Source organism: Candidatus Cloacimonadota bacterium (genome assembly GCA_020532085.1).
In the GTDB taxonomy this organism is placed as follows: Bacteria; Cloacimonadota; Cloacimonadia; order Cloacimonadales; family Cloacimonadaceae; genus Syntrophosphaera.
Window position 1 is genome coordinate 1 of record JAJBAV010000003.1, and the last position, 57,671, is coordinate 57,671.

48 protein-coding genes and 1 riboswitch (1 of these 49 running past the window's edge) are annotated in these 57,671 nt (G+C 57.3%); of the genes, 25 read left to right on the top strand and 23 right to left on the bottom strand.

Going from position 1 to position 57,671, the window contains the following annotated elements:
• Positions 1 to 241: 241 nt before the first annotated feature.
• From LHW45_01485 to LHW45_01505, 5 genes are all read left to right on the top strand, one after another.
• Positions 242 to 1,663 (top strand): T9SS type A sorting domain-containing protein, encoded by a 1,422-nt coding sequence (locus LHW45_01485; GenBank protein MCB5284249.1) that lies wholly within the window; start codon positions 242 to 244, stop codon positions 1,661 to 1,663.
• A 79-nt stretch (positions 1,664 to 1,742) separates the two neighbouring features.
• A riboswitch (cobalamin riboswitch) is annotated at positions 1,743 to 1,927 on the top strand.
• A gap of 69 nt (positions 1,928 to 1,996) precedes the next feature.
• Positions 1,997 to 3,235, top strand: coding sequence for a T9SS type A sorting domain-containing protein (locus LHW45_01490; GenBank protein MCB5284250.1), 1,239 nt, complete (start codon positions 1,997 to 1,999; stop codon positions 3,233 to 3,235).
• Positions 3,236 to 3,316: 81 nt separating this feature from the next.
• A complete protein-coding gene (locus tag LHW45_01495; protein MCB5284251.1) occupies positions 3,317 to 4,462 on the top strand; it encodes an acyl-CoA dehydrogenase family protein in 1,146 nt (381 codons plus the stop codon).
• The gene (locus LHW45_01500; protein ID MCB5284252.1) at positions 4,462 to 4,797 is read left to right on the top strand and encodes a PAS domain-containing protein; all 336 of its coding nucleotides are present in this window, start codon (positions 4,462 to 4,464) and stop codon (positions 4,795 to 4,797) included. The genes LHW45_01495 and LHW45_01500 overlap by 1 nt, the downstream gene beginning before the upstream one ends.
• Positions 4,784 to 5,329, top strand: coding sequence for an epoxyqueuosine reductase QueH (locus LHW45_01505; GenBank protein MCB5284253.1), 546 nt, complete (start codon positions 4,784 to 4,786; stop codon positions 5,327 to 5,329). Before LHW45_01500 ends, LHW45_01505 begins: the two co-directional genes overlap by 14 nt.
• 10 nt (positions 5,330 to 5,339) lie before the next feature.
• On the opposite strand, the gene LHW45_01510 is transcribed toward LHW45_01505, so the two are convergent.
• Genes LHW45_01510 through ribE form a run of 11 tightly spaced genes read right to left on the bottom strand, consistent with a single transcriptional unit; the run spans position 5,340 to position 13,387 of the window.
• Entirely contained in the window at positions 5,340 to 6,137 is a 798-nt protein-coding gene (locus tag LHW45_01510; protein ID MCB5284254.1) for a ZIP family metal transporter, read from the bottom strand.
• Positions 6,134 to 6,331 (bottom strand): hypothetical protein, encoded by a 198-nt coding sequence (locus LHW45_01515; protein MCB5284255.1) that lies wholly within the window; start codon positions 6,329 to 6,331, stop codon positions 6,134 to 6,136. The genes LHW45_01510 and LHW45_01515 overlap by 4 nt, the downstream gene beginning before the upstream one ends.
• 26 nt (positions 6,332 to 6,357) lie before the next feature.
• Positions 6,358 to 6,807 carry a pyridoxamine 5'-phosphate oxidase family protein gene (locus LHW45_01520; GenBank protein MCB5284256.1) on the bottom strand — a complete coding sequence of 150 codons (450 nt, stop codon included), beginning with the start codon at positions 6,805 to 6,807 and terminating at the stop codon, positions 6,358 to 6,360.
• Positions 6,808 to 6,816: 9 nt separating this feature from the next.
• Positions 6,817 to 7,638, bottom strand: a complete 822-nt coding sequence (locus tag LHW45_01525) for a peptidylprolyl isomerase (GenBank protein ID MCB5284257.1) — start codon at positions 7,636 to 7,638, stop codon at positions 6,817 to 6,819.
• Positions 7,592 to 8,419, bottom strand: a complete 828-nt coding sequence (locus LHW45_01530) for a UDP-2,3-diacylglucosamine diphosphatase (GenBank protein MCB5284258.1) — start codon at positions 8,417 to 8,419, stop codon at positions 7,592 to 7,594. The genes LHW45_01525 and LHW45_01530 overlap by 47 nt, the downstream gene beginning before the upstream one ends.
• A 1-nt stretch (position 8,420) precedes the next feature.
• Positions 8,421 to 9,092: a DUF4159 domain-containing protein gene (locus LHW45_01535; GenBank protein ID MCB5284259.1), complete on the bottom strand. Its 672-nt coding sequence runs from the start codon at positions 9,090 to 9,092 to the stop codon at positions 8,421 to 8,423.
• A gap of 1 nt (position 9,093) precedes the next feature.
• A complete protein-coding gene (locus LHW45_01540) occupies positions 9,094 to 10,446 on the bottom strand; it encodes a PQQ-like beta-propeller repeat protein (GenBank protein ID MCB5284260.1) in 1,353 nt (450 codons plus the stop codon).
• A gap of 1 nt (position 10,447) precedes the next feature.
• A complete protein-coding gene (locus LHW45_01545) occupies positions 10,448 to 11,530 on the bottom strand; it encodes a radical SAM protein (protein ID MCB5284261.1) in 1,083 nt (360 codons plus the stop codon).
• A 16-nt stretch (positions 11,531 to 11,546) separates the two neighbouring features.
• Positions 11,547 to 12,446: a glycosyltransferase gene (locus LHW45_01550; GenBank protein MCB5284262.1), complete on the bottom strand. Its 900-nt coding sequence runs from the start codon at positions 12,444 to 12,446 to the stop codon at positions 11,547 to 11,549.
• Positions 12,447 to 12,453: 7 nt separating this feature from the next.
• Positions 12,454 to 12,924, bottom strand: a complete 471-nt coding sequence (gene nusB, locus LHW45_01555; protein MCB5284263.1) for a transcription antitermination factor NusB — start codon at positions 12,922 to 12,924, stop codon at positions 12,454 to 12,456.
• Complete coding sequence (gene ribE / locus LHW45_01560; protein ID MCB5284264.1) at positions 12,908 to 13,387, bottom strand: 6,7-dimethyl-8-ribityllumazine synthase; 480 nt, start codon at positions 13,385 to 13,387, stop codon at positions 12,908 to 12,910. The genes nusB and ribE overlap by 17 nt, the downstream gene beginning before the upstream one ends.
• Before the next feature lie 302 nt (positions 13,388 to 13,689).
• Here ribE and LHW45_01565 point away from each other — a divergent pair, with 302 nt between their 5' ends.
• From LHW45_01565 to LHW45_01645, 17 genes are all read left to right on the top strand, one after another.
• Entirely contained in the window at positions 13,690 to 14,163 is a 474-nt protein-coding gene (locus LHW45_01565; GenBank protein MCB5284265.1) for a PTS sugar transporter subunit IIA, read from the top strand.
• On the top strand, positions 14,141 to 15,076 hold the full coding sequence (locus tag LHW45_01570) for a PorV/PorQ family protein (protein MCB5284266.1): 936 nt from the start codon (positions 14,141 to 14,143) through the stop codon (positions 15,074 to 15,076). The genes LHW45_01565 and LHW45_01570 overlap by 23 nt, the downstream gene beginning before the upstream one ends.
• 23 nt (positions 15,077 to 15,099) lie before the next feature.
• Complete coding sequence (gene glyS / locus LHW45_01575) at positions 15,100 to 17,199, top strand: glycine--tRNA ligase subunit beta (protein ID MCB5284267.1); 2,100 nt, start codon at positions 15,100 to 15,102, stop codon at positions 17,197 to 17,199.
• 3 nt (positions 17,200 to 17,202) lie between these two features.
• Positions 17,203 to 18,213, top strand: coding sequence for a phosphate acetyltransferase (gene pta / locus LHW45_01580; protein ID MCB5284268.1), 1,011 nt, complete (start codon positions 17,203 to 17,205; stop codon positions 18,211 to 18,213).
• Between the two features lies 1 nt (position 18,214).
• Complete coding sequence (locus tag LHW45_01585) at positions 18,215 to 19,426, top strand: pyridoxal phosphate-dependent aminotransferase (protein MCB5284269.1); 1,212 nt, start codon at positions 18,215 to 18,217, stop codon at positions 19,424 to 19,426.
• A gap of 11 nt (positions 19,427 to 19,437) precedes the next feature.
• Entirely contained in the window at positions 19,438 to 19,668 is a 231-nt protein-coding gene (locus LHW45_01590; protein ID MCB5284270.1) for a hypothetical protein, read from the top strand.
• Positions 19,665 to 20,555: a PfkB family carbohydrate kinase gene (locus LHW45_01595; protein ID MCB5284271.1), complete on the top strand. Its 891-nt coding sequence runs from the start codon at positions 19,665 to 19,667 to the stop codon at positions 20,553 to 20,555. The genes LHW45_01590 and LHW45_01595 overlap by 4 nt, the downstream gene beginning before the upstream one ends.
• A gap of 16 nt (positions 20,556 to 20,571) precedes the next feature.
• On the top strand, positions 20,572 to 21,606 hold the full coding sequence (gene purM, locus LHW45_01600; GenBank protein MCB5284272.1) for a phosphoribosylformylglycinamidine cyclo-ligase: 1,035 nt from the start codon (positions 20,572 to 20,574) through the stop codon (positions 21,604 to 21,606).
• A gap of 471 nt (positions 21,607 to 22,077) precedes the next feature.
• Entirely contained in the window at positions 22,078 to 25,119 is a 3,042-nt protein-coding gene (locus LHW45_01605) for a carboxypeptidase regulatory-like domain-containing protein (protein MCB5284273.1), read from the top strand.
• Between the two features lie 23 nt (positions 25,120 to 25,142).
• Positions 25,143 to 25,958 (top strand): MotA/TolQ/ExbB proton channel family protein, encoded by an 816-nt coding sequence (locus LHW45_01610; protein MCB5284274.1) that lies wholly within the window; start codon positions 25,143 to 25,145, stop codon positions 25,956 to 25,958.
• A gap of 13 nt (positions 25,959 to 25,971) precedes the next feature.
• Entirely contained in the window at positions 25,972 to 26,445 is a 474-nt protein-coding gene (locus tag LHW45_01615; GenBank protein ID MCB5284275.1) for a biopolymer transporter ExbD, read from the top strand.
• Positions 26,446 to 26,455: 10 nt separating this feature from the next.
• Entirely contained in the window at positions 26,456 to 26,881 is a 426-nt protein-coding gene (locus tag LHW45_01620; protein MCB5284276.1) for a biopolymer transporter ExbD, read from the top strand.
• Positions 26,882 to 26,891: 10 nt separating this feature from the next.
• Positions 26,892 to 27,542: a TonB family protein gene (locus tag LHW45_01625; GenBank protein MCB5284277.1), complete on the top strand. Its 651-nt coding sequence runs from the start codon at positions 26,892 to 26,894 to the stop codon at positions 27,540 to 27,542.
• A gap of 19 nt (positions 27,543 to 27,561) precedes the next feature.
• Positions 27,562 to 30,648 (top strand): hypothetical protein, encoded by a 3,087-nt coding sequence (locus LHW45_01630; protein ID MCB5284278.1) that lies wholly within the window; start codon positions 27,562 to 27,564, stop codon positions 30,646 to 30,648.
• Positions 30,649 to 30,658: 10 nt separating this feature from the next.
• Complete coding sequence (locus LHW45_01635; protein ID MCB5284279.1) at positions 30,659 to 31,690, top strand: PorV/PorQ family protein; 1,032 nt, start codon at positions 30,659 to 30,661, stop codon at positions 31,688 to 31,690.
• Between the two features lie 31 nt (positions 31,691 to 31,721).
• A complete protein-coding gene (locus tag LHW45_01640; GenBank protein ID MCB5284280.1) occupies positions 31,722 to 33,935 on the top strand; it encodes a T9SS type A sorting domain-containing protein in 2,214 nt (737 codons plus the stop codon).
• Positions 33,936 to 34,195: 260 nt separating this feature from the next.
• Positions 34,196 to 36,373, top strand: a complete 2,178-nt coding sequence (locus LHW45_01645) for a T9SS type A sorting domain-containing protein (protein ID MCB5284281.1) — start codon at positions 34,196 to 34,198, stop codon at positions 36,371 to 36,373.
• 454 nt (positions 36,374 to 36,827) lie between these two features.
• On the opposite strand, the gene LHW45_01650 is transcribed toward LHW45_01645, so the two are convergent.
• The 4 genes from LHW45_01650 to LHW45_01665 are packed head-to-tail and all read right to left on the bottom strand — an operon-like array spanning position 36,828 to position 40,327.
• Complete coding sequence (locus LHW45_01650; GenBank protein MCB5284282.1) at positions 36,828 to 37,832, bottom strand: TonB family protein; 1,005 nt, start codon at positions 37,830 to 37,832, stop codon at positions 36,828 to 36,830.
• Positions 37,833 to 37,883: 51 nt separating this feature from the next.
• Positions 37,884 to 38,804 (bottom strand): iron ABC transporter permease, encoded by a 921-nt coding sequence (locus LHW45_01655; protein MCB5284283.1) that lies wholly within the window; start codon positions 38,802 to 38,804, stop codon positions 37,884 to 37,886.
• Positions 38,805 to 39,656: a helical backbone metal receptor gene (locus LHW45_01660; GenBank protein ID MCB5284284.1), complete on the bottom strand. Its 852-nt coding sequence runs from the start codon at positions 39,654 to 39,656 to the stop codon at positions 38,805 to 38,807.
• Positions 39,656 to 40,327 carry a L,D-transpeptidase gene (locus LHW45_01665; GenBank protein ID MCB5284285.1) on the bottom strand — a complete coding sequence of 224 codons (672 nt, stop codon included), beginning with the start codon at positions 40,325 to 40,327 and terminating at the stop codon, positions 39,656 to 39,658. Before LHW45_01665 ends, LHW45_01660 begins: the two co-directional genes overlap by 1 nt.
• 263 nt (positions 40,328 to 40,590) lie before the next feature.
• Between LHW45_01665 and LHW45_01670 the strand changes: the two genes are divergently transcribed.
• A complete protein-coding gene (locus tag LHW45_01670) occupies positions 40,591 to 42,363 on the top strand; it encodes a peptidylprolyl isomerase (GenBank protein MCB5284286.1) in 1,773 nt (590 codons plus the stop codon).
• Positions 42,364 to 42,513: 150 nt separating this feature from the next.
• On the opposite strand, the gene LHW45_01675 is transcribed toward LHW45_01670, so the two are convergent.
• From LHW45_01675 to LHW45_01700, 6 genes are all read right to left on the bottom strand, one after another.
• Positions 42,514 to 43,413, bottom strand: a complete 900-nt coding sequence (locus tag LHW45_01675) for a cation diffusion facilitator family transporter (protein ID MCB5284287.1) — start codon at positions 43,411 to 43,413, stop codon at positions 42,514 to 42,516.
• Complete coding sequence (locus LHW45_01680; GenBank protein ID MCB5284288.1) at positions 43,410 to 44,441, bottom strand: CobW-like GTP-binding protein; 1,032 nt, start codon at positions 44,439 to 44,441, stop codon at positions 43,410 to 43,412. Before LHW45_01680 ends, LHW45_01675 begins: the two co-directional genes overlap by 4 nt.
• Positions 44,442 to 44,454: 13 nt before the next feature.
• Entirely contained in the window at positions 44,455 to 45,702 is a 1,248-nt protein-coding gene (ablA, locus tag LHW45_01685) for a lysine 2,3-aminomutase (GenBank protein ID MCB5284289.1), read from the bottom strand.
• 10 nt (positions 45,703 to 45,712) lie between these two features.
• A complete protein-coding gene (locus LHW45_01690) occupies positions 45,713 to 46,774 on the bottom strand; it encodes a zinc-binding dehydrogenase (GenBank protein MCB5284290.1) in 1,062 nt (353 codons plus the stop codon).
• 141 nt (positions 46,775 to 46,915) lie between these two features.
• Entirely contained in the window at positions 46,916 to 47,398 is a 483-nt protein-coding gene (locus LHW45_01695) for a hypothetical protein (GenBank protein MCB5284291.1), read from the bottom strand.
• A 366-nt stretch (positions 47,399 to 47,764) separates the two neighbouring features.
• Positions 47,765 to 51,310, bottom strand: coding sequence for a C10 family peptidase (locus LHW45_01700; protein ID MCB5284292.1), 3,546 nt, complete (start codon positions 51,308 to 51,310; stop codon positions 47,765 to 47,767).
• A gap of 354 nt (positions 51,311 to 51,664) precedes the next feature.
• On the opposite strand from LHW45_01700, the gene LHW45_01705 reads away from it, so the two are divergent.
• Entirely contained in the window at positions 51,665 to 52,855 is a 1,191-nt protein-coding gene (locus tag LHW45_01705) for an FAD-binding protein (protein MCB5284293.1), read from the top strand.
• Positions 52,856 to 52,878: 23 nt separating this feature from the next.
• The gene (locus LHW45_01710) at positions 52,879 to 53,502 is read left to right on the top strand and encodes a radical SAM protein (GenBank protein MCB5284294.1); all 624 of its coding nucleotides are present in this window, start codon (positions 52,879 to 52,881) and stop codon (positions 53,500 to 53,502) included.
• 390 nt (positions 53,503 to 53,892) lie between these two features.
• Here the strand turns inward: LHW45_01710 and LHW45_01715 are convergent, their stop codons facing one another.
• Both LHW45_01715 and LHW45_01720 read right to left on the bottom strand, forming a co-directional pair.
• The gene (locus LHW45_01715; GenBank protein MCB5284295.1) at positions 53,893 to 57,255 is read right to left on the bottom strand and encodes a UvrD-helicase domain-containing protein; all 3,363 of its coding nucleotides are present in this window, start codon (positions 57,253 to 57,255) and stop codon (positions 53,893 to 53,895) included.
• Positions 57,252 to 57,671, bottom strand: partial view of a PD-(D/E)XK nuclease family protein gene (locus tag LHW45_01720; protein MCB5284296.1) — the 3' portion only. The gene runs 2,460 nt beyond the window's last position; the window shows 420 of its 2,880 coding nt (coding positions 2,461-2,880); its start codon lies beyond the right edge, outside the window — the gene reads right to left on this strand; its stop codon occupies positions 57,252 to 57,254. Before LHW45_01720 ends, LHW45_01715 begins: the two co-directional genes overlap by 4 nt.

Consider the following 57,671-nt stretch of genomic DNA (forward strand, 5'->3'; position numbering starts at 1 on the left):
AAGATGAAAACAATGCAATTGGTCGCTTGGCCTTACATAGATTGTGAGTAACGAGGGATATCAGATGCCCTCAAACAACCTGAGAAACAATGAGTTGGAATTTACACCAACATTTGGGACTCTACAGAGCGAACCGTGTTTCGATATTAGAAATCAGATAAAACTTGACAGATTCCATTGACGGAAAAATACTGCGGATTAAAAGTTGGCAAAGCTTTTCAACCATCCCCGGGAGTTTGGTATGCGCAGAAGTATGGGGGTATTAATGCTTTGGGTGCTGTTTCTGCCGGTCTTGGCCGCGCTGGGAGCGCCGTATCTGAAAACAGAGCCTAGCAGAGACTCATTCTGGCGTTTGGCCTCTAGCAATTGTTACTGGGAAACATATGGCCATGCCGGCGGCTCTAAAGGAACTGTCACCAACTATTTTTACGATCCGGAGCATGCCCGCCACCTGGACAGCTTGACGGTGAATACGCACTATTCGTCGGATAGCATTGGGCGCGAATACGCCACCTATTCATATCAGCTGTTTCCCGGCTATTATGAAGTTACCGAAAACTGGTTCAACCGAACTTATCCTCCCCAAGCACTAACTCGGGTGACGGTCTCCCGCTACACCTACCAGGACCTGATTTTAAGCGTACGCATATACAATTCCCAGAACATTTTGGGCGAAGAGACCACTTACAGCTACGACGCGGCCGGAAACCTGACCCAGAGGACAAGATCGACCTGGCTGGGACAAGCGTGGGAAATCAGGGAACAGGAAAGCTGGGTTTACAACAGCGACAACTTGCTGACAGGCAGGACTTTATCCGAATGGGTCCATGGCAACGGGCTGCTCGAAGAGACCGAGACCGAACAAAGGTTCTACAGCACCCGCGCCACGCCCGACAGCATTCACAGCTGGTATCTGGAAGGCGGTTACTCATTCGACTACGAATACGCGACCCGTTCGCTAAACCACTTCGACGCCCAGGGAAACGTGGAACTGAAAGAGGAGTGGATCGTCCGGACCCAGGTTCCGGGCGGCAGTACCGCCACTACCTTCAGGCAGTCATTTTCCGGCTTCACGCCCAGTCCGCGGGGATATCTGCCTCTGTGGACAAGAATATACAACAGCTACGACACCAGTACCAGCGGGGACAGCACACATATCTACTATGAATACAGCGCGGATTTCCGCCAGGCAGACCGCGACTACATATATTACCTCGGCAGCGGCAGCATTACGGAAAGTTCAACCCAGTTTTACAATGAGGCCTGGATCCTCACCCGCGAACTTGGGAATTTCGCTGACCCCATTTTTAACAATTTCCAAAGCTATGATAACAGCTGGGCTTGGGAATATGTGGAGGAAACTAACCCGCCGGGGATCCCGCCGGAACTTTTCGGGATCACGGGGATCGCGCCAAACCCGTTTGCCACCCAGGCCAAAATCAACTTTTTGATGGTGGATCACGGCAGCGCGCGGATCAGTATTTACAACCTGCGTGGGCAAAAACTGAACTGTTTCAACCGGGACAACCTCGATCCGGGCGAACACCAGGTTTTGTGGGACGGAAAGGACAGCCGGGGCAACCTGGCTCCTCCGGGAATCTATCTGGTTCGGCTGTCCACCATCCAAGGCACTGATGTGGAAAAAATGATCCGGTTGAAATAGCGGAGCGTGACTCCTCCGGAATGCATTTTACTGGGAACTGAGGATTTTGGGATTGACACAAACAGCCCGGCAAAGAGAATTGCATCCAAGAATAGATGGTGCTACTTTCAGGTAAAAGGGAATCCCGTGAAAAGCGGGAGCGGTAACCGCCACTGTAAGCGGCAGATAAGGCCAGTTCGGTCACTGCGCGAAAATGCGTGGGAAGGCCGGGCTTCCAAAAGGCCGCCGCGAGCCAGGAAACCTGCCACCGATTCCGGAACGCTTATACGGATTATGTAAGCCCGGAACAGGTAGCGCGATCCCTGTTCAACTCAAAAGAATAAGGTGAACGCTATGCCCAAGACAAAACAACTGATAATGGCGCTGGTTTTGCTGCTGACGCTGCAGTCGATTTCAGCCGCGGAGATCTTCGTGGTGAATTCCGCCTCCCGCACGCTTTCCCGCATTGATACAGACAGCGGCAGCGTGAACAATTCCTTTGCCCAGCTGGGCCTGAGCCCCAATCTGATGGACCTCGACGCCCAGCACATCTACGTGGTCTGCTCCGGCGATAACGCCATCCAGGTGCTGGACCGGTCCAGCGGAGCGCATCTGCGCTACCTTCCGGTGGCGGCTTCCTCCAATCCTTACGACGTGCTCAAAGTGGGGGATTTCCTCTACGTGACCGGCCTGTTCACCGACAAGGTTTACAAGCTGAGCCTGCAGAGCAGCTCGGTGGTGGGGTCCGTGGAGGTGGGCGTAGCACCGGAGGGACTGTGTTCGGACGGCAGCCGTCTCTACGTCTGCAATACAGGCGGCTACCAAAACAACTACGCGAACAGCTCCGTGAGCGTGATCGACCTGGCCTCTTTCAGCGTGGCCGCGACCGTGCCCACCTGGACCAATCCTCAATACGCGGAGCTTCGGAACGGTTCTCTGCACGTTTCCTGCACCGGAAACTGGACCGACGTGGCGGGCAAGCTGGACATCATCGACCTGGATACCTTGGAACTGGCCTCCCGCCTCGATGTGGGGGGAAACCCCGGCTCTCTGTGGATCAGTCCTGACGGCGTGGGCTACATCGGCGAAGGCTATGGAACCGCGCTCTACAGCTACAATGCGGATACCCACAGCCTCGAGCATGGCGCGGCCGATCCGCTGAATTTCGAGGCTTCGCTGGTATCCGGAAATGCCAGCCTGATCGCCCTGCTGAAGCAGAATTGGGCCTCAAACTCCTTAGTGCGGACCTACAGCCATGACCTCATTCTGCAGGAGTTTTTCGAGGTGGGGCTGTCCAGCTCGGACATCGTGGTCGCTCCGGAAGTTACCGCCGCGGAGGAAGAATTGCTTCCCGGAGCCATGCGTGGGGTTTATCCCAACCCCGTCAGGCGGGGAGGGACTCTGTGTCTGAGCGATAGAGCCGAAGCGGGGGAATTCCGCCTCTACAACCTGAAGGGACAAGTGATCAGAAAGTTTCCACTGGCCAAGGGAGAAAGCTCCCTCCGCCTGGACGGACTCCCCGCCGGAGTGTATCTCTGGACGCTTGGAGGCGCGAACACCGCCAACCGGGGAAAACTGCTGATCGGCGATTAACTCAGATTTTGCTTGACGCTTCAGCCGGAAATCAAAAAGGTGTCCGATACCTAATTATGATACTTTCCAAGGAGTTATGATATGAACTACTTTCTGAGCGACGACCAGCTGGAGATGAGGGAGATCGCGAAACGCATCGCCGAAGAAAAGATGCGCCCACTCTCCGAGAAATATGACGAGGAAGGCATTTTCCCCTGGGACATCGTGGAAGTGATGCGCCAGAGCGACCTTTTCGCCATCCTGGTGCCCGAGGAATATGACGGGATCAGCGGCAAAGTGACCGACCTGGTGGTGGTAACGGAAGAGCTTTGCGCCGTGGACGCCGGCATCGCGCTGGCTTTTGGCGCCACCGGGCTGGGCATGTATCCCATCACCATCGCCGGTTCGGAAGAGCAGAAGAAGAAGTATCTGCCCCAGATCGCGGCCGGAGAGCAACTGGCGGCCTTCGCGCTCACCGAAGCCAACGCCGGATCGGACGCCGGGGCCATCGAAACCACCGCCCGCAGAGAAGGCGACCACTACATCCTGAACGGCACCAAACAGTGGATCACCAACGGCGGCGAGGCCGGCATCTACACTGTTTTCGCGATGACGGACAAGACCAAGGGCGCGCGCGGCTGTTCCTGCTTCATCGTGGAAAAGGGCACCCCCGGCTTCAGCTTTGGCAAAAAGGAAAACAAGATGGGCATCCGGGCCTCCGCCACGCGTGAACTGATCTTCGAGGACTGCGCGGTGCCCGAGGCCAATCTGATCGGACGCGAAGGCACCGGCTTCATCACCGCGATGAAAGTTTTTGACAAATCCCGCCCCATGGTGGGGTCGCAGGCTGTGGGCATCGCCCGCGGTGCCTTTGAAGCGGCTGTCAGATATTCCCGCGAAAGGCAGCAGTTCGGCAAGCCGATCTCGAGTTTCCAAGCCGTGCAGTTCATGCTGGCGGACATGGCCACCCAGATCGAAGCAGCCCGGGCCCTGGTGTGGCAGACCGCGAAAATGATCGATGCCGGCGAGCGTAATTACAGCAAGGAATCCGCCATGTGCAAATATTTCGCCTCGGATGTGGCGATGCAGGTGACCACCGACGCGGTGCAGATCCTTGGTGGCTACGGCTACATGAAGGAATATCCGGTGGAAAAGATGATGCGCGACGCCAAGATCCTGCAGATCTATGAAGGCACAAACCAGATCCAGCGCGGGATCGTGGCCGCGAACCTGCTCAAGGAATATTGATGCACGAGTGGATCAAGGAATTTCCGGCCGCCATCACCGTCTGCGACAAAGACGGCCTGATCCTGGAGATGAACGCCAAAGCCTGCTCCACCTTCGCCAGCCACGGCGGCGCGGCGTTGATCGGCACCAGCCTCTTCGACTGCCATAAACCCAGCTCCGTGGCCCTCATCAAAGAGATGCTGGCCACTGGGGGAAACAACGTTTACACCATCGAAAAACAGGGCGTGAAAAAACTCATCTACCAGCAGCCTTGGTACCGGAACGGAGAACTGGGCGGTTTGGTGGAAATCTCTTTGGAACTGCCGGAGGATATGGCGCATCATGTCCGCGCCTGAAAAACTGCTGCTGCACAGCTGCTGCGCGCCCTGCCTGATCGCCCCGTATCAGCAGCTCAAGGCTGAAGGGATAAGCGTTTCGGTGCTGTGGTACAACCCCAATATCCATCCCGTCACGGAATACCGCCAGCGGCTGCAAACGCTGAAGGACTTCGCGCAGCGCGAGGGCTTTGAGCTGTTCGTGAACGACGCTTACGGCCTGCGGGATTTCGTGAAAGCTGTGGCGGACAGGCCCGACGCGCGCTGTGAACACTGCTACCGCGTCAGGCTGGAGATGGCGGCCAAAACTGCTGCTGACCATGGCTTTGAAGCCTTTTCCAGCACGCTGTTCTACAGTAAATACCAAAACCACGGGCTGATGAAGGATATCGCGTCCGAGATGGCGGAAAAATATCAGGTGAGCTTCTTTTACCGGGACTGGAGAGAGCTTTGGGACGAGGGGACACGGCTATCCAAGGAAGCTGGGATGTACCGCCAGAAATACTGCGGCTGCGTGTTCAGCGAGGAAGAGCGCTACCTGAAACGGAAGTAAACCTGGGCGTTCAGCCCAGCGCCACATCCAGAAACATCATCACGGCGAAGCCGAGCATCACCCCCAGGGTGGCCAGATGCGAGTGCTCGCCTTTTTGGGATTCGGGGATCACCTCTTCCGCCACCACAAAGATCATGGCTCCGGCGGCAAAGGCCAGGGCATAGGGCAAAATTGGCTTGGCGATAATCACCAGCGCCGCTCCCAGCAATCCTCCCAGCGGTTCCACCATCCCGGAAAACTGGCCCCAGAAAAAGCTTTTACCTTTGGACATCCCCTCCCGCCGCAGCGGAATGGAGAGGGCCGCACCTTCCGGCAGATTCTGGATGCCAATGCCCAAGGTGAGGGCCAAAGCCCCGGCCAGAGTGGCGTCTGCGAGTCCGGAAGCGTAGGCTCCGAAAGCCACGCCCACGGCCAGGCCTTCCGGAAAATTGTGCAGGGTGACGGCCAGGAACATCAGGGTGGATTTGCCCCAGGGGGTTTTCAGGCCTTCACGTTCGCCCATCTCGTCGCCAGGATGCAGATGCGGCAGCACCCAGTCGACCCCCCGCAAAAACGCCCCGCCCAGCAGAAAACCGATCAGCGCTGGCAGGGGATTACCTCCGCTGAGGCCGATGGCTGGGTTGAGCAGGGACCAAAAGCTGGCCGCGATCATCACCCCCGCGGCGAAACCGAGCATGGTGTCCAGCAGCCAGGGTTTGATGGTACGGAAAAAGAAGACGAAGGCGGAACCTACGGCCGTCATCAGCCAGGTGAAGCCTGTTCCCAGCAGGGCCAGCAGAATGGGATCCGAGATCGTCAGCGCGTTCATGAGTAGAATTTCTCGATGGCTTCGAGCATCTGCCGGATGGCGGCCTGGGTGTCGTCCACGGCCAGGGTGCGCTTGTCACCGTTGTCGAAGGTGAGCACCACGTTGCCCAGCACCCGGCTGATCTCTCTGATCTTGGGTATCACGATGTAACTTTTGCCCAGTTGTTCGTCGTCGTAGGTGAAGATAGCTTTCATCGTCACTCCTGAATTGCATGCCGGGCTTAGCCGGAATAGCGTTTGAGGTTGCAGGTCTGGCTGGTGCGTTCGCCGGGGCGGAGATATTCGGCGAGGTCGGCCTCGAACTCGATGAGGGTGTAGTCCGGATCATCGTAGCCGCGGAAGTATTCGTCAAAAAAGAAGCAGCGCTCAGAGGCATCGGCCTTGAGCGCCGCGTTCGTGACAATTTTGGCAATGCCGGTGAGGCGGATGTAGCCTGTGTTTCCGGATTCATGCAGAGGCACGCAAACCTCCACCCACTTGTTGGCAGCGATCTGGCCGACCTTGGCGTCTCCGCTGAAGGTGGCGAAGAAATAGCGGTCGTCGTGCATGAACAGCACCACGGGACGCACCCGAGGCTGTTTTTTATCGACCGTGGCCAGATAAACGTATTGGTTCTGGCTGATCCAGGCCATGATCTCCTGCTGCAGGGAAGATTCTGAGGTGCGCGCCATGGGGCAGCCTTATTTGCTGAGGTTGATGGCCTGGATGATGGCCTGGTTTTCCTGCTTGGGGTTGTCCCGTTCGTCCCGGGGCAGTTTTTCGATCTTGTGCACCACGTCCATGCCGCCGGTCACTTTGCCGAAAACGGTGTGTTTGCCGTCCAGCCAGGGTGTTCCGGGTTGCTTGGTGACGATGAAGAACTGGGAACCGTTGGTGTTGGGACCTGAATTGGCCATGCAGAGGTAGGAATAGAGCACGGGGGCCTTCAGGGTTTGCTTGCGCAGGGGTTCAGCGATGCCGGTGCGGTTTTGGTACCAATCAATTGTCTTGCCGTAGAGCGGGTCGGGTTTCTGTTGCTCCTGCACGGCTTTCACGATGTCGAAGATCTCCTGCTGGGGATTCTGGGCCGACTGCATGTAGGGGATGATGAGCTTGGTCCAGACGAGCATGGCGGTTTCTTCGTCGTTGACTTCGCCGGTGAGCTCTTCGCCCAAGGCGTAGCATTCGTCCTCAAACTGGTATCCGGGCCCGCCCATGCCGTCGTTGGCGCGGTCGGCGTCCTTGGTGTTGGGGTCCCCGCCCTGGATCATGAAATCCGGGATCACGCGGTGAAAGTAGGTTTGGTTGTAAAAGCCTTCAGCGGCCAGTTTCAGAAAGTTTTCCACCGTCTTGGGGGCCAGGTTGGGCCAGAGTTCCAGCTCGATGTTTCCCTGGTTGGTTTCGATCACGGCGTTCTTCACTTGGGCATCTTTTTCCAATTTTTCCTCCAATTGGGCGGCTCCGGCCGATTTGAGTTCACTGGTCTGGCAGTTCAGCAGGCTGAGGCTGAGGGCCAGGACCATCGCCACAAGGGCTATCTTCTGAGGGGTTTTGAGCATGTTGTGTCTCCTTGCTTTTGTAATATTTGAGGTTCACCCGGCCGGCATCGATCTCCAGGTAGCTGTGGTGGCGGGTCCAATCGCCGCTGTTGGCGTAGGTCCCACCTTTCAGCTGGCTTATCCCGGGGCGGTGGCAGTGGCCCATGCAAACCAGATCATAATCCTTTTTTTTCACCATATACTCCGCGTAGTGGCTCAATCCCGCACTTTTTTTGGACTGGAGCAGGGCGGAAACCTGGCGGAACCGGCTGGAGCGGGAGAGCTTGGCTCCCAGTCGCAGAGCGAGGTCCGGATGGAGCAGGGAAAAGAGCTTCTTGCTGAGCCTGAAGCGGATCAGGCGGCGGAAAAACTTGTAGCGGAAGTCGTTCACGGTGTGTAGATCACCGTGGGTGAAGAGCATTTTGATGCCATCCGCCTTCAGGCTGTAGGCATCGTTGTAAACCTTCACGTCCAGATAATCGCGGAAGAAATCGTTGAACCAGAAATCGTGGTTGCCGCTGATCAGAACCAGCCGGCAGCCGTGTTCGCGGATCTCAGCCAAACGGTGCAGAAAAGGGAAATACTGTTTGATGATGGTGAAGGTCCAGTCGAACCAGAGGTCGAAGATATCGCCGTTGAGCACCATCAGGTCATACTTGCCCACGGCCTGTTTCAGAAAATCGAGGGCCAGGCTGGCGTTGGCGCGGTCGTAAGAGTCTCTGGGAGCGTATTTGTAGTGCACGTCGGAAAGCACGCAGATGCGCATCTCAACCCCGGGAGAGCAGGTAATAGATGATATTGCAGCCGAAGCGGAGAGCGTTTTCGCGCAGTTCCGGTGGGTCTTTGTGCGTGGCCGGGTCCGCCCAGCCGTCGCTGATGTTGGTCTCGTAGGTGTACAAACACATCAGGCGGCCGTCATCGTCAAAAATGCCAAAGGCCTGGGGCGGCTTTTCGTCGTGCAGATGGATCTTGGGGACACCGCGACTGAAATCGAAAAAGCTGGTGAAGAGGGGAAAAGAGCCGTCCAGTTCCACGAGATCGTACTCGGGAAAGACGCGCTTGATCTCGCGGCGGAAGGAGGGGTCCATGCCATAGTCGTCATCGGCGTAGAGAAAACCTCCGCGCAGCATCCACTGGCGCAGGTTGGCCACCTCGCGTTCGTCCCAGCGGATGTTGCCGTGACCGGTGAGATAGACGAAGGGATATTCGAAAAGCCTTGCCTCGCCGGCCTTGACCACGCTTTGGTCCAGGGGAAAGGCGGTGTACAGGCTGGCATTCACGAAACGCGCCAGATTGGGCAGCACCTCCGGATCGTTGTACCAATCTCCCCCGCCATCATACTGAAGCCGGGCAAAGCCGGTGGTGGTGGCGCTTCCGGTTACCGCGCCCAAGGCGGCGGAAAAGAACAGGAGCAAAGCCGGAAGCAGGTTTCGGGGCATCTCAATTCACAATGTTCAGGTTCACGCAGACCAGGGAATCTGCCGTCACCACGTAGAAACAGCTGTTGTAATCGTCGTATTGGGAAAGGTATCGGAGCTCCTCCGGCAAGGCCAGTTCACTCATCAACTTTCCCTGCTGGCTGTCCAGAATTGCCATCCCCCGCTTGAGCGGGACCACGGTGATGCATTTGTCGATGCGCTTTTCCTGGGCGGGCGTGATCTCCAGCATGGCCAGATTGGCCTTTTCGTTCGCCAGGGCCTGCAGTGACTGGTTCCAGACCTCATTTCCCCTGGGATCAAGCCCCAGGGTGTTGCCATTGGTGAGGGTTACGTTCAAACCAGCAGCCGTGGGCAGGATCGCGCCCACCGGCGCGGGATAGTTCTGTTTCCAGAGCTGTTCGCGGGTGGACAGTTTATAGGCGTAAATATCAGCCCCGCTGGCCAGAAAGACGTTCTGCTGGTTGAAAGCGGGTGAGGAGGTCACCCGGAAAGGCAGTTCCAAGCTCCATTTCTGAACCAGTTGAACATTTCGGGCCGGCATGTTCAAAGCGGTTTTGGCCTGTTCGATCTTTTCGGTAACCACTTTTTGGGCGCGATAGAAACCCACGCCGATGATGCGATTGCCCAAAGCCATGTAAACTATGGCCAAAGCCGTGCCCAGCAGCAGGAACAGACTGCTGATCTCCAGCTTGGTGAGGCGGCGTTTTTGGGGTTTGGCCAGCGGGGTTTGATGCTTCAGGATCAGCCACAGCGCGGGGGAGGCAGCGCCAAAGGATTCCACCAGCGGCTGCAGGCTGTTCACGTCCGGTGAGTTTCCAAACACCTTGGCCGCCACTTTCCCGGGCAGCACGAGCAGGCTTTCGTTTTCTTCCAGATGGAACTTCTGCGGCTTCACCCGGATGTCTTCTTCCGAAAGACCCAAAAGGTTCAGATCGCGCAGGGTTTGCACGTGATAGTTTTTCCAGTGCCGGCCCACCGTTTCCAACTTGTTGCCTTGGGTGACGGCACAGAAAAGGCGGCCAAACTGCACGAAATAGAGATCGTGGTCGTAACAAACCGCGAAGAAGAGGGAAACGCCCTTTTCCCGCAGTTCGGTGCGGCGCAGGCTGGCATGCAGCTTCCAGTGGAAGTCCGCGAAGAAGCTCTTGAGCCAGTTTTCTATCTCCATCTTGCTGATCTGCAGCACATTGGCATTCAGAAGTTCAAGTTTCACCTCGGCCTGGATCTCTTCCAGGCAGACGTCGTTCTCCTCGTGGGTCACACAGAGGAACCAGGCGTAGCGGCCGTCCTGGGAGGACTGGTGTTCACAGCTGCTTTGCGGGGGCAGGGCGTATTTGCTTTGGAGCTTGATCATCTTATTTCCACCATTTGATCGTGCTGCGCCAAAAAACCCGCAGCAGCGTGGGCAGGTCCATCAGCATGTTGGTGTAGGCCGCGTTGGCCAGGGGGCACCAACACTGTTTTTTATGGATGGAGCGGCGCTCGAGTTCCGATTCGTGGTTGAACCAGATCTCACGGAAATTGTATTTGCCGGAGCGCAGGTTGCCCAGAGACCTGGCCTTGATGCAGCAGCTCCAGACATCCCCGTCCGGCGAGATCTGGGCTGAGGCTACTCCGGAATAGCAGGGCAGCACCTGGCGTTCGTCGCGCAGAATGCGTTTCACCAGGTTGTAATACTCGATCCTGAAGGCCATGGTGATCTTGTTCATCCCCTTGTACTTTTCGTTTTTAATGCGGTGAATGAGAAAATCGATGGCGGATTTATAGGCCACGAGGCTGGGTGTGATATTGGCACCGATGGTATCCAGCTCCACCCTCTCCTCGGCGATCTCGGTGATGTAGGAATCCGGCTTGAGGCGTAGCAGTTCGTTGGCGATGGCCGGGAAGGTTTCCACATTGAGCTGGGAGATCACGGTATGGATGCCCACCGCCAGGTTGGGCACCTGCAGGGCCTTGAGTTTTTGGAAGGTGCCCACGGCTTTTTTGTAGTTGCCGGGTACTTTGCGGATCTCGTCGTGTTGCTCTTCAATGCCGTCCAGGGAAACGTTGATGATCACCTGGGCCTTGGGGCAGGCTTTGGCGATGGCGGCGGTTTTTTCCACGATGGTACCGGTGAGGATGCCGTTGGTGGGAATGTTGATGATGTGGGGCCGCGAGCTCTGGTAGATGGTGGAGACCACTTCCACGATGTCCTTGCGAAGAAACGGCTCTCCACCGCTGAAAGTGATCCAGTAGGGCGATCGGCCGATCTTCTTGAAGGCTTTCGCGTATTCATCCACCGTGAAGTTCTGGGCCTTCTTTTTCCAAATGTTGCAGGTGCTACAGCGTGAATTGCAGGTGTAGAGCAGGCTGACGGTGTAGTTCATGGGCAGGAGGCGGGGAAAGCCGAGGTGTTTCATCAGCCAGTATCCGAGCATCCTGAATAGCAGAGTGAGCATGTTTTCTAAATTTTCCTTAACGGCCCAGGTCCTTGGTGGACCGGGCGATATCCCAGGCGAAGGGGTTTTTGCCTTTGGCGTAATAATCCCAGGCGCCCAGCAGACGGCAGTAGATCTCCAAAGCCATCACGGCAACAACTTTGGGTGCTGAGGCAGGGCGCTCGCGCAACTCGTCGAAGATGATCCGGAGCAGGGTGCCGCCGTCTTGGGAAACAACCCTGTAGTCCTGTTTTTGCTTCAGCCAGAGATGGCCGTTCTGGATGCGGCGGCGCTGTTTGATGAAATCCTTCAAATTCGTGGGGCCCTTGTTGCTGATGACGGCTTCCGGTATGTAACGCAGTTTTAGCCCGTGCGAACGGACGATGGCCTCGATGCTGGCTTCGTCAACGGCCGAATCGGCCGGGATGGAATCCATGAGTTTGCGGAAGGCTATCATCTCACCCAGTTTGGGCGAGATCATGGCCATGCGGTGATGCAGGCGCCAGAGCAGATGCACGGCGAAGCCCATGAAAGTGTTGGCAGGATTCACGGGAACGGGTCTGCCGCCGCTGGCCCCCACCTTTGGGTCGGAGAAAGCCGCAGCCAGTTTTTCGATGGTGGCGGGCGCTGGGATCACGTCGCCGGAGATCACCATCAGGATGGGTGAAACGGCTTCCGCCAGAAAGAGGTTGATGGCGCTGGATTTACCTTCCCGCCTGGCCTGGCGGATCAAGCGCACCCGCGGTTCGCCAAGGGCAAAATCCTCCACCAGGGCGTCGGTTCCGTCCGTGCTGGCGCTGGAAACCACAATGATCTCCGCGATCCTGGCCCGCTGCAGTTTCTGGGCGCAAAGGGCTTCCAGCAGGGGGATAATGTTGTCCGCCTCATTGTAGGCAAACACACCCAAAGAGCAAATCAGAGCGTTATCCCGTTCCAAAATTGCCTCAGCCGGGCAGGCCCTCGATGCTCTCGCGTGCGCGCAATTCCTTGTTCAGGGAATCCAGGATCCCGTTGAGGAACTTCACCGCGCCTTCACCGCAGAATTTCTTGGCGATCTCGAGCGCTTCGTTGATCACCACGGCCGGGGGAGTATCGGTGAAAAGCAGTTCATAGACCGCGATGTGCAAAACGCCACGGTCCATGCGGGAAATGTTGGCAACGCTCCAGTGCTCGCTGTGTTTCTCGATTTCCTGGATGATCTCGGTCCGGTTTATGATCGCGTTTTTCACCAGATCATCGGCAAAATCGACCACCGGTGCTGAGTTCTGCAGCTTTTCCAGCTCGGCCAGCTCGTTCAACAGCTCCGGATAGCTGTTCAACATCCCGTATTCCAGAAACTCTGGATCCAGTTCCCGGAAATCAAGCGCGTACAAGGTTTGAGCCGCCAGCTCGCGGGACTTACGCCTCAGTCCCAAGCTTGAGTTCCGCCATTAGGTTCAGCATTTCCAAAGCCGCGCTGGCAGCGGAAAAACCTTTGTTCCCTGCTTTGGTGCCGGCGCGTTCCAGGGCCTGTTCGATCGTGTCGGTGGTAAGCACACCGAAGATCACGGGTTTGGACTGGCTCAGGGCCACCTGGGCCACACCCTTGCTAACTTCGGAAGCCACATATTCAAAGTGGGGAGTGCCTCCCCGGATCACCGCGCCGAGGCAGATAACGGCGTCGAACCTGTCGCTCTGGGCCGCGGCCTTGGCCATTTGCGGGATCTCAAAGGCGCCGGGCACCCAGATCACCGTGATGTCATCCTCTGAAACTTCGTGACGGACCAGGCAGTCGATCGCCCCTTCCATCAATTTTCGGCTCACCAGTTCGTTAAAGCGGCTGACCACCAGGGCGAAGCTGTAGCCCTTTGAAACCAGATTACCTTCTATGGTTTTCATTGCATCTGCTCCTTTTCGCAAGGATTTTTTCCATGAAAGACCATAATATTCAGGGCGCTGATTAAATCAAGGAAAATCTTTTTCGGGAGGCTGGATAAGAATGCTGAAGGTGCCGCGGCCGCTCTTTCACCAGGATCAGCTTTCAACGTGAAACATCAACCCCGATTGACACGGTTCGAATGGCATAACCGAGATGTTTGGACCAGCGCGACATCCGGTGCCGCTTTGGGCTTGGCCGAAAATTTGGTTGACGGAAACAGAGTATCCAAAAATGATGGATGAACTAAAACTATGGTGCGAAAATGAACAGACTATTCCAACCCGAATTAGTGAAGATAGTGGATGGTTTCGAAACGAAATCCGAATGTCTGACCTATATGACAGCCCTGCTGGCGGAAAGCGGCTGCCTCAATTTTCCCGACCGGTTTTTGGCCGCGGTGCAAGGCCGCGAAGACATCATGAGCACCGGCATCGGCAAAGGCGTGGCCATCCCGCACGCGCGGGACCTGACCGTGACCTGCATCAAGGTGGCGGTTTGCCTGGTCCACCAGCCTTTAGAGTATGAAAGCGTGGACGACCTGCCTGTCCAGTTGGTGTTCATGATCGCCGTTCCCCAAAGCGCCAGCAAAGAATATATGAAGATCCTGCGCTCGCTCTCCGAATACCTGCGGCAGAGCGAGAACCGCAATGCCCTGATCAACGCAACCAGCGAAACGGAATTGTACCATGATGTGCTCAAAATTGAAAAGATCATTGCTGACAGCATTAATGCTTAGCGTCTGTCTGCTGCCTTTGCTGGCGGTGAACGACGAGGCCGGCACCACCGGTTTCGCCAGCCTGAAAAACGTTTATTCCGCCCGGGCCATCGCCATGGGCCAGTCTCTCACGGGTGAAACCAGCAATCCGGACGGGCTGCATTTCAACCCCGCCTCCATCATCAAGATCGACGGCAATGAGGTTGGAACCACCTACACCAACGCTTTCGTGGGCTCCCAGGGCGGCCAGTTGCAGTATCTCTGGCCCAAGGACCGTTTCACGGCCTGGGGTTTTGCCCTCAAATACATGAATCTGGGCCTGATGGAACGCACCGAGGTAGACCAGAACGGCGACCTGGTCTCCACCGGCGAAACCTTTGGCGCGAGCAATATAGTCGCCAGCGCTTCCCTGGCCAAATACATCTCGGACGCCGTGGACCTGGGTGGTTCCCTCAAAGTGATCTACGACCAGATCGACAGCAGTTCCTCCACAGCCGCAATGCTGGATCTGGGCCTCATCCACCATCCGGCCAACGAAAAACTCAAGATCGGGCTCAGCCTGCGCAACATCGGCCTGCAGCTAACCCGCTACTCGGATTCCGATTACAAGGAAAAACTACCCTTCACCTTCGCGGCCGGCATGACCTACGATTTCAAGCCCGGACTGATGGCCAGCCTAGAGATCGGCAAGGCCACCGGAGAAAACATTGTGGGCAAGGCCGGGGTGGAATACGAACTCACGCCCGCCTTCGACCTGCGCGGAGGTTTCAGGACCAGTGCCGGGGACGGCTATAACGGCGGGACTTTGGCCTTCCTTTCCGGGCTTTCCCTGGGTGCCGGCTGGAACTGGAACAATTACCGCGTGGATTATGGTGTTTCCTCCTACGGCGACTTGGGCTGGATCAACCAGCTTAGTCTCAGCTACGAATTCTGAACCCAGCGCCGGTGAAAGCAGCGATGCGTGATTTTTTGCTGGAAATAGGAACCGAGGAGGTTCCCGCCCCCCATTTGCAACCGGCGGTGGATCACATTCTCTCCTCTTTTCAGAAATTGATGCGGGACATGGGCTTGGAATATTCCGAACTAAAAGCCGGGTCAACCCCCAGGCGCATGTTTCTCATCGCCCTAGGGGTTCAGGCCACCCAGCCGGACGTTCAGGTCAACAAAACCGGCCCGGCCAAAAAGATCGCCTGGGACGAAGCCGGCAACCTGCTGCCCGCGGCCCTGGGCTTTCTCAAGAAGAACAACGCTGAAGCCAAAGATCTGTACCTTGAAACATCAGATAAAGGCGAATTCATCGCCCTGAACTACATCCAGCCGGGGCGGCCGACAGCGGAGATCCTGCAGGAATGGATCCCCGACCTGGTCAACCGGCTCCCCTTCCCCAAAACCATGATCTGGAACGACTCCCGCCTCGCGCTGTCCCGTCCGCTGCGCTGGCTCTGCGTGCTGTGGGGTTCCGAAGTTCTGGATCTGGAGGTCGGCGGCGTCACCAGCGGCAACCGGAGTTTCGGAAACCGTTATCTGGGTATGGACAGACCCTTGTCAATAAGCTCGGCGGATGAGTATCTGCAAGTCTTGACACAAAATGCCGTGCTGGCGGACCGCTCCGCCCGCCGGACCAGGCTGGTGGCGGAGCTGGACTCGGCCAAACTCGATCCGGGCCTGAAAGTGGTGGGCGACGAACGCCTCACTGACACGGTTACCGATCTGGTGGAATTTCCCACCGCCGTGGTGGCGGAGTTCAACCCGGAATTCCTTTCCCTGCCGGAAAAGATCATCACTTCCACCATCAGCCAGAATCAGAAATACTATTCCGTGCAGGATGGCGAAGGCCATCTGAGCAACAAATTCGTGTTCATCTCCAACGGCGATCCCGCTTGTTCAGACCTCATCCGCCAGGGCAACGAAAAGGTTGTGGCGGCCAGGCTGGCCGATGCCCTCTGGTATTTCCGGGAAGACACGAAAAAACCTTTGGAAGCTTACGTGCAGCGTTTGAACGAGGTGGTGTTCCAATCCAAACTCGGCACCCTGGCCGACAAGACGGAGCGTATCGTTCGGATCACCGCGCAGCTCTGCCGCCAGCTTAAGCTGGATGAGACCAACACAGCCCTGGCCGCCCGGGCCGCACTGCTCTGCAAGGCGGACCTGGTCACCACCATGCTGGGGGAGAAAGAATTCACCAAACTGCAGGGTTACATTGGCAAACACTACGCCCTGGCCAGCGGCGAGGACAGCCGGGTGGCGGAAGCCATTCATGAGCATTACCAGCCCCGCGGCACCAACGACGGCCTGCCCCAAACCCTCACCGGGGCGGTGATCGCCGTGGCCGACAAACTGGACAGCGTGTGCGGGATCATCGGCATTGGCCAGGTCCCGACCGGCTCCGCGGACCCCTTTGCCTTGCGCAGAGCGGCCAACGGTGTGGTGCAGATCATCGTGGAACGCGGCTGGAGCCTGGATTTATCCGAACTCATAGATTTTGCTTTGACCCTGGTAAAACAGCGGTCAGAACTCACACCCACTGCCTACAGCGACGTTCAGGCCTTCTTCCGCCAACGGGTGGAAGGGCTGCTGCGGCAGCTGGAACTGGACCATGATGTCATCGACAGCCTGATGCACCTTTCCCTGGGCGATCTGCCCGACCTCAGGCGGCGCGGTCTGGCCCTGCAAGGTTTCCGCAGCCGCGAAGACTTCCTCCGTCTGGTGATCGGTTTCAAGCGGGTTGCCAACATCATTGAAAAGGTGGAGGGCATCCCCGCCCTGGATCCGTCCCTGCTTGAGGCGGAGGCGGAAAAAGAGCTGCATGCCTCGCTGCACAAGCTGCGTGGAGACATCAACGCCAGCCTGGCCGAGGGCGATTATCCGCAGGCAATAAACCACTTGGTGAGTTACGGAAGCAGCATCGACAGCTTCTTCGACGCCGTGCTGGTGAATTGCGAAGACCCGGCCCTGCGTGGAAACCGCCATGCCCTGCTGGGCGAGGTCAAAAAAGAGTTCCTGCGCGTGGCTGACATTTCCCGCATCGTGATAGACAATGAAAACAATGGAGCATAGATCATGGACATCCTCACAGAGTTAAAGGCCAAAGCCAAACACATCGAAGGCCGGATCGTTCTGCCTGAAAGCGCCGACACCCGCACCCTGCAGGCCGCGGACATAGTTTTGGCAGAAGGTTTGGCCGACATCATCCTGGTGGGCAAGCCGGAAGAGATCAAAGCCCGGGAGAAGATCCTGGACCTGAACCTCAGCCGCGCCACCGTCATCGACCCGGCCAGTTTTGCCGAGATCGGCAAATTCGCCGATTTCTACTACGAAAAGCGCAAGGAAAAGGGCATCACTCGCGAGCAGGCAGCCCAGACAGTGCTGAATGAACTTTACTTCGGAGCCCTGCTGGTGAAATTCGGCCACGCCGACGGCATGGTGGCCGGCGCGGTTAACACCACGGCCGACGTCCTGCGCGCCGCCCTGCAGGTAGTGGGCGTTACCAGCGGCGTGAAAACCGTTTCCAGCTGTTTCATCATGGTGGTGAACGACTACATGCTGGAGGAACGGGTCTATCTGTTCGCGGATTGCGCCGTGGTGCCGGATCCGGACGCGGAACAGCTGGCAGATATCGCCATCAGCACGGCATCCACGCGCAGAGCCATTTTGGGCGACGAGCCCAAAGTCGCGCTGCTGTCTTTCTCCACCCGGGGCAGCGCGCAGCACGAAAAAGTGGAAAAAGTGCAGCAAACCGTGAAAATCCTCGGCGAACGCAGGGTTGATTTCGCTTTTGACGGCGAGATGCAGCTGGACGCGGCGATCGTTCCCCACATCGCCAGGATGAAAGCCCCGGACAGCAAGGTGGCCGGACAGGCCAACACCCTTGTTTTCCCGGACCTGCAGTCCGGCAACATCGGCTACAAACTGGTGCAGCGCTTCGCCAAAGCCGAAGCCATCGGCCCCATCATCCAGGGCCTGGACGCCCCCGTTTGCGACCTTTCCCGGGGCAGTTCACGCGACGACATCGTTCACACCTGCGTGCTAGTGCTGCTGATGGCCAACCAGAACAAGAGCAAAGGAAACTGAAATGGCGATCAAGATATCCAACCGGGTCAAACTGGTAAAACCCTCCCCCACTCTCACCCTGTCCGCCAGAGCCAAAGAGATGAAGGCCGCCGGCATCGACGTGGTCAATTTCGGCGTCGGAGAACCCGATTTCAACACGCCCGAATACATCAAAAGATCGGCCCAGGCCGCCATAGAGAACAATTTCACCCGCTATACCGCCAACGCCGGCATCATCGAGCTTCGCCAGGCCATCTGCGCCAAGCTTCAGCGCGACAACGGCCTCAGCTACGAGCCCAAACAAGTCCTGGTCTCGCCCGGCGCCAAGGCGTCCATCCTGAACATCCTGATCGCGGTCTGTGATTCCCAGGACCAGGTGCTGATGCCAGCCCCCTATTGGGTCAGCTACCCCTACCAGGCCATGCTGGCCAACGCCGAACCGGTGATAGTCCCCACCTTTGAGCAAGATTCTTACAAACTCACCGCTGCTTCCCTGGAACAAGCCGTCGCGGCCAATCCCTGCGCCAAAGCGCTGCTGCTGAACAGCCCCAATAACCCCACCGGAGCCGTTTACACCCGGCAGGAGCTGGAAGCCATCGCCGCCATCTGCGTGGATAAGGACATCCTGGTGGTTTCGGACGAGATCTACGAACGCCTGGTTTACGACGGCATCAAGCACGTTTCCATCGCCTCCCTGAACGAGGAGATCAAAGCCCGCACCGTGGTGATCAACGGTGTTTCGAAAGCCTATGCCATGACTGGCTGGAGGCTTGGCTACGCCGCGGGCCCGGCCCACATCATCGCCGCCGCCGCCAGGGTTCAGGAACACGCCACTTCCTGCGTGAACTCCATCACCCAGAAGGCCTGCGTGACCGCCCTGGCCGAAGAGGACGACTCCATCGAAAAGATGCGCGCGGAATTTGAAAAACGCCGCGATTTTCTCTACGCCGAGCTTGGCAATCTGCCCCACGTGTCCTGTTTCAAACCACAGGGCGCGTTCTACATCATGCCAAACATCGATTGGTACCTGAACAACAACAGCCAGGGCATCACAGATGGAGACCAGTTTTGCCAGGTCCTGCTCGAGAAGCACCACGTGGCCCTTGTGTCCGGCGCTTCCTTCGGCATTCCATCCAACGTCAGGTTTTCCTATGCCAACAGCATGGAAAACCTCCAAAAAGGCGTTACCCGCTTCGCTCAATTCCTCAGCGAACTCACACCCTTAACAACATAGGAAAAATAATCATGACCGATATGGAAGATAAATACCGGGAACGCTGGCAGGACAAGCGTAAAAAGACCTACGACTGGAAGCGCCTGATCATCATGTTGCTGGCCACGTTCGCCGTATTCGTGGTGATGGACAAGCTAAACCAAGTAAGCGTCAAGGAAGATCCCGCGGTCGAATATACGGCCCCCGACACAACCCGGACCCCACAAACACAGAACCCGTCTGCTGAAGACGCCCGGCCATGAGTTTGGTGATCGTGGGCTCGATCGCCCTGGATACGATCGAAACTCCGCTTGGCAAGGTGGAAGAGGCTTTGGGCGGTTCCGCCGTTTACGGCTCTCTGGCCGCTTCCTATTTTGCCCCCACCTACATTGTGGGCGTGGTGGGCGATGATTACCCCGCCCGCGGGATCGAACTGCTGCGAGCGCACAAGGTCAATCTGGACGGCCTGGAAACCAGGCCGGGAAAGACCTTCCGCTGGAGCGGGACCTACCGCCAGTGGAATCAGGCCGACACCCTGAGCACCGATCTGAACGTCTTCGCGGACTTTTCGCCCCAGCTGCCCCCCTCCTGCAGATGCTGCCGCAGCCTCCTTCTGGCGAACATCCATCCCCAACTGCAGCTGCAGGTGCTGGACCAGATCGAAAGCTACCAATGGGTGGCCTGCGACACCATGAACTACTGGATATCCCTGTGTCCGGAACTCCTGACCGAAGTGATCCGCAGGGTGGACATCGTCTTCATCAATGAGGACGAGATCCGCCAGTATTCAGGGCTGGACAACGTCTTTGCCGCCGGACGCCAGCTGCTGGGCATGGGCGTGAAGGCCGTGGTGATCAAACGCGGCGAATACGGCAGCGTGACAGTTTTACCCGACGACCTGTTTTTCGCGCCGGCCTGGCCGGTGGAGCAGGTGCAGGACCCCACCGGCGCCGGAGACAGCTTCGCCGGAGGTTTCATGAGCTATCTCGCCACCCAGGACCAGCTCAGCAAAAACGCCATCCGCAACGCCGTGCGGTTCGGCACCGTGCTCGCGGCCAAAAACGTTTCCGCCTTCAGCGTGGACGGCCTGGTCAACCTGGAATTCTCGGAATTGCAGCATAAAGTGCACCAGCTGCGCAACTGGGCCTGAGCCCCGCGGACCAGCAATGACGCAAGATACTTTGGACTACCGTGGTTCGGGGGTGGACGTCGAAGCCGGAGAACGCGCCGTGGATGCCATCCGCGCGGTGGTGAAAAGCACCTACAACGCCAATGTGCTCAGCGAACTGGGCAGTTTCGGCGGCTTGTTCCGCTTTCCGCAAAACCAGTACAACGAGCCCATCCTGGTCTCCAGCACCGACGGCGTGGGCACCAAACTCCGCGTGGCGATCAAGGCCCGGCGCTTCGACAGCATCGGCCAGGACCTGGTGAACCATTGCGTAAACGACATTCTTGTCCAGGGCGCCCTGCCCCTGTTTTTTCTCGATTACATCGGCCTCGGCAAGCTCGAAGCGGCCATGGTGACCCAGATCATCTCCGGCATGGCCAAAGCCTGTTCCGAAAACGGCTGCGCCCTCATCGGCGGCGAGATGGCCGAAATGCCCGGCATCTACCAAAGCGGCGATTTCGACCTGGTGGGCACAATTGTGGGCGTAGTGGACAAAGAGCATCTGCTGCCGGCCGCCAGGATCCAAAAGGGCGATATCCTGATCGGGATCCCCAGCAGCGGCCTGCACACCAACGGCTATTCCCTGGCCCGCAGGATCGTGTTCGACCGCCTTGGCCTGGACATAACCGACAGGGTTCCCGAACTGGACGCCACTGTCGAGGACCTGCTGCTCAGCGTGCACCGCAGCTATCTTCCTCTGCTGAAGCCACTCTTACGCGATGAGCGCCTGCATGGCCTGGCCCACATCACCGGCGGCGGCATTCCTGGAAACCTCAAACGGATCATCCCGGAAGGCCTCTGCGCCTTTGTAAGCTACGCCGAACGCGAGATCCCGCCCCTCTTCAACTGGCTGCAAAACGCGGGCGGACTGAGCCGCGAGACCATGCTGGAAAGCTTCAATCTGGGCATCGGCATGATCGCCGTGATCGATCCTGCCTTTAGCTCAGAATTCATAACTGCCACCTCAGCCCTGGTGATCGGCGAGATCGACGAAACCCGCGTTCCGGGCACAAAAGTTCAGATCATCGACTGACCCGCCTGTCTTTCACCCTCTGAATCCTTTCTGTGAGAGGTTTTGGACCGTTCTGTTCAGCATGTCCCTCCCTAAACCTCAGCCTGCTCACCCCTCCTTCGCCTCCCGCCTAGTTCCCCCTGAACAAGCGGGAAGTCAGCGGGAGGCGGAGGGGAGGCGGACCGGAGAGGACTTGGGGCCAGTCCTCAGCGATGGCAGGGATAAAACCGCCCCAACCCTTTGCTGCAAAGCCTTAGGCCGGTCAGATAAAATCCATGGAGAGACATAATGGAATCCCGCCAGACCCGGGCCTTCGGCCTGATGTGAGGAGAAAAACAGCCAGGCGTGAACATTTCGCGAAAAAATGCTTGACGATTTTGGGAGAGCCAGATAATCGCATCCTACGTGGAAATATTGTCTCCTTAAAGGCCGTATTTCTTTTCAGACCGTGATTTAAGAGTAATAAAGCCATACAAGAAGGGAGGTTTTTCGATGCGAAAAACTGCATTGATCCTGCTGATACTGCTAATCGGTTGCGCCACTTTTTTGGAAGCAGCCACAACCGGACGCCTCGCGATTCGCGTGCGAGACAACGGAGGTAAACCACTTGAATTCGTGAACATTGTTGTCATGAAAGGGAACCAACGGATCACCGGTGGTCAGACCGACGCCAAGGGAAGCAAGATTCTCATCAACATCCCGCCCGGGATGTACACCGTGAAAGTTTCTCTGCTTGGCTACGACTCCATCACCTACAACGATGTTCGCATCCAGGTTGACCAGACTGCCAGTCTGTCGCCTGTGATGAAAAAAGCCGGCGTGAAAATTGCCACCGTGACGGTTACCGTGCCACAGGACAAGGTGGGTAAAGACCGTACCTCGTCTGAACGCCAGATCGAAATGGACCGCATGGGCGATGTTTCCGTGGGTGACGTGGCCGGGATCGTGGCTTTGCAGGCTGGTGTTTCCAACATCGGCGGCGAGCTGCACATCCGCGGCGGACGCGCCAACGAGATCAACTTCACCGTGGACGGCATGTCGGTTTCCGACCCCGTGGACGGCGGCAGCGCCCTGCAGGTGGATACCGACGCCATCAGCGACATGAAAGTGATGACCGGCGGTTTCCCTGCTGAATACGGCAACGCCCAGTCCGGCGTGATCAACATCGTCACCAAGGACGGCGATCCTTTCTATTCCGGAAAGATCGAATACAACACGGATCATCTCATCACCTCCGGCAGGAATTCAGACGTGGTCAAATTCGCCTTTGGAGGCCCCATCTGGCCTCTGGGCACGGAAGACCTGCGCGAACGCCTCACCTTCTACATCAACGGCGGCGGTGAATGGCAGGACGGCCGTTTGAAAGACTATTACATCGCGGACCCGATGAGCGATTACATGTTCAGCAACCGGCAGCTGCTGGAATACGAATATCCGCTCAACGATCCCTATGCCGACAGGAACAGCATTCTGGGCATCGACACCGGCAACCGCAATTACAATGCCTACAACGTGAACCTGAAAACCAAGTATGTGCTCAACGCCACCCAGCGCATCACTTTGGCCGCCCGCGGCGACCGCTCTTTGGATTATCCCTTTTCCTGGGACAGCCGCTACGCGCTGGACAACTATGCCGTGAGCGAAACCGAACAGAGGCAGTACATCGCCACCTACGACCACGTGTTCAATTCCAGCATGAACCTCAAGGTGAAAGGCAGTTATTACCAAAAAGACAGCAACACTGGACCCCGCGGGATCGACCGCGGCAACTACCTCTACATGTATCAGGGCCTGGATCCCGAAAATCCCGGCGAAGACTACGTGGACAACGTGCTGCTGGGCAACCAGGGCTGGAACAGCGTGGACCATAACTCCGACGGCGTGTACAGCCCGGACTACAACGGCGACGGCATCAGCGACGCCGACTATCTGGACTCCTCCTTCTGGACCTACCGCATTGCCAGCGTGGAAGACCCGCGCGTGATCACAGGCTTCGCGCCTCCCGGCTCCATCTACCAGTTCTTCCAAAATGACCTCACCAGTTCCGTCAACGCCCGTGCCGATTTCGAATGGCAGGTGAACGACACCCATCTGGCCAAGACAGGTTTGGAAGTGATCAAGCACTCGATCAAGAAAGACCAGCTGCAGAATTTCCTGAACATCTATGAAGATCGTTTCCAGGCCAGCCTGAAGCGCAAATGGGACGATATGGCCAATTTCGTGCCCGTGTTTGATTCCCTGGGTAACGTTACCAACGTGCCGGACGAGCTTTATTCGATTTACGCGACCGATGAAGGGGCCCTGATCCCCATCTACAATCCCGAAGACTATTTCAAAGCCGCTCAGGAAGCCTCCGGCAAGCGAGACGGCTATCAAGCCGATCCCTGGCAGGTGGCCTATTACATTCAGGACAAGATGGAATGGGAAGGCATGATCGTGAATGCCGGCCTGCGTTTTGACCTCTGGTACCTGGGCAACAAATACAAGGTGCTGCAAGACGACGCCAGCTACCGCGAGGTTGAGTTCGACAAAGACGAACGCTGGCAGCTGATGCTGTCCCCGCGCCTGGGCGTTTCGCACCCCATCACGGACCGCGACGTGCTGCGCTTTGCCTACAACTATCAGAACCAATTGCCTCAGATGCAATACATCTTCACCTCCAAGACTCCCGCCGACGCCAACGTTTCCGACCAGACCATCACGGTTGGCAACACCGAGCTGGAGCCGCAGATCACCGTGACCTACGAAGTGGGCCTTTCCCACCAGCTTTCCGACGACTACGTGGTGGACATGACCGCCTACTATAAAAACCTCTACAACTACGTGAGCACGATGAAAGTCACCAAGCCCGGTGAAGAGCAGATCTTCTGGTATCAGTTCATTTCCGAGGACTACGGTTCCGCCCGCGGGATCGACATCCAGCTGGAAAAACTGATGTCCAACTTCAACAACTGGTCGGTTGCCTACTCTCTGGCCTGGGCGCAGGGGAACAACTCCTCCACCGTGATCCAGGACGAAGCCACCAATCTGCGTGAATTTCCGCTGGACTGGGACGTGCGCCATAACCTGAGCCTGAACTACACTTTCAGGATCGGCCGCGGCGAGGAATTTTTCGTTCCCTTCACGGACTACATCCTGCCCCTGGACGACCTGAGCGCAAACATCAACTGGAGCTTTGCCTCCGGCGCGCCCTACACGCCGCAAAGCATGGAAGGAAACAGTCTGCTGGACACCAACAGCGCCCGCAAGAAATTCACCCATCAGGCCAACCTGCGCCTTACCAAAGGCATCACCCTGTCCCAGAAAATGAACATCCGCCTCTTCATGGACGTGGAAAACCTCTTCGGCACCAGAAACGTGTACACCGTGTATCCCAAAACCGGAAGTGAACTTTACAACGGCGAGGACATTTCCGACTCCAACACCGGCTACACCTACCCCGAAGTGCAATATGTTTACGACAAGTACATCCAAAACCCCGGTTTTTGGAGCAACTATCGCGGCATCACCTTTGGTGTGTCGTTCAACTTTTAGTAATCCCCTGGAGGAAAGATAACATGAGAAAGAGCTTCTCTAAAGTATTACCGCTGATCGTGCTGATGAGCATGCTGCTCGTTGGCTTGGCCTACGCGCAAACAGATACAACAGCCGCCGCGACCACCGATACCAGCATAGCCGCAGCGGTCACTGAACCTGCAGCCGAAACCGCCCCGGTCGAAGAGAAATCCTCCGGCCTCAAAGGCGTTGCCGAATTCCTGTTCGGCCGCTCCCTGGTGAAGCAGTTTCTGGACGGCGGCTGGGCCATGTGGCCGATCCTGTTCGTGTTCATCTATGGCCTGGCCTACGCCATCTGGAAATTCATCTCCCTGATGTATGCCAAGATCAACCTCAACGACTTCCTGAACAAGATCCTGCCCCTCATTAAGGATAAAAAGATCAAAGAAGCCACCGAACTTGCCAAGAAGACCCGCGGCCCAGTGGCGGCAGTGGTCTATGCCGGTTTGCTCAAGGCTGACCGGGGCGTGGACGCCGTGGAAAAAAGCATGGAAAACGCGGCCATGATCGAGATGTCCTACCTTGAAAAAGGTTTTGTGGAAATGACCTCGACCATCACTCTCGCCCCCATGTTGGGATTTTTGGGTACGGTTGCCGGTATGGTGGTCGCTTTCGACGCCATCGCCAAAGCCCGTTCTGTGGATGCCACGATCGTGGCGGAAGGTATCAAGATCGCCCTCATCACCACTCAGTATGGTTTGATCGCAGCCATCCCGATCCAGTTGTTGTACAATATCTTTACCACCATGGTGGACGGCTTGGTCATCGACATGCAAAGAGCCTCAGAGAAGGTCACAGAAGCCCTCATCGAGTCTTGATAAGGGGGGAACAATGAAAGTTACCCGCAAGAGAAAGCGCAAGGCCGATATTCCGACCGCGTCCACCGGCGATATCGCTTTCCTGCTGATCGTCTTCTTCATGTCGACCACCAAGTTCGACGTCAAGGAAGGCGTAAAAGTTCAGTTGAACAAAGCCGTAACCCAGGAACAGCAGCAAACCACCCAGATCCAGCTTACGGACAAGGAAATGACCCGGCTCGAGATCATGGAAAACGGTTATCTGAAAGTTAATGAAGCAGAGCCGCGCGCCTACAATGACGACGACCTGGACAAGCTGATCCTGACCAAGATCGAAGAAAGGGAAGCGCTGAACCGCACCCTTACCGATCCCGAGCTTAAATCCACGAAGATGCTGTTTCTGGTAAAAACCAACCCTGAAGCCAAATACAGCGAGATGGTGAGGCTGGTGGACCACCTGGTCACTTACCGTGACCGGGCCACCATATCCATCTCGACAGCGATATAGGAGCAAAGCAATGGCCAAGATAATGACGAAAAAAAAGGCGGATGTGAACATCCCAACCGCCTCAACCGGTGACATTGCCTTCCTGCTTTTGCTCTTCTTCATGGTTTCCACGGTCTTCGTTCAGGAGCGTGTTTTCTGGGTGCAGAGGGAACGTTTCCCGATGGCTTCTGAAAACATCGAAAGAGTCTCCCGCAACGAGTCCGCGACGATCTACATCACGCAGAAAGAAGAAATCCTGATCGACGACTTTCCCCGTTCGGTGGACGATGATTCGATCGTCGACACCATGAAGGCCAAAGCCCGGGAAATCCCCACCCTGCAGGTTTGCTTCAGAACGGACAAAGACACCCGCTATCAGGCTGTGCGCGATGTAATGATGCGCCTGCAGGACGCGGACACGCGCAACGTGGTCTTTGAAACCCAAAGAAAGCTCTAAGAGGTGAGATATGGCACTCAGATCATATGACTGGAAAGACCACGCCAACGCCCAATTCAGCAAGGCGCTGGCCCTGGCCATAACCCTCATGCTTTTTGCCTTCCTGGTGACACCCAGGATGGAATCGCAACATAGCAAAGAAGAAACCGCCATGGCCGAAATGGCCGAAGCGCCACCTGACCAGCGTGAAAAGGAAGAAGACGTGCAGGAGCAGGAGATCGAGATCGACATCCCGGTGTTCAGCGAAGAGCTGGCCACCGAAGACACTCCCGAGCTTGCGGAACAAAGAGCCCAGGCCTTGCAGATCTTCGGAAACTACCAAGCCACGACCAGCAGCTCGCTGCAGGCCAGTGATGACGAACTGCCTCCGGGCTTCGAGCCCTATGAAGACGCTCCCGTTCCCATCGGCGGCATCAACCCTGTCTATCCGGACTTCGCCAAGCGGGCCGGGGTGCAGGGCACCGTGGTGCTGGAAGTGGAGGTTTACAAAGACGGCCGGGTGGGCAACGTGGAGGTTCAGAGATCAGTTCAGTCCGGTCCCGGGGGTTTGGATGAAGCGGCGATCGCCGCCGTCAAGGCCGCCCGGTTCCAGCCCGGCAAGATGAACGGCAACCCTGTGAACACACTGGTTATCCTACCTCTTGAATTCAGAATAAATTAATATACATTGGGAGTATTGCATGAAGTTTAACAAATTAGCGTTCTGCCTGCTGCTGGCGTTGCTGATCTCCGGAACAGCTTTCGCGGCGATGGCGGAATCTTCATCAGGGACCAAGAAACTGGACCTTTCCCTTTACCATAATGTGGGTAACATTTGGCTGCGGGTGAGTAACTACGGTTTCTTCGGCTCTGGAGACGACGTGGTGCCTCAATACCCGTCGCTGGAGTACCCCGGTGGCAGTGGTATCGACTACCTCTACCAGGGCGCGCTCTGGTTCGGCGCCAAGAAATACCGCCGCGACGATGCCGGCAGAAAACTCTACTGGAGAGCTGTGAATCCCAGCGCCGACAGCACCTCGACGGTCGCTGAAGGCACCGCGGGCTGGCAGCCCTGGATGAAACCAGTGGTGGACACCCTGGTCACCGTCGGCTTTGATGGCGACGCGGACCTCTATGAGTTCCTGCCTGCCTACAATCCTCTGGTGGCAGGTAACGCCGAGGCTGTGGACATGTACAACGCCTACAATTCCCTGGACGGGATCGCCACCGCCAGCACCCGCTTTCATAAACGGGGCGAAGATGACGACGGTGACGGCATCATCGACGAAGACTTTGTAGGCTACACCTTCCCGCTCAGGACGGCCAACGAATTGCCCAGCCAGTTCCAGTCTTTCGGCGGGCAGTACATCGCCAATACCCAAAACTTCAACATCATCAATGAAGGCACCAATTCCGAGATCTGGTTTCCCTTGGGCTTCATGGAATTGTCCGATACATCACATAACACTTACGACTTTTCCAATCCTTACGACGACGACGGTGACGGCCAGGTGGACGAAGACGGAGCTCCTGTTTCCGAGCAGGACTTCATTTCCTTCTACTACGACTACTGCCCCCTCGGCACCGTGGGTGACAGGGATCTGGGCCAGTCCAGAAGCACCAACCGTCACTATCCGCTCAACGTGCGCGTGAGGCAGATGTCCTACCAGTGGAGTTACGACTACATCAAGAACCTGGTTTATGTGGAATTCAACGTTACCAACATGAATATCGCCACCCAGGACAGCCTGTTTGATTGCGCCATGGGCATCTACATGGACTGCGACACCGGCCCCCAGAGCATGGGCTCGGAAAAAGCCGCCGATGACAAATCCGGCTACGTGAAGGGTGAAGGCTACGAATTTGCCTACACCTACGACGCCGACGGCGACGGCGGACTCACCACCGGCCGCGTGGGCGCCCGTGTTTGCACCCCGGACCCCGAACAGCTTCAGTTCCATTGCTGGTACTGGAAGGTCGGAGACGGTCCGGATGACTCCAACCCCTACAACTGGAACTTCTCCCCGCAGCGCACGGCCAACGAGAAATACTGGCTGCTGACGGGGAGGAACCCCAATGAGACCAAATACACGCCCCTGCGCCCCGAGCAGGCCGACCAGACTGAATGGGAACAGCCCACCCCCAACGACACCCGGTTCCTGTTCTCCTTCTACGGCGACCAGGAAGGTATGACCAATCCCTCCGAAAGTTCCTGGAACCTCGCTCCCGGCAAGACCATGAAGATCGTGGTCGCCGTGTTCCCCGGTGACGACCAGGAAGACCTCAAACGCACGGCGCGCTGGGCCAAGGACATCTACGGCAAGCCCCAAACCCTCACCACTGTGATATTGCCGGATACCTTCCCACACTACAATCCGCCGGAACCCCCGGAAATCCCCAAACTCTTTGCTGAAATGGCCGACAACGGCAACCGCATCGACCTCTACTGGGATAACCGCGGCGAATTCTCCTACGATACCAAGACCGTTTCCAGCGCCGTCATCGGCTGGCAAAACCCCTCCAGTCCCCAACTGGAACCAGGCTTGGATTCCGATCCCAACGCGGTTGACTGGAGCGGCTATCCCGTCGAGTTCCAGCCGCCGGCTTCGGCCGACTCTCTCGCGTTCAACATGAACGCCACCGTCAATCCTTACACAGCCCACAGGCTCCGCCACGATTTCCAGGGCTACACCACCTGGGGCAGAAGCGGCAGCGGATCGCAGGAAGACTGGACCATGATGGAACGCTGGGACAGGATCGAGACTCCCCAGGACCTGCTGGATTACCAGGTGAACTTCAACCATCCGAATGATTCCCTGCATGTGAATTACGGCGGCTATCTGGGTATCGACAAAGGCCTTCCCAACCGGAATGCCTGGGCGAATACCGACGATTACGGCCTTTATACGGTTCTGGATGAAAACTATCATTACTCCCCCAATCCCGCAGATGTGTTCTATGGCTGGCCGATCTACAACCCTGCCGTGGAATGGAGCGAGGACCTTGAGGTTGAGGCGCAGGCCATAGCAGATGCTAACGCGACCCTGCCGGATTTCATGATCAAGAACCTTCAGGCCCGCCTCTTCAAGCATCCGGACATGCGGCCGGAGATCTTTGACGAGTTGTACGACTCCAAGATGATCCCCCTGCCGGGACATGGCGGCCAGGTGAACATACCGGGCAGCACTCCCCCCACAACGGATGAACTGGCCACCCTGGCTGAACTCAAGGATGAAAGGCTGGCCCGCAGATATTACCGCTCCGCCATCATCAACCCCCGCAAGGGTGTGGAATACTACGTGGCCGTAACTGCTTACGACCGCGGCATCCCCTCCAACGACCTGAACTTCCTGGAAACCGGACGCGACGCCGATGCCAACATGAAGATCTTCTTCCCCGGCACGCTCGCCCAGGAATCCATGGACAACATCTACGTGGTGCCCAATCCCTACATCGGCAGAAGCAGCTTCGACGGCCGCCGCGACAACGACGAAAAAGGCGATAAAAGCCGCCGTCTCTGGTTCATAAATCTGCCCATGGAATGCAAGATCCGCATCTACACCCTGGCCGGCGACCTGGTTCAAGAACTGGATCACAACGGCGCTTACCAAGCCGATATCATCACGGTTTCCAAAGCCGCCACCCAGGGCATCTCCGCCAGCGGCATGCACGACTGGAACCTGCTGTCCAAGCACAATCAGATCATAGCGCCCGGAGTGTATCTCTACTCCGTGCAAAACAAGGCCGACAACAAGATCAAGGTCGGCAAGTTCGTCATCATCAAATAGGGGAGGAACAGTGAAAAAACATACCATACTGATCGTCGCTCTGGCTCTGATGCTGTTGCCTGGCCTTATTTCCGCCAAGCCTTTCGGCAAGGTGGGAACCGCGGCCTTGCAATTCCTCAAACTGGGCGTGGACGCCCGCGCCATCGGCATGGGCGAAGCCTTCACCGCGGTTACAGACGACGTTTCCTCTGTTTACTGGAACCCCGCCGGGCTTGCCCCCGCCTTCGAAAATCAGGTTCTGGCCTCTCACACGAACTGGCCCGCCGGCATCATGCACGATTTCGTGGCCGGCACCTATACCAACGGCCCCTCCACCTTCGCGGCCTACGGATCCGTGCTGCACATGGACAACATGGACATCACCGATGAGGAGACCTTCGGGCCCACCGGCGAGCAATTCACCAACAGCAGCATGGCCTTTGGCCTCAACTACGCGCAGCAGTTCACCAACAAGTTTTCCGCCGGCATCGGTGTGAAATACCTGCGGGAAAACCTCTACACCTTCTCCGTGAACAGCTACGCCTTCGACGTCGGCTCCATCTACAACACCGGCTACAGAAACATCAAGATCGGCATGGCCCTGCGCAATTTCGGGCCCGACATCCGCTATCTGGTGGATGACGATGAAGACGGCGCCAACGATGAAGATCCCTTCGACCTCTTCGACAACGACGGCGACGGCCTGATCGACGAAGACGGGCAGGAACTCGATTCCAAGATACCCATGAGTTTCTCCCTGGGCATCTGCGGCGACATCATGCGCACCGAAACCTCCCACTGGATAGTTTCGGCCCAGCTCGACAACGTGATCGACCGCATGGAAACCTGGAACCTTGGCACGGAATACAAGATGGGCAACCTCTATCTCCGTGGCGGCTACCAACTAAACTACGATACCAACGGCTTCAGCGCCGGGGTCGGTTACCAGATCCCCACCCGCTTTGCCATCATCAATATCGACTATGCCTATACGGACATGGGCGCGCTGGCAGAAACATTCCTCAAAAGCGCCCACCGCCTGTCGATCAAATTCCGCTATTAAGCAAATGACCCTATAAATAATGGAGGTAAGAATGAAAAAAACCTTATTGGTCATATTAACGCTCGGCTTCATCTTCTCCTTCGCGTTCGCGAAGGAAATGATGCCCGCCACAAACCTGAAGGAAATGCCGGTTCTCATGGAGGACCAGGTCCCCGTGGATCCCAGCACCGTGTTTCCCACCGTGCAGACCCGCACCGCGCCGGAATATACCTTCTCAAAACTGCCCACTGCCATCATCACCAACTACTACGACTACATGATCGGCAGCTACAACGGCCTGCCCCTCAGGATCATCCCCGATGTAGCCGGGGGCGGATATTTCATGAGCTATCACGGCCGGCGCCAGCCCACCAGCACCCGCCGCGCCTTCTACGCCTACATCGACGCCCAGGGCAACGTGGTGAATAACAACGAGATCACCAGCGTGCAGAACAACGAAGGCTACGCCACCGTGTCCGTGGATCCCGTTTCCGGGAAACCCCTCTACGCCTGGCACTGCAACACAGACGCAGATGACGAGTATGAGGTCCAGTTTGCCTCCGATGCCTTCATTGCCGGCATCTCCGGCCTCTTCAACGACCTCCAGGTCACCATCGACAACCCCTACACCATCACCTCCCCCAGCGGAGTGACCACCACCGCCAACGAGTTCATCTGGCCCACGGCTCAGATCGGACCCTCACCGGTGGCCGGCAAGAGAAGGGTGTACCTGGCCGCCAGGAACTCCGTCTATGAAACCTTCGGCCCCTCCGAAAACCTGATGGTCGCCTTTGCCGATTTCGACGGCAACGACGTCGAAAACGGTGTGGCTTTGACCTGGAGCCAGGTCTCCATCCCCGAGATGAACGACTGGAACGTTGACGACCAGTGGCGCCGTCCCTTCCACGCCATCACCACCGACAACGCCGGCAATGTTTACTATGCCGGTTACCACTTCGCCACCGAAGCCGACGGCACCACCAACATCCGCGAAGCCGACTTGGATGTCTTCGTCTGCCCGAACTACGGCCAGGGCACCTGGACCCGCGTGAGCGGCTACAGCTGGATCCCTTCCTGGAACCCGATCGGCCAGCAAGGCCAGACCAACGGCTATTTCGTGGACGACAGCAGCATCGGCTATGCCGATTCCCTGCTTGTCTGGGCCATTGCCAACGCCGCCCACATCAATGCCGGAGTGGACAACAACGGCCGCATCCACGTTTTGGGAACCTGGGCCCAATCCACCAAAGATGGCGGATACTGGCAGGACTTCCAGGTGGTGAAAGAATTCGTGTTCGATCCCGCCACCCAAGACTTCTCAGTTAAAGACGTGTTTCCACAGAAGAACCCCGCCGACACCTTCAACCAGTGCTTTGTGCCTTGGGACATGGAACCGCCCTGGGGTACTCCAGAGTATTTCCAGGCTGACGACGGCAACTACTACCTGACCATCGCTGCCGCCGGCGGCGGGCATCCTGGACTTAAATGGCCCTTCCCCCACTGGGATACAGCGGCCCACGGTGATGCCATGCTCTTCCACTACAACAACACCAAGGTCACCAATGCCAACGACCAGGGCATGATGGCCGCTGTCTGGCAGGACGCTCAGCGCGCCCGCTGGTTCAACTTCGAATCCGATACCGATTACGCCGCCTACGCCAACACTCCCGAGATCTACATTTCAGTTTCTCCGGACAACGGCGACACCTGGAGCGAGCCCATCATCATCAACAACGTGGAAACCACCCAATTCTCCGGGATCAAACCCATGTGGGTCTATCCCGCGGATGAAGTTATCTACACCGGCATGCAAGGCCAGAACATGGTTGGAAAGCTTGGCGTGATGTTCTACAACGACTTCACCTGGGGTTCCAACGCCATCACCCCTTCCTACCATCCCACCCCGGATGGCGGCGAAGTGATGTTCATGGAACTGCAGATCGTCTTCCCGCTTGGCTCTGCCGACGGCGAAAACACTGCCCCCGCCATCACCCGCATGCTGCATCAGAACTACCCCAACCCCTTCAATCCTGAAACCACCATCAGTTTCGATCTGCCCAAGGCCGGCCCCGCCAACCTTTCCGTGTACAACGTGAAAGGCCAGCTGGTGAAGACCCTCGCGGACGGAAACCTGGATTTCGGCAAGCAGAGCTTCGTCTGGAACGGCACCGACAACAACGGTCGCAACGTTACCAGCGGCATCTATTTCTACCGCCTCACTGCCAACGGCAGCGTGGAGACCAAGAAAATGATGCTGATGAAATAAGACTTCGCCAGATAAACAATCACCCGGGTGCTCGCGCCCGGGTTTTTTTTGTCCGCGCACAAGGAAGTCCCAACTGATTTTTTGCTTGACAATTATTGACGGGCTGACGAAGCTACGTTCTTGGTGGCCTCGGCCCTTATAAACTGGCAGGCCGCTGATTCATAGGTTGGATAAGTTACTTGTAATGAGTTTTTTGCCCCCCCCCCCTCGTGGGAAAGGCCCCCTCTGTTAACCCAACAACAAAAGATATGGAGAGAACCATGAAACGCATTTGTTTATTCATGCTGGTCCTGGCCCTTCTGCCAGCCTTGGCGCTGGCCGAGACCATGGTCCCGGGACCCCAGCCCAAACCCCTGCCCAGCCCCCAGGGAATGCGGATGCCGGCACTGCGCGACGCACCCGCTTACACCTTCACAAAACTGCCCACCGCCATAATCACCAACTACTACGACTACATGATCGGCAGCTACAACGAACTGCCCCTGGCAGTGATCCCTGATGTGGCCGGTGGCGGATATTTCATGACCTATCACGGCCGCCGCCAAGCCACCAGCACCCGCCGCGTGTTTTACACCTATCTGGACCCCGCAGGCAACGTGATCAACAACAACGAGATCACCAGCGTCCAGAATCATGAAGGTTTTCCCGCTTTGTCGATCGATCAGGTTTCCGGAAAACCCCTCTATGCCTGGCACGCCAATGCCGACGCGGATGCCCAGAACGAAACCCAGTTCACTTCCGACGCCTTCATCGCCGGCATCTCCGGCCTCTTCAACGACCTTTCCCTGGCCTGCGACGCCCCCGTGATCATTGATCCGCCCAACGCCGATCCCACTTCTGACAATGAATTCATCTGGCCCTGCATGGTGATCGGACCTTCGCCGGTGGCCGGAAAACGCCGCGTCTATGTGGGCATGCGCAACTACATCTCCCACGCCTTGAATGGCAGCCCCAGCGAAAACATGTACATCTCCTACGCCGACTTCAACGGCGACGATATCGAGATGGGAACCGCGTTGAACTGGAGCCACACCACCATCCCGGAACAGGACGCCTGGAACCACGACACCGTGGAATTCCGCCGTCCCACCGGAGTCCTCACCACGGATAACGCCGGCAACCTTTACTGGGCCGGCCACCACGTGGCTTACGACGCCGCCGACAACGACCTCGGCGAAGCCGACATGGACGTGTACGTTTGCCCGAACTACGGCCAGGGTACCTGGACCCGCTACAGCGACTTTGCCAACATCCCCACCATCAATCCCAACCAAGCCCCCGGCGACACCACCGGATATTACACCAATCCCGATGAAGGCGAAATCCCTTACGGAGACAACGGCGAAATGTACTGGGGCCTCTCCAACTCCGGTCACTTCAACGTTGTGGTGGGCCAAGACGGCAAGATCCACGTTCCCGGCATCTGGGCCCTGCAGGCCTACAGCGGATACTACTATCCCGCCCTGCAATTCGTTAAGGAATACGTTTACGACATCAACACCCACGAGTTCGAGATCCGCGACATCTATCCCCAGCAGGATCCCAGCGACACCTTCAACGGCACCTTCACCCCCTGGGACATGGAAGCGCCCTGGGGCGAGGTGGACCAATTTGCCGATGACGGCGCTGGTGGCTTCTTCCCCGCGATGTTCACCGACTGGCCTTTCCCGCACTGGGACCAGGCCGCCCACACCGACTTGATGTTCTTTCACTATAACAACATCAAAGTCTCCGAGCCCAACGATCATGGCATGATGGTTTGCATCTGGCAGGATTCAGACCGTGCCCGGATGTTCAACTACTACTCCGATACCGATTACGCCGCCTTCGCCCAAACCCCCGAGATCTACATCGCCGCGTCCCCCGACAACGGCAACACCTGGAGCGAGCCCATCTCCTTGAACAATGTGGAAACCCCGCAAATGGCCGGCATCAAGCCGATGTACGTCTATCCCGCGGACAAGGTGATCTACACCGGAATGCAGGGCGCGCACGAGGTCGGCAAGATCGGCGTGATGTTCTACAATGATTTCACCTGGGGCTCAAACGTGAACGCGCCCGCCTACCATCCCACCCCGGATGGCGGCGAAGTGATGTTCATGGAGCTCGAGATCGTCTTCCCGCTCGGCTCCGCCTCCGACGATCCGACCGTGCCCTCCGTGGCCAGCCTGCTGCTGCAAAACTACCCCAACCCCTTCAACCCCGAAACCACCATCAGTTTTGACATGCCGGCCTCCGGGCCAGCCCGCCTTGAAATCTACAACGTCAAAGGCCAGCTGGTCAAAACCCTGGCTGACGCCAACCACGATTTCGGCCGCCACGCCTACGTCTGGAACGGCACCGACAACGGTGGGAACAGCGTCTCCAGCGGCATCTACTTCTATCGCCTGGCCACCAACGGCCACAGCGAAAGCCGCAAGATGATGCTGATGAAATAAACTCAACTGACCGGATCTTATCCGGTTGACATATCCCGGGACGGCTATTTTGGCCGTCCCTTTTTCCATGTTTTCCCGCCCGGCCCCAAGTATCAATACGGTATCAATACGGAATCATTACGGATGAAATCCGTATTGATTCCGTATTGATACCGTATTGATATTGGGAGCCAGCTGGGGTTGAAATGGGTTTGCGTGATACGTTTTTTCGCAATAGTGAAGGGATTTCCCTGAGACCAGTTGATCGCGAGCAAAGGCTCCACCCCAGGCTTGAAGGAGAGCGCGAATTACTGCTGGCGTGCCTGGCACGGCCAAATTGGGCCAATACACCCGAGAGGGCAGAAACCAACCGGTGCTCTACAATTGTGGGGGGCCGAGTTTGCTGATGCAATTCAGAGTTTATAGCGCTGAATGGGACTGGTCAAATCGATGCCACAAGGCTCTCGCCTCAAAACTATTTCAATTGGAATTCAATGGGCAGGATAAACAGAGTGTTGACGGGGTTGCCGTTCATCTTGCCGGGCTGGAATCGGGCGGCCTTGACGGCGGCGATCGCCGCTTCATCCAAACCCCCGGGACCGGACTGAACTGATCTCTGAACCTCCACGTTGCCCACCCGGCCGTCTTTGTAAACCTCCACTTCCAGCACCACGGTGCCCTGCACCCCGGCCCGCTTGGCGAAGTCCGGATAGACAGGGTTGATGCCGCCGATGGGAACGGGAACGTCTTCATAGGGCTCGAAGCCCGGAGGCAGTTCGTCATCACTGGCCTGCAGCGAGCTGCTGGTCGTGGCTTGGTAGTTTCCGAAGATCTGCAAGGCCTGGGCCCTTTGTTCCGCAAGCTCGGGAGTGTCTTCGGTGGCCAGCTCTTCGCTGAACACGGGAATCGGAATATCCCCATCCCCTCGGGAATAATATCCGCCCCCGGAGGCATACATCGTTGTGTCGATCCCATCGCCCGCGTATTCGCCTTCCCCGGCATCATCCTCCGGAAAAACGGTTTTGCCCTTGCGTTTGCCTTGCCAGTCGGTCACTCGCGCCCGCACCATGCTGATCGCGCGCGGGCCCAGGTATTTCTGCACCTGGCGGGCGGATTCCAAGGCCCGGGGATGCCCGTTGGAAGCGGCCACCAGGAACCAGAAATAGCTTTCCTCCACTCCGGCACGGGCGGTCCTGTGTTTCAGATAAGTTGCTCCCAGACGGTATTGCGCGTCCAGATGGCCCAACTGAGCCGCCTTGTGATACCAGGTGAGGGCTTGGTCGAGGTCCACCTTCGTTTTCAGCCCCAGTTCATGGCTCTTGCCAAGCTGGAACTGCGCTTTGGGGTCATTCGCCCTGGCCAGCTTCTCCAGCTTGGCCAGGGAAAGCAGGGCATAGTTTCCGGGTTTTTTGGCACAGGAAGCCAGCAGGCCGCCCAGAACCACTCCCAGCAAGACGAGAACGATAACTGAATTTTTCATGCTCGCACCTCTGCAGGCTTGAATAAACGTGATTTATTTTTTTGTCAAGTTTTATTTGCGCAACATCAGCCAAACGAAGAAGGGGCAACCCACAGCAGCGGTGATTACACCCACGGGCAGTTCAATGGCGGCGATGTTTTTGGCGATGAGGTCACCCAGCAGCAGGAAGATGCCTCCGGCGGCGAGAGACCAGAGATAGACCCTTTTTTGCCCGGAAGGCACGAAAAAACGCACCACGTGGGGGATGATGAGGCCCACGAAACCGATGATGCCGGCGTAGGAGACAGTGATTCCGATAAGCAGCGAGGTGAGGAAGAAGATCTCTTTGCGCACGCGGGAAACGTTGATGCCCACGCTGCCGGCGTAAACGTCGCCCCCGCTCATGATGTCCAGGGCCGGGGCACGAAACCAGAGCCAGGCCAGGATGAGCAGCGAAAATCCCATCAGCACCAGGAAAAAGCTCCACTCACCCCGGGTGAAGATGTGGCCGAGATTGCCCATCAGGGTACCCAGGATGATCATGGTGTCCTGCTGGAAAAGGTACATCACCAGCGAGATCCCGGCCGCGAAAAACATGCCGGCGATCACCCCGGCGATCAGCAGCCGGCTGCGGTCGAAGCTGCCTTTTTTCTGGGCCAGGCGCCAAACCAGCAGCAGCGTGGCCACCGCGCCGATGAAACCGCCCAAGGGCATCAACAGAGTGAGTCCCAGCACGCCAAAGAGGATGGCGCCGAAAGCCGAGCCGGAGGAAATTCCCAAGATGTAAGGCTCTGCCAGAGGATTGGCCAGCATCAGTTGATACACCGAGCCTATCCCGGCCAGGGCCATGCCGGTGAACACAGTGAGGATCAGCCGCGGCAAGCGCAGTTCGGTTACTATGTTCGCGTCCGGGCCGCCGCCAAAAAGATAGAAGGCCACGATCAGAACTCCGGCCACCCCCAGCAGAAGCGCGAACACCCGGCCCCGCGTCATCTATTCCCCTCCCGGATAGATCAGCCGGTGCAGGTTCCGCAGTCCTTCCAGGGTGCGCGGGGTGGCCTGTTGGATGAGGTCGGGATCGAGATCGGATTCGAAATAGACGCGCCGGTCGCGGAGGGCGGGGATGTCCTGCCAGCCTTTGCGGGCCAGGATGGAGTCCAGGCTGTCGCGGGAATAGCAGATGATGATGTCTGGCCGGGCCTGGACCACCGCTTCGGGGCTAACGCGGGCGTAGTCGCGCTCGAGTTCGCTGAAAATGTTGTCACCGCCTGCGGTTTCGATCACTTCACCCACAAAGGAGGCGTCGGAAACGCTCATCAGGGGGTCGCGGTAAATCTCCAGATAAACTTTGGGACGGTCCAGTCCCGCTGTCTGGGCTCGCAGGGCCGCGATGCCACTGCTCAGGCTGTCGGCCATCGCTTTGGCCTCCGCGGGTTTGCCGATCAGGTTTCCTATCTCGAGCACCACGCGGGGCAGGTCGTCCAGCTTTTGGGGATAGATCTGTGTCACGCTGAGGCCCATTTTGGCCAGATCAGTGGCGAGGGCTTCCTGCTCCAGGGCGGAGCTGAACACCAGATCCGGTTTCAGGGCCAGGATGGCTTCCTTGCTTACGGCTCCGAAATTGCCCACTTTTTCGATCCCGGCAAGTTCCGGCGGATAGTCGCATTCCTGGGTGACACCCACCATCAGGCCGGCACCGCCCAACGCGGCGACGATCTCCGCCACCTCCGGAGAGAGGACCACGATCCGCTTCCGCCCTTGCGCCTCTTCCCCACTGCCACAAGCGCCGGTGATCAGGATAAGCAGCAGCAACAGGGTCCCGATCAAGCCAGCGGCAGGTCTCATCAATTCAAGATGTCCACACGGATCTTTGAGGGATCGTTCAGCCAGGCAACCTCTTCCCTGATCTCCGTGATGTCTTTGCTGTAGAGGCGGATGCAGCCATGGGAAACGAATTTGCCGATGGAGGAGGGGCTGCTGGTACCGTGGATGCCGATCCCGGTCCAACTTTTTCCGGAGAAGGTGCCGGAGCGGGTGTTCACGGCAAAAAACCAGGGCCCATAGACGCCAGGCCCGCTTTTTCGGCCAGTTTCCGGAGAAGTGTAGCGCCATTTGCTGGAAGCGCTGATGGAATCTATCTTGAAGTGTCCTTCCGGCGTGGCCAGGTCGCCGATCCTGGATTTGTCCTTGTTGTTTTTGCCCGTGGCCACGGGGTAGGTTTTGAGCAGCACGCCGTCCTTGTATAGATGAAGCTTGTGGTCGGTTTTCTTGATGATAATGTAGTAACCATCGGTGATGTGGCGCGGCTTGCGGTTTTTCCAAGCCTCCAGGCTGTCAGTATTGGCCGGAAGCACGCTGAGAGCGCCATCCTCAGTTACCAAACCGTTTTGCGCCTGAACCGTAGTGGCTTTCTCCGCCTTGCCGGTGGAATTTGCCGGCTGGCCCCACGCGACTGCCGAAAACAGTAACAAAAGCAGCATGGTCGCCATGATCTTGCAGCTGGTCAGTCGATTCAATGTAACCTCTCATGATCGAAATTATTCACAGGCCCCACCACCCCATCCTGATGGGGTCAGTCACCACCACCAAGGATATTTGTCAACTGCTTTTTATACGCTGCCCACAGCGATATACTGCATGATTATTGCCGGGGAGGGCGCGGCGGCATCCCAGCGCCGCGGGAGGATTTTTCGGTTGACGTAATCGGGAGAAACAAATTTACAGGAAACACCTTCAGAAATGAGTACATACCTAGGTTAGATATCTTTCAGGAGATCAGATGAAACGACTATTTTTGCTGGCCCTGCTGCTCGCGGCAGCGGTTCTGGGCGCCAAGGATCCCGATCCCAAGGCTGTTGTCGGCAAGATCGACGACAAAACCTTCAGCTATGCGGAATACAACAAGATCCTGGACAACTATTACAAGTACCACCAGACCCAGAAAGGCAGCGCCCTCACCAAAGAAGAGAAGGCCGACCTCAACAATCGCTGCTGGGAAGAATTGGTGGGACGCCACATCTACGACAAGGCCATCAAGGCCGGCAAGGTCAAGATCACCCAGCAGGAGCTGCTGCGCGAAGCGAAGAAGAACCCGCCGGCGGCTGTGAAACAGATCCCGGACCTGAAGACCAAGGGCAGGTTCGATAAAAAGAAGTATGAAAAAGCGCTCACCGAATCCAAGGAGTTTCGCGACGCTGTGCTGGATGAGGTGAAGAACCTTTACCAGTACAGCAAACTGCTGGATACGATCCGCTCCGAGGCCGCGGTGGTGGAAGACAGCGTGAAAGTGCAGTGGGAGAGGGACAGCGAGGTGGTGGACGCCAAGATCATCTTTTTCGATGCCAACCGCCAACCCAACGTGGTGGCCACCGAAGACGAGGCCCGCGATTACTTTGAGGCCCGCAAAGAAGAATTCCGCAAGGACGACTGCCGCCGCTACCGCTATGTGAAATTCGCCAAAGCCCCGTCAGCAGAGGATTCTCTGGCGGTTTACGAACGGGCGCTGCAGATCTACCGGGAGCTTGAATCCGGAGCGGATTTCGCCGCTTTGGCCAGCGAGTTTTCCCAGGACCCCGGGTCCGCCGCCAAGGGCGGAGACCTTGGCTGGTTCGGGCGGGGCCGGATGGTGAAGGTATTTGAAGACACGGCCTTCAACACTCCGGTGGGCGAAGTATCCCCGCCGGTGCTCTCCCAATTTGGCTGGCACATCATCCAAACCCAGGACAGACGGAGCACTGAGGGCAACGAGGAAGTTCTGGCCCGGCACATCCTGATCAGGCTTGAAGCTGGCCAGGCCACACAGCAGAAGATGAAGGCGAAAAGTTCGCAAGTCTATGAACTGGCCAAACAAAACGGACTGGCCAGCGCGGCCGCGGAACTGGGTCTGCCAGTGGAGGAAACCGCGGTGTTCCAAGCCAAGGACTCAGCTGTTCCCGGCATCGGCAGAGACGCGGGCCTGATCAGTTTTGCCTTCGCCAATCCCGAAGGCGCTTTGGCCGACATGTTCACGTCGCCCTCCGGAGACATTTTCGTCTGCGAGATCTCTGGGGTTTATCCTGTCTGGTATCCCACTTTCGAAGACGAACGCGCCCGGGTGATGAGCAGTGCCTCCAGCTCCAAGCGCGGCTACACCATGAACGCCAGGGTGCAGAGTTTCGTGAACAGCCTCAAACCCAATCAGTACCTGAGCCAGGCGGAACGCGACAGCATCCTGGTGGTGGAGATCACCGGCCATAAAAAAGGCGACAACATCAGCTCCATCGGCAAGGTTCCGGCCGTGGAGGAAGCCCTGTTCAACACCCCGGAAGGCTCTTTCGCGCCTCTGATCAGCGAAGCGATGCGCTGGTTTTTGGTGAAGGTGGAAAGGCATCAGGTGCCCGACCCCGCGGAATGGGAACAGAACAAAAAGAAATTGCTGGCCGAAGCCAGGGACAAGGCCCGGCAGGAACACCTGAACGAATGGTACCGCGCGGAGCGCCAGAAGGTGACCATCACCGACAACCGGCGCGACTTTTATGACCTCAGCTCCACCGGCCAGGTGATCAAGCTTTAAAAGCCAAACCCGCGCCGCTACTGCCCCAGTGGCCGGGCCATAAACGATCCATTCGGGACCAAACAGCCGACATTGGCTTTTGGTCCCCTGTCCTGGGGTTGGAAATCCTGCGGGAAAATGGGCGCGGGAAGGGGTGCAGGGTGAACCTAGTCAGCCGAAATGGCTGTGAGGGGTTTCCGGATGGAAATGGATCATCACCCGGCGCAGTCCGCCTTCATAGCGGGCCAGCAGTTTTTCCTCGACCCGGTGGGCAATGTTGTTGCCCTCTTCCACGCTGATGCCGCCATCCACACAGATGGTCATCTCGATGGTATAGACAGTGCCGAACCGGTGCACGCCCAAGTCTTCGATGCAGCGCACTCCCTCCACGGACAGCGCTATCTGCCGCACGGTTTCGCCAAATTCCTTGTCTGGAACGGCGTCCATCAATTCAGCGGAGGATTCCATGAGAATACTCACCCCGGTTTTGAAAATGAACAGGGCCACGATGGCGCCGGCCGCGGGATCCATCCAGGGCAAACCCAGCCGGGCGGCAAGCACCCCCGCGATCACGGCCCCGGATGCCATGATGTCGTTCAGATGGTCGTTGGCCAGGGCCTTGAGGGTGGGGTTGCCGGTTTGTCGATGGTTTTTGCGGGTGAGGGCAAGCAGATGGACCTTCAGCAAAAGAGTGGCCGCGGCGATCACCAGCACCCACAGCGAGGTTTGCTCGCTGGAAGCGGTGGTGGCCATGGCGTAAACCTTGTTGATGGATTCCCAGAAGATGGCTATGCCTGTGGTGATGATAAAAGCGCCCACCACGATGGCGGAAATGCTTTCCAACTGGCGGTGCCCGTAGGGATGTTCCGGATCGGCGGGTTTGTTGGCCTGGCGCATGAAGATCTTCACCGCCACATAATAGACCACGTCCGAACTGGAGTTGATGCCATCGGCCAGCAGGGCCTGTGAATGGCCGAAAATGCCGATCAGGGATTTGAGCAAAGCCAGGATGACGTTGCTGAAGAGGCCAAAATTGACTGTGCGGCTGGTGATCGTGTCCCTGTCGCTCATGCTTTCAACTCCCGGATATCTGGAAGGTCAAGATGTGGCAGAGCCTGCCTGAGGCTGGAGCGAAAGTCCGCAGCATCCACAGCCTGGCTGCCCACGGCCGCTGCATTCAGAGCCCAGGCCCGGATCCGGAATGGGATCAGCACCCGCGGCTGTAGTTCAGTCACCAGGCGTTCCAGGCGGACCAAACCCAGTTTAAGGCACTCGGGATGGCGAAAAATGACTCTTGCCCGGGACGCGGCCAGCAGCTCGCGCAGGGCCGGATAGACGGCGTCTGTGAACGCCCCGGGAATGTATAGTGCCTCCAACCCTTGCTCCAAAAGCTTTTTCAGGGTTTTTTCGCTGCCCAGCAGGGAATGCAGGCCAGTTTCTATCCAGCCTCCGTCCTTGCGCAGCAGGATCTGCCCGGAACCTAGTAACTCCGCAAACTCCAGCGGACTGATCTTCTCTTCCGGCAACGCGTTAAGCAGTTCCAGGCGCTTGATTTCAGCGATGATGGAAGAAACACTGCCGTAACTGGCCCCGATCAGCACCACCACGGCATTCACGGCTTCCGATTGGGCGATCGATTTGCGGTCCAGTGAACCGTCGATCAGCACTTTTTCCGCGCCCTGGTCCCGCATGGCCTGCAGCACGGTGATCTGTTCGGAAACAGAGCCCGGGCCAGTGATCTCCGTTTGCAGGGGCACCAGGCTGCGTGCCAGCCACAGCGGGCGGGTGGCGGATCCGGCCGGGAACTTTTCCAGCACCTGCACCCCGCTGCCCAGTTTATCCAGGCCGGCGGTGTCACAGCAGAAAATGGTGCCCGCATCCAGCTTGACCGCTGGTTTGGGCACGCGGAAAACGCTGTCGCGTTCCTCGCCGTCGATCCCGGTGCTGAGAACTCCCCAAACCCCCTTCCGGCGCAGGGACAGCAGGTGGTTGAGCAGGGTGGTCTTGCCGGCGTTTTTGCAGATGCCGACGATGGCCACAGCGCGCAGATCCGCGGCCTGGATCCATTCGAAAGAACCGGGCTGCGCTCCGTGTTTCATCTCTGAGGGCTGCTTATCTTACCCGGCGTTGGTTGCGGCGCGTGTCGGCCGGCCCCATGGAAACTTTTTTGCCCCGCAGCAAGGCCATCACGCCTTCAGTGGAACGGCGTTCGGGGGCGCAGCGGGCTTTGTATTTCTTATCATCCAGAGCTGTGTATTCCGGCTCGGTGTAGGCGGTGATGAAGCCCTCGTAATTGCGCAGGATCACGCGTCCCGGCATCTGGGAAATGATGTAGTTCGGCATCACCGGGATCTTGCCGCCGCCGCCCGGAGCGTCCACAACGTAGGTGGGAACGCAGAGCCCGGAGGTGTGGCCGCGCAGGGATTCGATGATCTCGATGCCCCTGGAAACGGGGGTGCGGAAATGAGAGATGCCTTCTGAAAGGTCGCACTGATAGATGTAGTAAGGCCGCACGCGGTTGCGCACCAGCGCGTGCACCAGGGCTTTCATCACGTCCACGTGGTCGTTGATGCCTTTCAGCAACACGGATTGATTGCCCAGCACCACACCCGCCTCGGCGAGTTTGGCCAAAGCGGCCGCGGCTTCTTTGGTGAGTTCGTTCGGATGGTTGAAATGGGTGTTCAGCCAGACGAACTTGTATTTTTTGAGAACTGCGATCAGTTCATCGGTGATGCGTTGCGGCATCACCACCGGCGTTCTGGTGCCGATGCGGACTATGTCCACGTGGTCGATCCCGGCCAAACGGGCCAAAACCTCATCGATGCGGGCATCGCTCATGGTGAGGGGATCGCCCCCGGAGAGGATCACATCGCGCACTTCCTTGTGCTGTTCAATATACTTGATGGCCTTGTCCACATTTTCCCTGGGCATGGGGGCGTCGTATTCCCCGGCCTTGCGGCGGCGGGTGCAGTGGCGGCAGTACATGGAGCACTGGTCCGTGAGCAGCAGCAACACGCGGTCCGGATAGCGGTGGGTCATGCCAGGCACGGGCGCGTCGGCATCCTCGTGCAGGGGGTCGGCCATGTCGGAAGGGTCTTCAACGCTTTCCGCGATGCGGGGTATGGCCTGCAGGCGCACCGGATCGTGGGGGTTCTTGGGATCGATCAGGCTAAGGTAGTAAGGTGTGATCGCCATGCGGAAGGAAAAACTTTTTGAGCGGGCGACGGCCTCTTCCTCCGGCTGAAGTTCAATGTATTTCTTCAGGGTTTTGAAATCGGTGATGCGGTTGCGGATCTGCCAGTGCCAGTCGTTCCATTCTTTGGCGGTGGCGATCGAACGGATCTTGGTGATGCTAGCCATTTTTTTTACCTCACTGATCGGTGTATCTTGACTGGAAAATCTTCATCAGCACAGGGTTGCGGCGCAGCAGATCGATGGAGATGGCGGCATGGTGCCGCGCGTAACCGTTACCCAGGATCATGTCCACGTCCGCTCCGATCCCTTCCGCTCCCAGCGCCGCTTTGGTGAAAGAGGTGGCCATGGAAAAGAAGTAGACCAGGCCGCGGTCCTTGCAGGCCATGATGGAAGGGAGTTCCGTGTCTTCTATGTTCACCACGTTGATCACCACATCGGCCATCTGGCCGCGGGTGTGGCGCGCCACTTCCTGCTGGATGGTGAGGGCGTCGGTGGCGTCGGCGATGATCACCTCGTTGCAGCCGGTCTGCTTGCAGGTTTCGATGTAGGAGGGATTGCGCACGATGCCGATCACCTTGCCGGAAACGCCCACCCGTTCGCGGGCGATGGCGTTGCAGAGCACGCCGCTTTTGCCGTTGGCACCCAGGATCACCACCGTGTCGCCAGGTTTGGCCAGGCGCTCCACCTGGGCCGGTGCCCCGGCCACATCCAGAACTGACAGGGCCAGGTTCTCATCCATGTCGTCCGGCAGTTTGGCATAGATGCCGCTGCTGAAGAGGATCGCCTGGCCTTCGATCTCCACCTGGTCCTTGTCCAGCAGCACGCGCTTTACCTTGTTGATCTTCAGCGGCGTGAGGGAAAGTGAGACCAGGCTGGCGATGGTGTCGCCCACGGCGATCTCGTCTTCCATCTCAAACTTGGGGCCGATCTGCGCCACGCGGCCGATCAGCATGCCGCCGGAGCCGGTGTCCTCGTTCTTGTGCTTGCCGGTGCGGTTCACCAGGTCGATGGCGTGGTCCGCGAAAGCCTGGTCCAGGTCCTTGTGGCCCTGGGCGATCAGTTTGCTCTTGATCTGGTGGAAAGAGGCGGAATCCACGTTGAGGCGGATCACGTCGATGAGCAGTTCGTTGTCCCAGATCTCGCTCATGTCGTTGTTCAAAACTCTGGCAGGTTGGGGCAGTACGCCCTGGGGCTCGATCACCCGGTGGGTTCCAAAACGGCAGCCGCCGATTTTCATGTTCAACTCCCTAAGATACTGTGATCTATCATGTTAATTATTATCAATCAGAAAGGTCAGTTTTTCTGGCTGTCAGCTTTTGTCAAGGACAAACAGCCCTTGGGAGGAGTGAGGCAAAGGCAGGTTATTCGGAGTCCCGGGCTATTCTGCCAACTCGCTGGGAGGCAGGGTGAAGAGTTCAGGCCGGGAGAAATCGTAATACAACACGCGCAGATTCCCCTGCGGCGAGTAGGAATAGGTGGCCACCAGGTTTTCGTCGAAGATCCAGCTTACCGTCTCCCTGGCTTTGTCCACCAGCACGCTTTCGCCGTGCATTTTGTGCAGCTGGTCGAGCACAAACTCATCCTGTTCCGGAGTGTTTTCCCCGTTGTAAACAACACTCCAGCCATGCAGAACCTCGGAGTCGGGATCCACGTAAAGCACCACGAAATCGATCAGAGGGTTGTAGTCCGAAGCGTAAACCACCCAGCTGCCGATCACTTCCCGGGCGATGAAACCCTGCTGCACCATCAGCGAATCCGCCAGGTTCAGGTTATCGCCATAGGCAACGCCAAAAAGCCCCGCCTGGGCGAACAGGCCGGCCGCAGCCAGGGCCAGGATCATCATTATGTATAGTTTTTTCATTATGCACCTTGTTCCGTGCATTGATTTCTACCAGAGCCCTGGAGTCAACAAAAATCCTGCCCGGCCATCCGGAAACGGCGTTCCCCCTTGAAACCGGGATCAACCCAAAGCCCTTCACTCAAGCCATGAGTTCGCCTCCCGCACAATGCCCGCCTGAGATGCGGCGATCATCCGGGAGGCTGCCAGGGAGAGGATCTCTGAGCCTTCAGCAGGGAAGAAGGCGCATGTTGATATCGAGTGGGTGCGACTGGATTCCAGCCTGCGCTGGAATGACGGAGACGGTACTCGGGTTTTCCAGCCTTGCATGAACTTGAACCAAAAAAGCGCCGGGTTGCAGGCCCGGCGCGCACATGGGAGTACTGCCCTTTATTCTTGATTGAAGGGATCGGCTTTAATGATGGCTTCTTTCGCGTGGGCGGGGAAGCAGAACTTTTCCACCACCTTGTAATACATCATCGGGCTAGGGATGGGGCTGATAGAGTAGGTGCCGGCATTCAGGTTGGACGCCACCAGGTTCGCGAAGCTGCCATAGGGGTTGGAATCGCTGTAGATGTCGTAACTATAACGAGTGTCGGGATTCTGGGTCCATGACAGGATCAGCTGAGGTACGGTAAGATCCAGCTGGATGGTCACGGTGGGCTGGACCGGAGGCGGGACACTATTCACCGCAAGGGTGCAGTTTCCAGAATTTGCACTAAAACCTCCAATCACGATGTAGCAGGTTCCCGCAGGCACGTAGTTGCAACCGCTGTCCACGTATGACACCTGAGTCGTTCCGTCATCGTCGATCAGCAGCACATCGGCAGGATTGGTGCCGGGTGCGGTAACCAGGGCCAGGGCTGTGTCGTATGAAGAACCAGCCAGGTCGATGCTCAGCAGGGTGGGCTGGCTCAGGGTGAGCTGATACACCACATCTTTGGAGCTGCCCAGGGTTGAAGTCCCGCTGTAGTATCCGGTGATGGGATTGAGCAGATTCACCAATCCGCTGGCATCACCATAGGGGCCATGATCGTGATTGTAATGGATTGTGGTGAAGGAGTCCGTGTATGGCAGGGAATTGATCACGATGGGATTGCTTGCGGTATCGCCCAGCAGATAGGTGGTGCCGATCAGATAGCTGAATCCGGCACCCGTTGCGACTGAGGTCACATCAAGCGCTTCGTAATCCACGGCCTGATGCACAAATCCGGCTGGATCTGTGACCCTCATTATGAATTGATAGGTGGTCCAGGGAGGTATGTTTATGGGGGTTTGCAACAAACTTACCCCATCCATCTCATATAGAGTGTAGTTCAAAACCCCGATCCCTTGAATGCCGGCATTGTAAGCATCCGGCATGGCGCCTTTGTTTTGCACTGTCACAATGTAATCCAGGGTGCTTCCCGCCAATAAATATCCAGAAAGGGGCACACTTACGGTATAATCATACAGGGGGCTTTCCTGCACCTTCACGTTGTCGATCAGCCAGCCGTAGCGCTGAATTGAGCTGTCCGATTTCAGGCGGAAGCGCAGCATCAGGTTTGGCTGTCCCAGATAAGCTCGCAGGTCAAAGACCTCTGTTTTCCACCAGGTGTTGTCTGGAACAATATTGGTGGTTCCCCATTCCGGATAGGAGGACTCCATGAAGCAGGGACCTTCCGGATTGTTATTGATGGGGTGTACGTAAGCTCCTCCGCCAAGATACTCATGCGGCATGAAGATCATCCAAGTAATTCCGCCGTCGTTGGAGACCTCCACGTAGCAGTGGTCCCAATTGTTTTCCGTTTTGGCAATGTGGTCGAAGTACAGCAAGGGGAAATTTGCCGTGGTCAGGTCAAAGGTGTAAGTGGTGACCAGCATATTCGCATTGCTGGCCTGATAAGCATTCCAGGCGGATTGCACACCTTCGGAGAACAGCGTGGTATCCAGCGCCCAGGGGGTGTTGCTGGCGGGGTCGCTGACCATGTTCACGAAACCTGCCTCGAAATTCTCGAACCAGGGATAGGGCAAGGTAGGAGTGCCCTGGGTGGTGAAGTTGCCAGGGCCGGCCCAGGCGCTGTAAACATTCACGGAAGGATAGAATGAGCGCACATACCAGTCGTAGGTTGTGCCCTGCGCCAAACCCTGCAAATTGAAAGGATTGCTGGGCATCATGGGAAGATATATCCCCGTACCGAGAGTAAATCCAGGAGGCCCGTACTCAATATCCCAGATAAAGGCGGAGCCAGCCTCCGTCCATTGCAGCCAAGCATCGGTGAAATTGACCGTTGGTTCGAACAGGCCTGTGGGCGGAGGTGGAGAAAGTGTCGTCACCGGAGGCGCGTAGGCCGGGTTTGAGTTTCCCGCACCGTTGAAGGCGGTTACCCTGTAATCGTAGGTTTGCAAGGGCATCAGGCCGAAATCGACGTAGACGGTGGCATCGGTGGGAACAGTATTTCTGTAGTACCAAGTGAGGTCGGGCATCAATCGGGCCTCGATCAGAAAACCTGTTTCATTGCTGGAGTTGTCTGTCCAGTTCAATTGGACAGTATCATAGGCCATCGCGGTGGCAAAGGCGTTGGAAGGATGCGCCGGTACGGCCTGCGATGCAGTATAGTTTTGGTTGGTCTGGCTGGCGGTGATCAAGGAATAGTTCCTGTTGGATGGTGTGAAGGAATAGCCTGCCAGGGAAGGTGTGGCCGTTCCTGTATAGTTGTTGGAAACGGCTTTGCTGTATTGTCCGGAGGAGTTGGTGACCACCGAAGCGCGGGTGTTGCTGAAATCGACAGTAACCCCTGAAATGGGGCTGCCCCAGCTGTCGGTTACCTGGCCTGAGATGTTCAGACCGGGAGAGAGGTTGAAGTAAGCCCACTGTCCGTAGCTGTAGTCGAAACCGGGATAGGGAATGATGTTGTTTAGCGTGAAATATCCATTGTATGAACCGCCCCAACCGAAGTTGAAATGGAAATCCGACTGGGTAGTGCGGTAACCGTCCATCACAAAACAGTGGCCGAACTGCAGGGTCGTGTCATAGCCGTTGTAGATCACCGGTTTGCCATTGTCCAGATCCGCGCGCATCATGCTGGTCCAGGTGGTGGGGTAATTGCTGCGGTAATCCCAGTGGGCGGCGGGATCGTAGCCGAAAAAAGTCTCCATGGCATCGTTGGTGAACACCAATGCTCCGGAGGCGGTCGGGCCATAGTTCATCTCCACCCCCACCCCGCAGTGGTGGAGTAAAGTGGCTATATGTGTATTCAAGCTGCTGATGGAATTTGGCATACTGGACCAATTGTAGGAAGTGGAGGCAAAATTGGCGGAAAGAGCCCCGTAGGTGGGGTGGGTGTATGTGTGTGAGATGGAGCCGGCGCTGGGATGGTTCCAGTATTTCATCACCTGCCCCATTGCCGTGGCTGTGCAGCCGGCGTAGGCATGGAGTCCTGGGCCCCCGGCATCGTAGGGGCAGGAATTGTTATAGGGCCAGTCCTGATTCCAGGTGGTTTGCAGCAGCGGAGCCACGTCCCGAGTGGAATCCCAGCGGCTGAAGAGTCCGGCGCGGATTTCGTTCCACGCAGTCAGAGTCTCATTGTTGGAGTGTTTATCCCTGATGGCGGTCTCCAACTGCCGTTCATAGATACTCATCCAATACACGACGGCGGGACAGGTGATGGGGTATTCAAAATCGCCGCTGTCGCTGTAACCGAGGATGGGCAGGGAGGCATCGTCAGCGGCCACCAAAACCCAACCGCCGCCGGTTAGGGACAGGATGTAATAGAGGGCCAGCCCCTCCTTTTCGACAAGCTGGATCTGTTCAACTTCTTTGGCCGCCTGCTCCGGAAAAGCGTGGCTCAACCATATATATCCAACTTCCAACACCACCTCCTCAGTAACCGGCGCGCCGGCCAAGGAGGCAAAACAGAGGAAAACCAAGATCGATGCCAGCATTATTTTTTTCATGGCGATCTCCTTTTAATATTGCGGTTTGTTCTCAGCACATATTCACGCTGTCTTAGCCGGTCCCAGACAGCTTTGCCAAACAGGCAATTGCTTGCTGCACAAAGATATGATCAGCACGTGGTAGGTCACAACTCTGGAGTTTCATTGATTTCATAATAATGACTGATTCACTTTCGTGTCAAGCGTTTTGTATGTAATTCACCCATTATGCCTGATACTTTCGTGGAAAGTTTTCCACAAAACCAGAGCAAAGTTAGGATGGTTCGGGCCGCGGGTGTGCTCAGCCTGACCGGTAAAAATCGCCTTGACAGAAATGCTGTACCCAAAACCCATTACCCTCTGAGGAGATTTGAAATGATCGAAGTAATAGACCAAAGTTGCGTGGGCTGCGGCGCCTGCGTGAAAGCCTGCGCTTACGACGCCATCCGGCTGGAAGGCAAGCTGGCGGTGATCGATATCGATAAATGCACCCTTTGCGGGGCCTGCGTTCAGGCTTGTCCCTTCGACGCCATCGTGATCCGCAGGCAAGGGGCCGTTCAGACCGACCTGCAGGAACACCAAGGCATCTGGATCTTTGCCGAACAAAAGGACGGGGCCATTGCTCCCGTGGTTTTAGAGCTGCTGGGCAAAGGCCGCGACCTGGCGGAGCAGATGGAAGCCGAGCTCAGCGCCGTGCTGCTGGGATCTGAGGTTGAGAGCCTGGCTTCGGAGCTGATCGCCTTTGGGGCCGACCAGGTGATCGTGGTGGATGATCCCGAACTCAAGAATTTCCGTGACAGCCGCCATGCCAAGGCACTCACGGAACTGGCCCTCAAATACAAACCCGCCGTGATCCTCGCCGGAGCCACCGTTACCGGCAGGTCCTTCATCCCGCGCGTGGCCATTGATCTGCACACCGGCCTCACCGCCGACTGCACCGGGCTGGACTACGATCCCGAAACCGGAAACCTGCTGCAGACCAGGCCCGCCTTCGGAGGCAACATCATGGCCACCATCATCACCTCCAACCACCGGCCCCAGATGGCCACCGTGCGCCACAAGGTGATGAATTCCCTCCCCCGAGATGACAGCCGCTCCGGGATCGTGATCCAGGAACAGGTGGACTTCGATCTGGACGAGGAAGACAGTGCCTGGCTGGGTTTTGAACCCGAAGCGGGCACCCTGGTCAACATCACCGAGGCCAACATCATCGTCTCCGGTGGTCGGGGTCTCAAAGACGCCAAAAATTTCGCCTTGCTGGAAGAACTGGCCGCTGCCCTGGGTGGCGCGGTCGGAGCCTCGCGCGCCGCCGTGGACGCTGAGTGGATCCCCTATTCCCATCAGGTGGGGCAAACCGGCAAGACGGTGAAACCCACTGTCTATATCGCCTGCGGGATCTCCGGAGCCATCCAGCATCTGGCCGGAATGTCCTCCGCGGATTACATCATTGCCATCAACAAGGATCCCGACGCGCCCATCTTCAAAGTGGCGGACCTCGGCATCGTCGGCGACCTCTTTGAAGTGCTTCCCGCACTCACCAAAAAGGTCAAGGAACTGCGCGGATAGTTGTTATCTGCCACACCAAAGCCGTGAGCCTGTCCGTCTGCGAGATCTTTTACAGCCTGCAGGGCGAATCCAGCTTCGCGGGCAGGCCCTGCGTTTTCATCCGGCTCAGCGGCTGCAATCTGCGCTGCTCCTACTGCGACACGCGATACGCCTGGGGCCCGGGAACCAAGATGGAGATTCCCGAAATCCTGTCTAAGATCCACAGATATCCCACCCGGCTGGTGGAAGTTACCGGCGGCGAACCCCTCTGGCAGGAACAAACTTACGCTCTGCTATCTGCGCTGTGCGCTGAGGGTTACACCTGCCTGCTGGAAACCAACGGCTCGCTCTGGCTGGAGGAAATGCCGGCTGAAGTGGTCCGCATCATCGACGTCAAGTGCCCCGGCAGCGGCTGCGGGGATTCCTTTATGAAATGGAACCTGAAACAGCTCAAACCGCGCGATGAACTGAAGTTTGTGCTCACCAGCCCCTGGGATTACCGCTTCGCGCTTGATTTCATCAGAGCCAATTCCCTGCAGGACAGAACCATCCACTTCTCGCCAGTCACCTCCGTGCTCAAGCCCGAAACCCTGGCCAAATGGATGCTGCGGGATGGCGTGACAGCCAGGTTGCAGTTGCAGTTGCACAGGATACTGGACCTTAAATAGCCAATCATTCTAAGGGGTTGCGTTACTTTGTCACCCACTTTGGGTGGAAACATCTGGCTCCGGCAGCTTGATTCTGAGCATCCCCAATCCAGTTTCAGGATTGGAAAGCGCAGGCCCCGCCCTGATCACACCACCCATTCACTTCCCATTCGCCTCCGCTTCAGTTCCCGCCCACCCAAGGGGAACTGAGGCGGAGGCGGACAAGGGGCGGACGGGAGAGGGCTTAGGGCGGATCAAGCTGGCAGAATTCTGCTAACTCCAGCCTCCAGAATGAGTTGCGGATAACCCCAGCCAACCGGCCCCTGCAGTCCATGAGGCTACATAAGCTACTCTTAGATAAAAGCTTACATATGCCTCATGAACTTCAGGGGCATTATCTGGGTTTGGGCCTCAGATCTTCAGATCCACGAACTCCGTTTCCACCTGGTAGTTTTGGTCCCGGATCGCGGGCAGGGCCAGCAAAGCCTGTTTGTAGCGCTGCAACTGCCCTTCCTCCCTGCTGTCGCCGGTCTTGTAATCCAGGATCAGGGCTCGTTTGTGCGTGGTGTCCAGCAAGAGGCGGTCGATACGGTGTTCCCGGCCTTGATGCCAGAGGGTGAATTCGGTGAAAACCTTATCGTAGCCGGAGGGGAAGATCCGCTCCTGGGGCAGGTTCGAGCGCAGGATCTGGATCCGGGCCTGGATGGGTTCCCGGGTAAGCAGCGAACCAAAGCGGGCCAGACACTGTTTGGCGGCGTAGTCGTGCTCGGCGGGCAGGTCCAGTTTCACAAAGCTGAGATAGTGGTGAGCCAGGTCACCGAAGAGGTTTTGGCGGTCTTCCAGCCAAATCTTTTTCCAGTTTTTATGCTCTTCGAGCAGGTTGGGCCGAAGGCCGGCAAAGCGGTCTGTTCGCCTGGACGGCAAAACTCTGGCCAGAGCGGCCACAGTGACGCCCTCTTGTTTGAGGGTTTTGGTTTCTCCCTCCGCCGGCTGAGGCTGGGATTCCGGCCAAATGTAGGTCCCGTCCTCTGTGGGAACCACGGCTTCAGCCTGAAAGAATTCCTCCGCCGCGGCAGCCACCAGCACCGGAAGTTTGAGTTTGCCGCTCTTTTTATCCTCCACGTATTTTCCCCAGCCGTCCTTGCCCTCAAAGGCAAAACAGATGTGCAGAGCGGTCTTGGCCCGGGTGAAAGCCACGTAGAGGTTGTTCATTTCCTCCAGCAGGGCGCGGTTCTCGGTGCTCTCAGCCAAGGCTTTGTGGCTGGAAGCCTTGATCACATCGGCATAGTGGTAGGTGAGGCCAAAATCACGCAGGTCCTGAAAATCGGCCCCGGTGAAGTCGGCGTAGGCCTTGAGATGGGCATGATCGTTGCCGCCCCGGCTGCTGAGGTTGTAAAAGAGAAACACGCGGTCGAACTGCAAGCCCTTGGATTTGTGTACAGTTAGCAATTGCAGGGAGCCTCCGCCCTCCACCGAAACCTGCTTCAGGAAATCCTGGCCGTCGTTGTCGGTGAGATAATCCAGGAAAGCGGGAATGCTGACATCTTTCTGGGTGGTGGCCAGCTCAAAGTCGCGTACAAGACTGAGGAAGGCATGGATGTTCAGATAATCGCGCTCGAAGGCCTGGGGGTTGGCAGACTCAGCCGCGGCCCCCTTGCGCAGCGGCAGACAACGGTCTGTGAGCGCCCGGCAGGCTTGGGAGATCGATCCGGACTGCTCCTGGGAGAGTTTGTAAAGCCCAGCCGCGAGGGGACAGGCAGAGAAATCCGGCTCAAGCCCGGCTTCCCGGGCTACGCTTAGCTCGTCCGCGACTTTCTTTAGCTCCGTCGCGTTGAGCAGGATGTAGTTCGAGCGCAGCACCTCCAGAAAATCCAGCCAATCACGCCAGGCCAGCCAGCGCAGCCACGCCAGCAGCGGTGAAACCCAGGCGTGATCAGGCAAAGTGCTGGAAGGCTGATAGATGCTGCCGATTTCCGCGGCATCCAGCAAGGGCTGGAAGGCGGCCAGCTCTTTGCCCGTGCGGCAGATCAGGGCCATGCTTTCCCGACTGTCCTTGGGGCTGTGGGGTTTGATGAAATCGCGGACAAAATCGCGGTGGATGCTGCCGAGGCTTTTTCCGGCCTCACTTTTGGAATAGGCAGAGGCGCGAAATTCGATCCGGGTTTGGGGATCGAGTTCTTTCATGGCATGCTCGAGCGGCTTGTAATACCAGCTTAACTCAAACTCCCGCAACCGATTGCTGATCAGGGACGAACTGAAAACACGGTTGACGAAGGAGACCATCAGTTCGCTGCTGCGGTAGGATTTATCCAGGGATTCCAGCCGCAGATCGCTCAGAGCGCCGAAGATGGAGCGCAAATTGAGCAACAGCTTTCGTTCTCCGCCACGCCAGCCGAAGATGGACTGCTTTTCATCCCCCACCACGATCATGCCGCCAAAATCCTTGGTGCCCTCACCACTGGTGATCTCCTCGATGATGGGTTTGAGGATGGCGAATTGGATCAGCGAAGTGTCCTGAAATTCGTCGATCAGAATGAAGCGGCTGCGGTGGGCCAGAAACTGGTAAAATTCGGTGGCGACGGCCTCCTCCTGCATGTCGAATTGAGGCGGGTCAGTGCTGAAGAGCGCTTCCAGGGTGAACCAGGAAATGTCGTCATAGGTCATGTTCTTGTAGCGGTAGATCAGTTTGTCATATTCCGCCAGAATGGCCGACCAGACCGAGAGGATCTCCTCCTGTTCGGGCAAAAAGTGGGTGTGCAGCAAGAAATCGGCCAGATGTCCGTAAATTCCGGTTTGCAGTTCCAGGAGGGTCTGTTTCACCTCCGCCAGGCCTTTGCGCTTGAATTTGTTCGAGTCCGCGATCTTGCCTTCGGGGCAATTCTGAAACAGCCGGAGGTAGCCGTCGGGCCGGTCACAGAGTTTGGCCAGGGCCTCCCGCAACCCGGCAAAGGTATCCGGAAAGAGGGGAAACAGCTTGCGGAACTTCTCCACGACGCACTCTTCCGGCGCCAGGTCCGGCCGGCTCTGCTCCATGAGGGAGACCAGAAGTTCCAGATTTTCCCGGATGGCCGCGCGGTGCTGATCCCGCGCCGCGGGATCGCCTTGCTTGAAAAGCTGCCAGAGAGTTCCCTCCGCCGGAGTTTGCCGCTCTCCCTTCCTGATCTGGAAATGCAGCCAGCGCTGTTCGATCAGCGATTTGAAGAAGTGCCGGTACTCGTCCAGCGAAGGGCTGATCTTGCGGCTGAGCAGGCTGTCCAGCTTGGACTTGAATTCCGGCCGCATCAGGTGTTGGAGCAGAAAGGGCAGCCGTTTATCCACTGCCTTGATGTCGATCTCGAAATTTTCGATGCTGCGCAGGGGTCGCACGATGTTGCGGAAAACGCTGTTGATATAGGCATCGATGGTCATCACCTGCAGCTGCTTGCGGTCGGAGGATAGGGCGCGCAGAGCACGGTTGAGCAGGGCAAGGTCCTGGTCAGTTAGTTCCGGCTTTGCCTTATCCGGCCAGAGGCTGTCCAGCAAACCGCGCCGCTCCCGGGCGATCTTGTCCGTGGCCGGTTTGTCGTTGCAAAGCAAGGCCAGATGGGCGTTTATTCTTTCACGGATCTCCGCTGTGGCCTTTTTGGTGAAGGTGAGCACAAGGATGTTGTCCAGGCTGAAATCCTGGTTTTTGCCGTAGAAGCCCAGAATGACGCGGATGTATTCCAGGGCGAGGCGATAGGTTTTGCCCGTGCCGGCGCTGGCGGTGATGATCTTGCTGGAAAACTGGCTCATGCCTCACCTCCCTTGTCCGCACGGAACAGGTCAGCGCGGGTGACAGCGGCCAGTTTCTCCCGGTCACCGGCTTTTTTGCCAAGGGTAAATCCCCGATCCAGAACGTCTTTAAAGCTATCCTCCAGTCCTTCCCGCCAGTCCTGGCGGCGCTTGTCAGTGATCTTTTTGCCACCCGTTTCCTGCCTGAAAACAAGCCAGAACAGGGATTGCAATTCCTTGCCCTGCCAGGCCTCGTCCAGCAGATAGTACAGCCACTCATAGAAGATCAGTTGCCCGTCGTCGCCATTGCCGGTCTTGAAATCCACGATGTAATTGAGTTCCGGGCATTCTACGCGCAGGTCCGCCTTGCCGTGAATCCAGAGCGAATAGTCCCGGTCCCCATGGGTCACGCAGACCAGCTTGCGGCCTTCGCTTTC

Excerpts from the sequence above, each read along its gene's own strand:
- LHW45_01485 (MCB5284249.1), top strand. The coding sequence starts at position 242 with ATGCGCAGAAGTATGGGGGTATTAATGCTTTGGGTGCTGTTTCTGCCG.
- LHW45_01490 (MCB5284250.1), top strand. The coding sequence starts at position 1,997 with ATGCCCAAGACAAAACAACTGATAATGGCGCTGGTTTTGCTGCTGACG.
- LHW45_01495 (MCB5284251.1), top strand. The coding sequence starts at position 3,317 with ATGAACTACTTTCTGAGCGACGACCAGCTGGAGATGAGGGAGATCGCG.
- LHW45_01500 (MCB5284252.1), top strand. The coding sequence starts at position 4,462 with ATGCACGAGTGGATCAAGGAATTTCCGGCCGCCATCACCGTCTGCGAC.
- LHW45_01505 (MCB5284253.1), top strand. The coding sequence starts at position 4,784 with ATGTCCGCGCCTGAAAAACTGCTGCTGCACAGCTGCTGCGCGCCCTGC.
- LHW45_01510 (MCB5284254.1), bottom strand. The coding sequence starts at position 6,137 with ATGAACGCGCTGACGATCTCGGATCCCATTCTGCTGGCCCTGCTGGGA.
- LHW45_01515 (MCB5284255.1), bottom strand. The coding sequence starts at position 6,331 with ATGAAAGCTATCTTCACCTACGACGACGAACAACTGGGCAAAAGTTAC.
- LHW45_01520 (MCB5284256.1), bottom strand. The coding sequence starts at position 6,807 with ATGGCGCGCACCTCAGAATCTTCCCTGCAGCAGGAGATCATGGCCTGG.
- LHW45_01525 (MCB5284257.1), bottom strand. The coding sequence starts at position 7,638 with ATGGTCCTGGCCCTCAGCCTCAGCCTGCTGAACTGCCAGACCAGTGAA.
- LHW45_01530 (MCB5284258.1), bottom strand. The coding sequence starts at position 8,419 with ATGCGCATCTGCGTGCTTTCCGACGTGCACTACAAATACGCTCCCAGA.
- LHW45_01535 (MCB5284259.1), bottom strand. The coding sequence starts at position 9,092 with ATGCCCCGAAACCTGCTTCCGGCTTTGCTCCTGTTCTTTTCCGCCGCC.
- LHW45_01540 (MCB5284260.1), bottom strand. The coding sequence starts at position 10,446 with ATGATCAAGCTCCAAAGCAAATACGCCCTGCCCCCGCAAAGCAGCTGT.
- LHW45_01545 (MCB5284261.1), bottom strand. The coding sequence starts at position 11,530 with ATGCTCACTCTGCTATTCAGGATGCTCGGATACTGGCTGATGAAACAC.
- ribE (MCB5284264.1), bottom strand. The coding sequence starts at position 13,387 with ATGAAAACCATAGAAGGTAATCTGGTTTCAAAGGGCTACAGCTTCGCC.
- LHW45_01565 (MCB5284265.1), top strand. The coding sequence starts at position 13,690 with ATGAACAGACTATTCCAACCCGAATTAGTGAAGATAGTGGATGGTTTC.
- glyS (MCB5284267.1), top strand. The coding sequence starts at position 15,100 with ATGCGTGATTTTTTGCTGGAAATAGGAACCGAGGAGGTTCCCGCCCCC.
- pta (MCB5284268.1), top strand. The coding sequence starts at position 17,203 with ATGGACATCCTCACAGAGTTAAAGGCCAAAGCCAAACACATCGAAGGC.
- LHW45_01585 (MCB5284269.1), top strand. The coding sequence starts at position 18,215 with ATGGCGATCAAGATATCCAACCGGGTCAAACTGGTAAAACCCTCCCCC.
- LHW45_01590 (MCB5284270.1), top strand. The coding sequence starts at position 19,438 with ATGACCGATATGGAAGATAAATACCGGGAACGCTGGCAGGACAAGCGT.
- LHW45_01595 (MCB5284271.1), top strand. The coding sequence starts at position 19,665 with ATGAGTTTGGTGATCGTGGGCTCGATCGCCCTGGATACGATCGAAACT.
- purM (MCB5284272.1), top strand. The coding sequence starts at position 20,572 with ATGACGCAAGATACTTTGGACTACCGTGGTTCGGGGGTGGACGTCGAA.
- LHW45_01605 (MCB5284273.1), top strand. The coding sequence starts at position 22,078 with ATGCGAAAAACTGCATTGATCCTGCTGATACTGCTAATCGGTTGCGCC.
- LHW45_01610 (MCB5284274.1), top strand. The coding sequence starts at position 25,143 with ATGAGAAAGAGCTTCTCTAAAGTATTACCGCTGATCGTGCTGATGAGC.
- LHW45_01615 (MCB5284275.1), top strand. The coding sequence starts at position 25,972 with ATGAAAGTTACCCGCAAGAGAAAGCGCAAGGCCGATATTCCGACCGCG.
- LHW45_01620 (MCB5284276.1), top strand. The coding sequence starts at position 26,456 with ATGGCCAAGATAATGACGAAAAAAAAGGCGGATGTGAACATCCCAACC.
- LHW45_01625 (MCB5284277.1), top strand. The coding sequence starts at position 26,892 with ATGGCACTCAGATCATATGACTGGAAAGACCACGCCAACGCCCAATTC.
- LHW45_01630 (MCB5284278.1), top strand. The coding sequence starts at position 27,562 with ATGAAGTTTAACAAATTAGCGTTCTGCCTGCTGCTGGCGTTGCTGATC.
- LHW45_01640 (MCB5284280.1), top strand. The coding sequence starts at position 31,722 with ATGAAAAAAACCTTATTGGTCATATTAACGCTCGGCTTCATCTTCTCC.
- LHW45_01645 (MCB5284281.1), top strand. The coding sequence starts at position 34,196 with ATGAAACGCATTTGTTTATTCATGCTGGTCCTGGCCCTTCTGCCAGCC.
- LHW45_01650 (MCB5284282.1), bottom strand. The coding sequence starts at position 37,832 with ATGAAAAATTCAGTTATCGTTCTCGTCTTGCTGGGAGTGGTTCTGGGC.
- LHW45_01655 (MCB5284283.1), bottom strand. The coding sequence starts at position 38,804 with ATGACGCGGGGCCGGGTGTTCGCGCTTCTGCTGGGGGTGGCCGGAGTT.
- LHW45_01660 (MCB5284284.1), bottom strand. The coding sequence starts at position 39,656 with ATGAGACCTGCCGCTGGCTTGATCGGGACCCTGTTGCTGCTGCTTATC.
- LHW45_01670 (MCB5284286.1), top strand. The coding sequence starts at position 40,591 with ATGAAACGACTATTTTTGCTGGCCCTGCTGCTCGCGGCAGCGGTTCTG.
- LHW45_01675 (MCB5284287.1), bottom strand. The coding sequence starts at position 43,413 with ATGAGCGACAGGGACACGATCACCAGCCGCACAGTCAATTTTGGCCTC.
- LHW45_01680 (MCB5284288.1), bottom strand. The coding sequence starts at position 44,441 with ATGAAACACGGAGCGCAGCCCGGTTCTTTCGAATGGATCCAGGCCGCG.
- ablA (MCB5284289.1), bottom strand. The coding sequence starts at position 45,702 with ATGGCTAGCATCACCAAGATCCGTTCGATCGCCACCGCCAAAGAATGG.
- LHW45_01690 (MCB5284290.1), bottom strand. The coding sequence starts at position 46,774 with ATGAAAATCGGCGGCTGCCGTTTTGGAACCCACCGGGTGATCGAGCCC.
- LHW45_01695 (MCB5284291.1), bottom strand. The coding sequence starts at position 47,398 with ATGAAAAAACTATACATAATGATGATCCTGGCCCTGGCTGCGGCCGGC.
- LHW45_01700 (MCB5284292.1), bottom strand. The coding sequence starts at position 51,310 with ATGAAAAAAATAATGCTGGCATCGATCTTGGTTTTCCTCTGTTTTGCC.
- LHW45_01705 (MCB5284293.1), top strand. The coding sequence starts at position 51,665 with ATGATCGAAGTAATAGACCAAAGTTGCGTGGGCTGCGGCGCCTGCGTG.
- LHW45_01715 (MCB5284295.1), bottom strand. The coding sequence starts at position 57,255 with ATGAGCCAGTTTTCCAGCAAGATCATCACCGCCAGCGCCGGCACGGGC.